We start from the raw sequence: 55,854 nt of genomic DNA, 5'->3' as shown, positions 1-55,854 counted from the left end.
TCGTGCTCGTGGCGGCCTGGCAGCTCTACATCGTGATCGCACGGCCGCGCCCGGACAAGGCGCCGAGTCCGCTGCAGGTGCTGGCCTCGTTCGGCGACGCCTGGCAGTCGGGGCGCCTGCAGGAGTCCGTGCTCACGAGCCTCGAACGCGGAGGGATCGGGTTCGTCGTCGCGATCGCGATCGGCACCCCGCTGGGACTGCTGCTCGCGGAGTGGAAGGGTCTGCGCCGCGCCGCGGGGCCGCTCATCTCCGGCCTGCAGGTGCTTCCGAGCGTGGCCTGGGTGCCGGCCGCGATCATCTGGTTCGGCCTCACCGACGCGACCGCGTACTTCGTGATCCTCATGGGCGCGGTGCCCTCGATCGTCAACGGCCTGCTCGCGGGCGTGGATCAGGTCCCCCCGCAGCTGCGCAGGGTCGGCGCGGTGCTCGGGGCGAATCGCTGGCAGGCGGCGACCGCGATCGTGCTGCCCGCCGCGCTGCCCGGCTATCTCGCGGGGCTCAAGCAGGGCTGGGCGTTCTCGTGGCGTTCGCTCATGGCCGCCGAGATCATCACGAGCGGCGGATCCCTCGGCTTCGGACTCGGGACCATGCTCAATCAGGCGCGCGACCTCGCGGACCTGCCCGGGGTGCTCGCCACGATCCTGCTCATCCTCGCGATCGGCATCCTCATCGAACTGGTGCTGTTCGCCCCCCTCGAACGCGCGGTGCTGCGACGCCGCGGACTGCAGAACGGAACCGGACGATGATCGCCCTGCCCTATGGATCCGTCACGCTCGTCGGTGCCGGCCCCGGCGATGCGGGCCTGCTCACGATCCGGGGTCTGCGCGCCCTCGAGCGTGCGGACGTGATCGTGGCCGATCGCCTCGGCGCCCGTCCGGTGCTCGATCAGCTCGCCGCGGAGGGCGTGCGCCTGAGCGCCGAGGTGATCGACGTCGGCAAGCTCCCCGGCCACCACCGGGTGCCGCAGGAGGAGATCAACGCGTTGCTCGTGCGTCACGCACGCGCGGGGCGCGAGGTCGTCCGCCTGAAAGGCGGGGATCCGTTCGTCCTGGGCCGCGGCCGCGAGGAGCAGCTGTACTGCGAGGCCGAGGGGATCGCCGTGTCCGTCGTCCCCGGGATCACCAGCGCGATCTCCGTTCCCGCCGTCGCGGGAATCCCGCTCACGCATCGCGGCGTCGCGACCGCGTTCACGGTCGCGAGCGCGCACGATCCGATCGACCGCCTGCCCGGAGGATCCGACCACACGGTCGTGCTGCTCATGGGCGTGGGCACCCTCGCGCACACCGCCGGCGTGCTCGCACACGCCGATCGCGGCGCGGACTGCCCCGTCGCGATCGTGGAGGACGGCTACGGCTCCGGCGAGCGCGTCACGATCGGGACGCTCGGCACGATCGCGACGCTCGCCGCCCTGCGCCAGGTGCGCAACCCCGCGGTCGTGGTGGTCGGCGACGTCGTGCGCCTGAGCCCGCACGCGGCCCGCGCCCCCCAGGGGTCGTGGAGCGAGGACGCCCCCGGCGACCGAGACGAAACGCCGCGCCCCTGGCCCGCCTCCCCGCGTCGCCTCCCGCAACCGTCCACCCTGCTCGCCGAGCGCCCCCGTGTGCCCGTCCGATCCGACCGAAGGAACCTTCTGCCGTGACCGCTCCCGCCCTCTCCCCCCTCCGCGTCGCGATCGTCGGCGCCGGTCCCGCCGGTATCTACGCCGGCAACATCCTCGCGAACGCGATCTCCGCCCGCGCCGAGGACGGAACGGGTGCACCGACGTCCGTCGAGATCGACCTGTTCGAATCGCTCCCCGCCCCCTACGGGCTCATCCGCTACGGGGTGGCGCCCGACCACCCGCGGATCAAGGGCATCGTGAACTCGCTGCACGAGATGCTCGATGCCCGGGGCGTCGACGCGGACCGTCGCACCATCCGTTTCCTCGGCAACGTCGAGATCGGCAGGGACGTCTCGGTCGACGAGCTTCACGAGCGCTATCACGCGGTGATCCTCGCGACGGGGGCGATCCGCGACGCCGCCCTCGACGTGCCCGGCGTCGACCTGCCCGGCTCGCACGGCGCCGCCGACTTCGTCTCCTGGTTCGACGGCCACCCCGACGTCCCGCGCACCTGGGCGCTGCAGGACGAACAGGTGGCGGTGATCGGCAACGGCAACGTGGCCCTCGACGTCGCGCGCATCCTCGCGAAGCTCCCGGAGGATCTGCGCCGCACCGAGGTCCCGGACACCGTGCTCGCGGGCCTGGAGGCGTCGGCGGTGACCGACGTGCACGTCTTCGGTCGTCGCGGACCCGCCGACATCAAGTTCACGCCGATCGAGCTGCGCGAGCTCGGCGAGGTCGCGGGCGTCGACATCCTCCTCGACGATGCCGACTTCGCCGGCGTGGATCCGGCCGCGGCGTCCACCAACCAGCTGAAGATCATGCTGCGCACGCTGAACGCCTGGCGCGACCGTCCGGAGAACCGCGGGGAGGACACGGGGGCGCAGCGCCGCCTGCACCTGCACTTCTGGCACGCGCCCGCGGAGATCGTCGGGTCCGACCGCGTCGAGAAGGTGCGCTTCGAGCGCACCGCGCCTGCCGGGGACGGCGGGGTCCGCGGCACCGGCACGTTCGTCGAGTATCCGATCACGGGGGTCTACCGCGCCGTCGGATACTTCGGCTCCCCCGTCGCCGGCGTGCCGTTCGACGAGCGTCGCGGCGTCGTGCCGAACGACGGCGGTCGGGTTGACGGCGCGCGGGGACTGTACGCGACGGGCTGGATCAAACGCGGCCCGGTGGGCCTCATCGGCCACACCAAGTCGGATGCGACGGAGACGATCGGTCGGCTCATCGCGGACCTCGACGCGGGGCTGCTCGTCGACCCCGCGGAGGACGCGGACATCGCCGACCTGCTCGCGGCGCGGGGCGTCGATGTCACGACGTGGGACGGCTGGCTGGCGCTCGATGCGCACGAGCGGGCGCTCGGCGAGTCGCATGTGCACACGCGGGAGCGGGTCAAGGTCGTTCCGCGCGAGGAACAGGTCGGCATCTCTCAGGGCGCGGTGCTGGCCCGGTGACGTACGTCATCGCACTGCCGTGCGTCGATGTGAAGGATCGTGCCTGCATCGACGAGTGTCCGGTGGACTGCATCTACGAGGGTGAGCGCTCGCTCTACATCCATCCGGACGAGTGCGTGGACTGCGGTGCCTGCGAGCCGGTGTGCCCGGTCGAGGCGATCTACTACGAGGACGATCTCCCGGAGGACTGGGCGGACTACTACAAGGCCAACGTCGAGTTCTTCGACGAGGTCGGCTCCCCGGGCGGTGCCGCGAAGGTCGGCGTGATCCACCACGACCACCCCATCATCGCCGCCCTCCCCCCGCAGGAGGCCGGGCATGAGTGAGTCGTCCTCCTCCCTCTCCCCGGGCGGCGCAGACGGGGCCGTGCACGACGTGCTGATCGTCGGCGGAGGACCCGCGGGGCTCTCCGCCGCGCTGAACCTCGCGCGATCGCTCGCGCACGTGCTCCTCGTCGACGCCGACCGGCCGCGCAACGCCGCCACGATCAACTCCCACGGCTTCCTCACCCGAGACGGGATCCCTCCGCAGGAGCTGCGCCGGCTCGCCCGCGCGGAGCTCGCCGGCTATCCCTCGGTGGACGTCCGCACACGGCAGCGCGTGCTCTCGCTGAGCCGGGACGAGGACGGTCTCTTCGCGGCCGCGGTGGGGCGGTCCTCCCCGGGAGAACGGATCAGGGCCCGCGCCGTGCTGCTGGCGACAGGGCTGCGCGAGACGCTGCCCGACGTGCCCGATCTGCGCGGGTTCTACGGCATGAGCCTGTTCAGCTGCGCGGCGTGCGACGGCTTCGAGCTGCGCGGCCGCCGCCTCGCCCTCTTCGGGCGGTCCGCAGACCTCGCCGACCGCGCCCGGCTCGTCGCGCGCTGGAGCCGGGATCTCACCGTCTTCACCCACGGCGCCGACGTGATCGACGCCGTGGAGGAGGCGGAGCTCGCCGCCCTGGGCCTGACCGTCGAGCGGCGCCCGATCGTGGCGCTGATCGGCGCGAAGGGGGTCCTGGAGGCCGCCGAGCTCTCCGACGGATCCCGGATCCCGCTCGACGGGGGCTTCGTGCGCCCGGACTGGTCGCTGGACCTGTCGTTCCTCGACGGGATCTCCCCCGCCCTCGACGGCGGCGGACACCTCGTGACCGACGGATCCGGCCGCACGAGCGAGCCGGGCCTCTACGCGGCAGGGGACGCGGCCGCTCCCGGTCCGCAGCAGCTCATCGTCGCCGCCGGCGCCGGGGCCCGCGCGGCCGCGATGATCGTGCACGACGGGCTGGGCGTCACGACCTCGCACTGACCGGCATCCCGATCCCGCGCCGGCCTCCCGCCCCGGCGCGCCGCTACCCGGCGTTCACCCCCACCCGCGAGACTGGCCCGCATGAGCGATGACGTCACCCCGGAGCCTCCTGCCGCCGCGAACAGCGGCGCCGTCGCGGTGGTCGGCCTCGACCTGCGGGGCGACCGGGAGGCACCGAAGCGGCAGATCTACGCCTGGGCGCTGTGGGACTGGGCTACGCAGCCCTTCCACTCGGTGATCCTCACGTTCATCTTCACCGCGCTCTACCTCACGACTGACGCCTTCCTGCCGCCGGCGATCGCGAAGCTCGGCGAGAAGGACCCGGCGTACATCGCCGGCATCGCCGACCTGACGAGCGGGCTGGGACTCGGCGCGACGATCGCCGGGCTCGGCATCCTGCTGCTCGCACCCGTGCTCGGCCAGCGCGCCGATGCCGCGGGGCGGCAGAAGCTGTGGCTCGGCATCGGTACGGGGGCGCTGATCCTGTGCATGCTGGGGCTGTGGTTCGTGCAGCCCGCGCCCGCGTACTTCTGGGTCGGCGTGGCCCTCGTGTCGGCGGGCACGGTGTTCAGCGAGATCGCGTCGGTCAACTCCAACGCGATGCTCGTCTCGATCGCGAGCCCGCGCAGCGTCGGACGCATCTCGGGCATCGGCTGGGGCTTCGGCTACCTCGGCGGCATCGTCGCGCTCGCGCTCGTGATCGTGTTCTACTCCGCGCACTGGTTCGGCCTGTCCACCGACGGCGGGCTGCCGTTCCGCCTCATCGCGGTCGGCTGCGCGGTCTGGGCGATCGTGTTCTCGATCCCGATCTTCCTCGCCGTGCCGGAGCCCTCGTCCGGCCGCCCGGAGCGCAAGGTCGGCTTCTTCGCCTCCTACGTGCTGCTCGTGAAGGACGTCGTCGGGCTTTACCGCGACGAGCACACGCGCACGACGTTCTGGTTCCTCGTCGCCAGCGCAGTGTTCCGCGACGGGCTGAGCGGGGTCTTCGCCTTCGGCGCGGTGATCGCGAAGACCGTGTTCCACTTCGACTTCTCCCATCTCGTGATCTTCGGCATCGCCGCCAACCTCATCGCGGGCGTCTCGACGATCCTGGCCGGGCGCCTCGACGACCGCTGGGGACCGAAGCGCGTGATCCTGCTCTCGCTCGCCTGCATGACGGTGGCCGGTGTCGCGGTCTTCGTCTTCGTCGACGGCGGGCAGCTCGTGTACTGGATCGGCGGACTGATCCTCTGCGCCTTCGTCGGCCCGGCGCAGTCGGCGGCGCGCTCGTTCCTCGCCCGGGTCACCCCGGCGGGCCGCGAGGGTGAGATCTTCGGCCTGTACGCGACCACCGGCCGCGCCGCGAGCTGGATCGCCGCGGGCGCATGGACCGTCATCATCTGGATGACCGGCGCGACGAAGTACGGGATCCTGGGGATCGTCGCGGTCGTCTTCGTCGGGCTGCTCCTTCTGCTGCCCGTGAAGGAGCGCCGTCAGCGGGTGCTCCTGCGCCGCTGAACCCGCGCGCTCGACGCGTGCCGGATCGTCGGCGCGCATCTCCGGACGGGATCAGCGCCAGTTGTCGGCGACTTTCGCGAGGAGGCGCCCGAACTCCGCCTGCTCCTCGGCGCTCAGCGCCTGCAGAGCGGTGCGCAGCGCCTCACGGCGCTGCCCGCGGAAGCCTCGACTCATCCGACGGCCCGCGTCGGTGAGTGCGATGAGGGTGCGCCGCGCGTCGTCCGGATCCGCATCGCGACGCAGCAGTCCCCGCTCGACCCCCTGCTGCACGAGCCGGGATGCGCGCGGCTGATCCACGCCGATCGCCTCCCCCAGGGCGCTCACGCTGAGCGCGCCGCCCGCGAGCGCCTCGAGCAGACGCAGGCGGGCCGGCGCCTCGCCCCCACCGCGCGGTCCGTCGCCCCAGGGCGTCCCGTGCGCGTGGGGTCCGCCGTGGCGCTCCCCGCGCTGCGCCCTGCCGTGGTCGTCGCCGTGCCCGCCCCTGCCACGGCCTCGAGGATCGTGGTCGTGCGGTCGCTGGCCGCGCCCCCGGAGGCGCGCGAGGGCCGCGAGGATCGCATCGAGGGGGTCGGGGTTCGCTGCGTTCTCGGGCACGATCCGATTTTACATGCGACTTGACATGGATACGTATTGCATGTCACACTGCATATACATGCACCATGACATCTAATGACATGGTCCGAACGAGAAGAGGAGTCTCTCCATGAACACCCAAGAATCGACATCACCGAACACACCCCGCCCGCTGGGCTTCTGGATCACCGCGGTCGACCGCCTCATGAAGGCGCGCTTCGCGACGGCCTTCGAGGATGAGGGCGTGACCCGCCGCGACTGGCGGATCCTCAACGCCCTCGACGGCTCCGTCCCGACCGATCACGCCCCGCGCGGCCCGAAGCTGCGCCGTCTTGCGGCCCTCGGCTGGATCAGCCGCTCCGCCGACGGCTGGACGCTGACCGACGAGGGTGCCGCCGCCAAGGCCCGCCTGGGATCCGCGGTCGACGAGATCCGCGCCGAGATCACCGGCACCCTGAGCGCCGACGAGTTCGCCGCGCTCACCGCATCGCTCGAGAAGATCGCGCGCGGTCTCGGCTGGAGCGAGGGCATGCGCCTTCCCCGTCGCGAACGCCGCGACGCGGGTGACCGTCGGCCGCACCGCGACCACGACGCCCCTTGCGGGCACGGCGGACCGCGCGGCCGCCACGGAGGACGCCACGGCTTCCCGCGGCCCGATCGCGACGGAGGCTTCCCCGGGTTCGCGCCCGAGGCACACGGATCCGACGACGGCGAGCACCCGTTCTCCCGCGAGGAGCGCGGACATCGACGCGGCCGCCCGGGTCGGGGCTTCGCGCACCGGGCCGCACCGCATATCCACGTGCACCTGCACGGTCGCCACGACGGCTGACCGGTGCGACGGCACCTCTCGGGCCCCTGACCGCGCTGCGGCAGGGGCCCGTTCCCGTCCTCGGCACGGGCCGCGGAATAGGCTTCCCGATGCCGTGGTTACCCCGATCGTGACCCTCCTCGCGGATTCTCGGCCGGCGTCTCCCGGCGAGGCGCCCGGCGCGCGCATCGGCGCGGTCGAGGATCACGGCGCGATCAACGCCCTCCTCGGCGCGATCGACGTGCGCCTGCGCCGCCAGGTGCGACTGTCGCCCGCGGCCGACGAGACCATCGCGCTCGACCGCGACGCGCTCTCCCTCGTCTACGTCATCGAGGGCTCCGTCGACCTCCGCTGCGGTGAGGTCGCGAAGACCCTGCACCGCGGCGACGCGATGCTCACCCCGGGCCGGCTCTCCACGGCGCTGAGGACCCCGCGCGGCACGAGGCTGCTCGTCTCCACGCTGACACTCGCCGAGAGCGCCCGGCACGTGGCCGCGGCCCTGCCGGACGTGGCGCTCGTGCGCGACTTCGCCGGTCACGAGCCCGCGGCGGCCATGCTCGCCGCGCAGTTGGGCGACGACCGCTCCGAGGGCGCCACGGCCCCCCTCCGGGACGGTGACGCGACCGTCTGCCGGATGATGGCCAACACGGTGCTCGTCTCGGTGCTCCGCGCCTGGGCGGCGCACGGCTGCGCACCGGCCGGCTGGCCCGCGCGCACCAACGACCCGTTCCTGGAGCGGGTGGTCGCCGCGATCCACGCCGCACCGGGCAACGACTGGAGCGTCGAGGGCCTAGCCAGTGTGGGCGCGATGTCGCGGACGGTCTTCGCCGAGCGCTTCCGGGAGGCGTTCGGCACCTCGCCCGCGAGCTATGTGACCGAGGTGCGGATGCAGGCGGCCCAGGAGCGCCTGGCCCTCGGCTGCCTCGTCAGCGAGATCTCCCGCGATCTCGGGTACAGCTCGGACGAGGGCTTCAGCCGCGCGTTCCGCCGCAGGACCGGCCAGACGCCGACGGCCTGGCGCCTGGCCCGCTCCTCCTGACCCGCACGCGGTCCCCCGCCGCCCGCGCGGAGGTCAGCCCCGGCTCAACCGGCTGGAGATCCCGAACAGCACGGCGCCGACCACGAGGATCACCGCTCCGATCACGTAGACCCGGTCGACGCCGATGGCATCGAGCAGCACCCCGCCCACCCCGGCGGCCGTCATGATCGCGGCCTGGAATCCCATCACGACCAGGCTCCCGCCTGCTTCGAGGCGGTCCGGCATGCGGTGTCCGATCCAGGTGTTCACGATGAGCAGCCACGAGGCGAAGAAGAAGCCCCAGACGAACGCGATGGCGCCGATCCCCCCCAGCGACCCGGTGAGCGCGTTCATGAGCAGCACGCTCGCCGCGATCACGACCGGGGTGATGACCGCGAGCATCCGGTAGTGGCGGTCGACGACGAACCCGATCACGATGTTGCCGAGGAACCCGCCCACCCCGAACAGTGCGAGCAGCACGATCACGGTGCCCCCGGTGATCGCGGTCCCGCCGTCGTGCACACGCTCCAGCGCCACGCGGATATAGGTGTAGGCGAGGAAATGCCCGAGCACCACGAGAACGTGCCCGATCAGGCCGATCCCGATCCCCCGGCGGCGGAACGTGTCGAACAGGGTCGACAGCCGGGCAGCACCCTCGGCCGGGACGCTGGGCAGCAGGATCCGCAGGGCCACGGCGAGGACCGCGCTGGCCGCCGCCGCGATCGCGAAGACGCCCCGCCAGTCGACGGCCTCGCTGAGCAGCACCCCCAGCGGGATCCCGGCGACGGTCGCGAGAGACGTGCCGGCCGAGGTGAACATCATCGCGCGACCGAGGCGTTGCGGTCCCGCGATCCGGGCCGCGACGGTGACCGACATCGACCAGAAGCCGGAGATCGCCCCGCCCAGCAGCACCCGCGCGACGAGCAGCAGGGGAAGGCTGGGGGCGAGCGCGACGATCACGTTCGAGACGGTCGCGGCGATCGCCATCCACACGAGCAGCGAGCGTCGGTCGAGCCGGGGCAGCAGGAGACCGATCGTGGGCGCCACGACGAGACCCGCGAGTGCCGTGACCGTGACCATCTGGCCCGCCTGGCCGGGGGTCACGCCGATCTCCGCGGCGATGTCGGTGAGCAGCCCGCCCGGCAGGAACTCCGCCGTCACGAGGAGGAAGGCGGTGGCCATCATCGCGAGCAGGGCTCCGTAGCGGAGCCGCTGCGGAGACGCCGAGATCTGCGGAACGGGTGCTGTCGTGGTCATGGATCCAGCTTCGTGCGGTCACGGCCCGCGCGCCCGACCGTGCGTCCGGGCGAACCGACAGTTCGTCCGGATCGCCCGGTCACGCGGACCGGGCGAGGAGGGTCGGGACGACGGCGAGAGCTGCGGCGAACGGCCACGCATGGCTCGTGACGAGCACGACGATCAGCACGATCGCGCCGATGAGCAGGGCGGCCAGCACGACCACCACGACGACGATCAGCCCGGTGTAGCCCCCGGATCCGCTCTCGGGTGCGAGCGGCGCGGCGACGCGCTCGGGAGGCAGGGCGGCGATCGGCTCCCTGGCCGCGCGGCGCGTGGCGGGCACCTCCGCGGACGGACGATTTTCCCCGGACGTACCGCCCTCGCCGGACGGATCCTCCCCGGACGGTTCCTCGCCGGAGGTGCGGTCTTCCGCCGACGGATCCTTCCCGGACGGATCCTCGCCGAACAGCGAAGGGTCGGGATCCGCGAGGATCGCGGCGAGCCCTGGCGTCTCCTCGGCGGGCGCGGCCTCCGCCGGCGTTTCGAGCAGCTCGGCGAGCGTCGCGCTCTCCTCGGCCGGCGCGATCTCCGGGTCCGCGAGGATGTCGGCCAGCCCCGCGCTCTCGACGGGCGCGGGGGCGAGCTCCGTGTCGCCGGCGGGAGGCGCGGCGGACGGATCCGGGACGACCGCCCCCATGGCGTCTTCCGGCGCCGGTCCCGGGGTGGAGCCGGCGCGCGGCGGATCCGTCTCGTCCACGATCTGGTCAGCCCCCGGTGGAGCCCGCGTCGGTCGTGCCGACGTCGGTGCGGTGGAAGTTCTGGAAGGAGCGCGAGGCTGTCGGCCCGCGCTGCCCCTGGTATCGGTTGCCGTACGGCCCCGATCCATAAGGGTTCTCGGCCGGGGAGCTGAGCTGGAAGAAGCACAGCTGACCGATCTTCATGCCGGGCCACAGCTTGATGGGCAGCGTGGCGACGTTCGCGAGCTCGAGGGTGACGTGACCCTGGAATCCCGGATCGATGAAGCCGGCGGTCGAGTGCGTGATGAGGCCGAGTCGACCCAGCGACGACTTGCCCTCGAGGCGGGCCGCGACATCGTCCGAGAGCGAGACCTGTTCGAACGTCGCCCCCAGCGCGAACTCGCCCGGATGCAGGATGAACGGCTCGTCCGGAGCGACCTCGATGAGGCGGGTCAGCTCGGGCTGATCGACCGCCGGATCGATGGACGGGTACTTGTGGTTGTCGAACAGCCGGAAGTATCGGTCCAACCGCACGTCGATGCTGGACGGCTGGATCATGGCCGGGTCGAGCGGATCCAGACCGATCCTGCCCGCATCGAGCCCGGCTCTGATGTCTCGGTCACTGAGCAGCACGCCTTCAGCGTAGTCGGTGCCGGTGCGCCGCTGCGCCCTCCACCGCCGCGCTCCCGTACCGCACCGCACCGCACCGCACCGAGCACGAGGGACCACCGCCGACACGAGTTTCCCTCCCCCTGCCGTCTTTCCCTCCTCGCACCCACGTCGCCCAGGGGAGGGAAAGACATTCAGGGGAGGGAAAGACAGCGAGGAGACGGAGAGAGGGAAGACGGCACCCCGCCCCCCCACCGCAGCACCAACCCGCACCGCACCGCACCGCACCGCACCGCGGCCTACCGAGCACCACCGCCGACACGGGTTTCCCTCCTCCCACCGTCTTTCCCTCCCCGCACCCACGTCCCCCAGAGGCGGGAAAGACATTCAGGGGAGGGAAAGACATTCAGAGGAGAGCTGGAGAGGGAAGACGGCGCACCCCACAGCAGCACCACCCGCACCGCACCACCCGCACCGCAGCCCAACCCACCGCAGCCCACCGCACCGCACCAAGGAACGCCCCCGACACGGGTTTCCCTCCCCCCTGCCGTCTTTCCCTCCTCGCACCCACGTCGCCCAGGGGAGGGAAAGACATTCAGGGGAGGGAAAGACAGCGAGGAGACGGAGAGAGGGAAGACGGCGCGGGGAGGGAAAGAGGGAAACAGGCAAAGGCACGAAGGAACGAGCAGGCACGAGCAGGCACGAAAGGAAGCCAAGGACGAAACGGCGCAAGTCCGCCGCGCGGGAGCGCCGGGCTCCGAATCAGGCGCCGCGGGAGCGCAGGGCTCCGGATCAGGCGTCGCGGGAGCGCAGCACGATCCAGGAGCCCAGCAGCCCCGCCACAACCCAGAGCACCAGGGTGAGCCAGGCGACCCCGGCACTGAGGGCGGCCTGGTCGGACGGAAGGATCGCGTTCTGCGCGGCGGACAGCGGGAGGTACGCGGCCGCCTTGGAGACCCACTCCCAGCTCTTGCCGCCCAGGGCGAAGAGCGTCGAGACGATCGGCAGGACGAACAGCAGTCCGACGGTCGCGGCGATCGCGCCGGCGCCCGAGCGGACGAGGAAGCCGAACGAGAGGCCGATCAACGCGCACACGGCCATCGTCGCGGCGGCGGCGAGAAGCGGCAGGATGACGGCGTCGGGCGTGGACCAGTCCATCGGCATGCCCTTTCCGCCGAGGATCGCGGAGGCGATCACCGCCGCGATCAGGAAGATCACGAGCGACGCGAGGAAGAGGAACAGCGCGACGACGATCGCCTTCGAGGCGAGGACGCGCCCGCGCAGAGGGTCGGCCGTGAGCGTCGAGCGGATCATGCCCGTCGAGTACTCGCCCGTGACCGCGATCGCGCCGAGGATGCCCGCCAGGAGGGCGGTGAACTGGATCGGCATCACGACGGTCATGACGCCGTTGAAGCCCGCCTGCTGGCCGGGGATCGAGCTGGAGATGAGCGCGGCGATGCCGATCGTCAAGGCGGCGGTGATCGCGATCGACCACCAGGTGGAGCGCAGCGTGGTGAGCTTGATCGCCTCTCCGCGCAGCGTGCGCGCGAGGGTCAGCCGGTGCCGGTCTGCGGGCACGTGCGTGGAACGGGTGGACGGGGCGGCGACGGTCATGCCGGAACCTCCTGCAGCGGGGCGCCGGCCTCTGGCACGGCACGGGTACGGTATTCCACGGCCTCGCCCGTGAGGGCGAGGTAGGCGTCCTCGAGCGATCCGCTCGTGGGAGTGAGCTCGTGCAGCGGGATCTGCCGCTCGGCGGCGAGGTCGCCGATGCGCCAAGACTCGATCCCGGCGATGTCGAGCGTGTCCGCGGACGGGGCGACCACCTCGATCCCGGATCCGGCGCCCCCACTCGTGAGCAGCGCGGCGAGCTCCGCGGCACGGGGCGTGCGCACGTGCACGCGCGCCGTGGTCCAAGCGCGGACGAGCTCGGGCAGCGGCGCGTCGGCGAGCACCCGTCCGCGGCCGAGCACGATGACATGGTCGGCCGTCTGCGCCATCTCGCTCATCAGGTGACTGGACAGCAGCACCGTGCGGCCCTCCGAGGCCACATGGCGCACGAACTGGCGCACCCAGCGCACGCCCTCCGGATCCAGCCCGTTGACCGGCTCGTCCAGGATGAGCGTGTGCGGATCGCCGAGCAGCGCCGCGGCGATGCCGAGCCGCTGCCCCATGCCGAGCGAGAACTTGCCGGCGCGCTTGCGGGCGACGGATCCGATCCCCGCGATCTCGATGACCTCGTCGACGCGCTTCGACGGCAGGCCGTGGGTCGCGGCGAGCGCGCGCAGGTGGTTGCGGGCGGTGCGCCCCGTGTGCACCGCCTTGGCGTCGAGCAGCACGCCGACCTCGGTGAGCGGCGCGCGCAGGCGTCGGTACTCCTGCCCGTTCACCGTGACGCGACCGGCGCTCGGCCGGTCCAGCCCCACGATCATGCGCATCGTCGTCGATTTGCCGGCGCCGTTCGGTCCCAGGAAGCCGGTGACGGTCCCGGGCCGGACGGTGAACGACACGTCGTCCACCGCGGCCTTGTCCCCGTACCGTTTGCTGAGTCCCTCTGCAGTGATCATGGCCCCGACGTTACGGATCGCGGGGGGCGTGCGCATCCGCCCACAGGATGATCCGCACGAGACGGAAGTCTCATCCCCGGGGGCGCGGGATCCGCCGCGGGCGGGGCGGAGGGGCCGGCGCGCGGGCGCTCACTACGATGAGGTCATGCCCCGCCGCATCCCCGATCGCGCCCCCAACCAGGCCGATGTGGCGCGCCTCGCCGGGGTGTCCACGCAGACGGTCTCGCGGGTGATGTCGGGGCAGCAGCACGTGCGCTCGGAGACCGAGCGCCGGGTGCGCGCCGCGGTGGACGAGCTCGGGTATCGCGTGCACGGCGCCGCCGCCTCGCTCGCCTCCGGCCGGACGCGCGTGCTGGGGGTGATCGTCGTCTCCACCACCCAGTACTCGTCGAGCGCGATCGGGGTGGGGATCGAGACCGTCGCGGCGGAACGGGGCTACACCGTGACGACGGCCGCCGTCTCCAACCACTCGACCGCGGCCGCGTTCGCCGCGGCGTTCGACCGGTTGGAGCGCCAGGGGGCCGAGGGGATCGTGCTGGTCGCTCCCGTCGACTTCGAGGATCCGGGGATGGTCGCCCGCATGCGGCGCACGCCGACCGTGCAGATCGAACGCGGCGTCGGCGAGGACGAGAGCGCCGCCCAGGAGCAGACGCTCGTCGCCCGGCTCGCGACCACCCACCTGCTCGATCTCGGCCATGCGACGGTCTGGCACGTGTCCGGCGACGACGACTGGCTCGAATCGCGTCGCCGCCGCGAGTCCTGGGCGGCGACGCTGCAGGAGCGCGGGATCCTTCCCCCTCCGGTCATCCCCGGCGACTGGACCCCGGAGTCGGGCTACCGGGCGGGCAGGACGCTCGCCGCGATCCCCGAGGTCACGGCCGTCTTCGTGTCGAGCGACGAGATGGCGTTCGGGGTGATCCGGGCGCTGCACGAGGCCGGCAGGAACGTGCCGGATCGGGTGTCGGTCGTGAGCGTCGACGACATCCCGCTCGCCGCCTACGCCTCGCCCGCGCTGACGACCGTGCGGCAGCCGTTCGTCGAGCGCGGTCGCTCCGCCGCCCTGCGCGTGATCGGGCTCATCGAGGGCGCGGACCTCGGGGTCGCGCATGACGTCGCGCCGACGCTCGTGGTGCGCGCATCCACCGCGCGCCCTCCCGTGCGCTGAGCGATCGGGCGCCGAGACCCCGACCGGCCCCGACCGCTCGGCGACCTCTTCGCGGACGCCGCCCGCGCACGAGAGAGGGGGCGGATCCGATCTGCGGATCCGCCCCCTTGCTTCCCTGATCGTCCTACTGGATCGACCAGGTCTGCACCGCGGTGGACGTGGTCGCCTGCTGGGTCAGGCCCGTTCCGTCCGCGTTCGTGGCGGCCGTGAGCAGAAGACCGCTCTTGACCGAGGTGAGCGTGTACCCGCCGCCGGACTGCGCCGTCGCCGTCCAGCGCTGGTTGGTCCCGCCCGTGCACGTCCACTGGATGATCCGCGCACCCGCCGCGGTCGATCCGCCGTCGACGTCCGCGCAGAGGCCCGACTCGCCGTTCGTGAGGGTGTAGGAGCCGTCGCTCTGCACGGCGAACTGCCACTTCTGGTTGGCGCCGGTGTTGCTCGTCCAGACCACGAGCTGGGTGCCGTTGGCCGTGCTGTGGTTGGGGTCGTCGACCGATCGTCCGCCCGCGCTGATGGTGCGAGTCCCGGCGAGCGGGGCCGCAGAGCCGACGGCGGTGAGCGTCAAGCGCTGCTCGTCCGCGGTGCGTCCCGCGCCGACCGCGCTTCCGCTCGCATCCGTCCAGGCGCGCACCGGAGTGGTCTCGGCAGCGCGCCCGCTCACACCGGACAGCGCGATCACGAGTCCGCTGTAGCGGTTGACGAGACGGAGCGTGCCGTCGGCCGCGTTGTCGGCCGCGGAGCGGTTCTGCACGACCCACCACTGCTGGCCCGCGGTGGGGGTGGTCGCGCTCGTCGCGCTCAGCGCCGCACCCCACGCACGCCCGGCGTTCGAGGTGGACGAGACGCCGAGCAGAGCCCCGGTGGTCGTGTTGGTCACCGTGTAGGCGCCGTCGCCGGTGGCCGCGAAGCGCCACGTCGCGCGGCCGTTGTCCGCGCTCGCCGACGTCACGGAGGAGTCGCTCGCCGACTGCACGAGGACCCGTCCCGATGCGCCGATCCGGTACGTCTTGGAGACGTCGACGGGAGCTGCCGCCGCGCCGCCGACCGACGCGTTCACATACTCTCCGGATTTGCCGCCCGAGCAACCGAAGGAGCAGTACATCCGGAAGTCCTTGCCGACGATGCCGGATCCGGTCTTGCTGACCGGATCGAGGAACCAGCGGTACCAGGAGGCCGTGTGATAGGAGCCCGTGTCTCCGAGCAGGGTCCACTTCTGCGTCGTCAGATCGTCGGTCGCGTACAGCTGCTGGGGCGCGTTGCCGCTCTGGTCGACCGCCTGCGGCTCGCCGATCCAGAGGCCGAGGTAGGCGTTCCAGGCGACGTCCATGACGAAGAGGGGCGAGGTCGGCGGCGTGGTGCCCGCGGCGACCTGCTGGGCCGCGGTTCCGGTGTTCGACGGTGAATACTCGGCCGTCGTCGGCGTGTAGCCGGTCGTGCTCGAGGAGGAGAGCGGGACCATATTGCTCTCCTTGCCGCCGACGCCGGGCTGCGACCACTGGCCGCCGTACCACTTCTGCCAGCTTCCCGGGGCGAGCTTGGAGGAGATCGGCGCACGGGCGACGTGCTCGTGGAACGCGACCCAGCCGCCGTTCTTGTCCACGACCCGGGACCCATAGAAGGCGTAGAAGTACCCCGACGCCGCATCGACGACGAGGCGCGGATCCCCGTCGCCGTAGTAGTACGTCTGCTGCGGGAAGTCGGTGGTGCTGCCGCGCGACGTTCCGAACGGCGAGGTGATGATCCGGTCTTGGATCGTCCAGGTCTCGCCCTGATCCGTGGACACCGCGCGGTCGATGCCGTCGAAGTGCAGCCCGTCGCCGTAGGGCTGCGGCGTGAATTCGTTGTGCACGAGCCCGTACCAGTTGCCGGTGTCGGGATCGACCCAGACGCCCGCGAGGTCGCAGAAGTTCCGCTGCGAATAGCTGGCCGTGCTGGGCGCCGAGGTGGAGATCACGCCGGTCGGGCTGTTATTGCAGCGCCAGGTCGTGTCTTTGTTGGAGTCGTTCGCGTTCGACGGATTCACGGAGTTGGTGAGCGACGAGGAGAGCGTCGCCGTGTCCATGTTCGATCCCGTGAAGAAGGACCAGGTGCGCCCCTGCGTGGATCCATAGAGCGAATGCGCCTGCTGGAAGTAGTAGGTGCCGTCCTTGTCGATGTAGCCGGCCGCCGGGGTGTCGTCCGGCGTGTTCCACGTTCCCGTACTGCCGACCGTCACCGTGTAGCTGCCGGTGACGGCCGCACCCGCAGGGGCCGCCGCGAGCGAGGCCGCCAGAACGGCCGCGCCGGCTGCGGCGACGAGCGCCGTGCGTGATCTCGAGGTCATGTCTTTCTCCACTCGTCTTCGAATGTTTGCGCAAACGCCTTGCCTTAGATTGTGATACAGGCCGGGTTCGCACGTCAATGTTTGCGACAACATTCGTTTCGCACGGTGCCGCAGCGGGCAAAGACGGCCCTGCGGCGGGGACGTCGCCATCGAGGCCGCGCACGTTTGTTATGCTGGCCAGGCGCCGCTCGGCGCACGGGGCTGTAGTTCAATGGCAGAACTTCTGCTTCCCAAGCAGACAGCGCGGGTTCGATTCCCGTCAGCCCCTCCACACGTGAGTTCCACAGCTATCCCGGACATCCTGGAGCTACTCCAGACTGAAGCTCCCGCCGGGATGCCGTCGATCGGCCAGGTGTCCGCCGGTTCGGGGCGGCTTCCGGCCTGACCCTGATGGCGTCAGTCCTACAAGCTCACCCTTCGAGAGGCCCCGCCACTCGCCCGGGCTGCTGTCGACATGCTTCGAGACGCAGACGTGACCCCCTCGGTGGCGACGCCGCGAGCGGGGCAAGAACTCGGACCGGGGTCTGGGGAGGACTCTGGGCATGGTCGAGGACAACAAGAGCCAAGGCCCAGAATCGATGAGGTTCCGCAGCCCTGGGCCTCTTGCTGTTACTTGCTCAATGCGTGGTTGATGATCGCGGCGCTTATGATGCCCACGATCACATTTGGCACACACATGATCAACCATGCAAGGAACAGCGGCTGATCGCGTTGTTGAGGTTCAACGCGAAGCTGTTCCATGTCGCGGATCAGAGCCCTTCCATCGACCCTTCGAAGCCGAGCGTCGTGCCCTCGGCGGGGTGCGCGATCGGATCGTCGTCCGGCTCCGCCTCGATGGCTTCGTCGTCGAACGGCGCCGTGACCTCGTCGTCGAGAGGCTCCTCCGCGATCGGTTCCTCGTCGCGTCCCATATCGTCCTCCTCGATCGTTCCGGCGTGCATCGTGCTGCCTCCGCAGGCTACGTCCGACGGGATCCGTTCGGCAAGGCGCACCGCGCGATCCGATCGCCCTCCCCCTCCCGCGCTGCTCAGGGGATCAGCAGCACCTTGCCGCGATGCCCCCGGTCGTCGAGGCTCGCCACCGCGGCGTCCGCCTCGGCGAGCGGGAACCGCGCGGAGATCAACGGGCGCACCGATCCCGCCTCGACGAGCGGCCAGGCGCGCTCGCGCACGTCGCCCACGATCCCGGCCTTGTCGTCCCGGGATCGGCCACGCAGGCCCTGAGCGAAGACGGTGCCCCGTCGCGCCATCAGCGCTCCGATGTCCAGCTCGCCCCTGGACCCTCCCTGCATGCCGATGATCGACAGGCGCCCGTCCAGAGCGAGGGCCTGCACGTTGCGGTCGAGGTATACGGCGCCCATGACGTCGAGGATCACGTCGGCGCCGCCCGCATCGCGCACCACGGCGACGAAGTCCTGATCGTGATAGTCGATGAGGATCTCCGCGCCGAGCTCGGCGCAGAGCGCGAGCTTCTCCGCGGACCCCGCCGTCACCGCGACCCGCGACCCGAGCGCGCGGGCGAGCTGGATCCCGATCGTGCCGATCCCACTGGATCCGCCGTGGATCAGCAGCAGCTCTCCGCGTTCGAGGCGCCCGGTCAGGAACACGTTCGACCAGACAGTGCACACCGCCTCCGGGAGCCCCGCGGCATCGACGAGGTCCATCGACTCCGGTACCGGCAGGAGCTGGGTCGCGGGAACCGCCACGCGCTCCGCATACCCGCCGCCGGCGAGCAGAGCGCAGACCCGATCGCCCACCCGCACGCCCTCGACGCCGGCACCGAGCGCGATCACGCGACCGCTCACCTCCAACCCGGGCACGTCCGAGGCGCCGGGAGGGGGCGGGTAGTTGCCGGCCCGCTGCAGGAGGTCGGCGCGGTTGACCCCGGCGGCCGCGACCTCCACGACCACCTCGCCGGGACCGGCCACCGGATCCGGCCTGATCTCCTCGACCAGCCGGCCGTCCTGGATCGCGATCGCTCTCATGAACCGAGCCTACGTCGGCCCTCCCTGCGACGGCTCGGCGCGCTCGTCAACCCCCTCGCCGCGGAGGACCGCCCGTGAGAGCCTTCGGATCAGCCGCACGACGAGGAGAGACCATGACCGACGCACCAGGCACCGCCGCACCGCAGGACGACCGGCAGGACGACGACGGCATGCCCGCCGACGAGGAACTGACCCGCCCGAGCACCGAGAAGGAGCCCGGAGAGGAGCCGAAGGCGGCCCGCCCGCACGATCCGGAGCCGAGCCACGAGGCGACGGGGATCGGCGTCGTCCCCGCGGAGCCGGTCGAACCCGCGGGACGAGAAGCGGCCGCGGAGGGCACCGCCACCGACTCCGCGGAGGGCACCGACTGACCGACGTCAGCGCCCGAGGGTAGCGTGGCCGCATGCCGTCCCGCCCCACCGTCACGCTCCGCGCCCGCACCGACGCCGACCTCGACACGCTGTTCGCCCTCGCGTCCGACCTGGACTCCTGGGAGCAGCGCAGCCCCCGCCGCCCCGCACCGATGGCGAAGGAGCCCTGGCTGGCACGCATCCGCGAACGGGAGGCCGATCCGAACGGCGGCATCGCCTTCGTGATCGACGTCGACGGCGCCCCCGTCGGCACGATCAACCTCTTCGACATCGACGACTTCGCCCACCACGGAGAGGTCGGGATCGCGCTGATCGCGTCGGCCCGGGGGCAGGGGGTCGGCACGGAGGCGATGCGGCAGATCGTGGAGTTCGCCTTCGTCCGCGCGAACCTGCGACGCGTGCACCTCGAAGTGCTCGGATCGAACGCGGCCGCGATCCGCTCCTACGAGAAGGCGGGGTTCGTGGTCGAGGGACGCCAGCGCGCGCACGCCTGGTCGCGCGGCGGCTACGAGGACGTCGTGCGGATGGGCCTGCTCCGCGACGAGTGGTCGGCGCGACGGGACGTCGAGCGCCCCGCGGGCGCGTGAACGCGCCTTCTCACGCACGCTCCTCGTGGTGCAGCGGGACCACTCCAGTCGCCGCGTCCATCTCCTCGAGCGACATGCCCTTGGTCTCCTTCACGAACTTCCAGACGAAGAGCAGCGAAAGCAGCGCGAACGTCGCGTAGAGGCTGTAGGCGAGGCCGAGGGACAGGCTCTTCAGGGGCGGGAACGTCACCGTGATCAGCCAGTTCGCCGCCCACTGACCCGCCGCGGCGAGCGAGAGCGCCGCGGCGCGGAACCGGTTGGGGAACATCTCGCCGAGCAGCACCCAGACCACCGGCCCCCAGCTCATCCCGAAGAAGACGACGAAGAGGTTCGCGGCGACGAGGGCGATGGGGCCCGCGGCGCCGACGAGCTGCGGATCGCCTTGGGCGTTCAGCGGAGCCGTGCCGAAGCAGATCGCCATCGTCGCGAGCGTCACGATCATCCCGCTCGAACCGACCATGAGCAGCGGCTTGCGACCGACCCGATCCACGAGCAGGATCGCCGCGACCGTGGTGGCGATGTTGACCACGGACGTGAACACGCTGATCCCGAAGGACGCGCTCTCGGGGAAGCCGACCGCCTCCCAGAGGATGTTCGAGTAGTAGAAGATCACGTTGATGCCGACGCCCTGCTGGAAGACCGACAGCAGCAGACCCACCCAGACGATCGCATAGACCCCGCCTCCGGGCTTGCGCATGTCGCGCCAGCTCGGCTTGTTCTCGTGGTCGATGCTGTCGTGGATCCGGCCGATCGTGATCTCGAGGTTCTTCTCGCCGAGCAGCATCGCGAGCACCTTGCGCGCCTCGGGGATCCGGTGCTGGGCGATGAGGTAGCGCGGCGACTCGGGGATCGTCGCCGACAGCACGCCGTAGAGGATCGACGGAATCGCCATCGCCAGGAACATCCACCGCCAGGCGGGCAGGCCCAGCCAGAGCGTCTTGTCGGCGCCGCCGGCGGCCGTCGCGAGCAGCCAGTCCACGAGCAGGGACAGGAAGATGCCCAGCACGATCGCCATCTGCTGCAGCGATCCCAGCCGTCCACGGATCCGCGCGGGCGAGGTCTCCGCGATGTAGGCGGGCGCGATCACCGAGGCCATCCCGATCGCGACGCCGCCCACCACACGGAAGATCACGAGCGTCCACAGCTCGGGCGCGAGCCCCGTCACGATCGCGCTGACGAGGAAGAGCACGGCCGCGATCTGCATGACCCGTACCCGGCCGATCCGATCGGCGAGGCGCCCCGCCGTCATCGCGCCGACGGCCGCGCCGAGCAGCGCGGACGCGACCGCGAAGCCGAGGACCGCGTCGTTGACGCCGAAGGCCGTCTTGATCGAGGCGACCGCGCCGTTGATGACCGCGCTGTCGTAGCCGAAGAGCAGACCTCCCATCGCGGCGACCGTCGCGATCTGCACGATGCGCTTGCCGTCGCCCCCCTCGTCGTCGGCATAGATCGACGGCTCATCGGCCGACGCGGCGAACTCGCTCATGCTCGTGTCCTCCCCCTCGAGAAGCAGTATTCCGATCGACATCGGTCGCGTTCCGGGACATGCCCGTTCTCCGTTCGTACGCCGTCCGCGCCGGATCCGCAATCGCCACGCCGCGAACCAGGCGGCTCCGCGCCCGTGCGCGCCTAGGCTCGGGGCATGGCTCCCGATCGACGACTCGTCTCCCTGCTCGGCGAATGGACCGGCGCGGAGGAGGTCTTCCCGACCGCGTGGACGGACGCCGGATCCGCCCACGGCGCGCTCACGATCGAGCCGGGCCCGGACGGGATCCTCCTCGACTACGTGGAGCTCCGCGAGGACGGCCGGCTCGTCGCCCACGGCGTCGTCGCGGGCGCGGGCTTCTGGTGGTTCGACACGTACGGGTTCACGCCGGACGTCCCCGGGACGGCGGAGTGGGACGACGACACGCTCGTGCTCTGCCGCCGGACGGCACGGGGCAGCACGGTGATGCGGCTGCGCGCGGCCGGCGACGCCCTTGCGCTCGAACTGGACAGCGCCGTGCCCGCCGATGCGGATCCCGTGCCCCTCGTCCGCGGGGCGTACACGCGCCGGGACGGTCAGGACTGAGCGGTCGGCAGCGAACCCCGCCCGCGGCGAGGAGTGCCGTCAGGCGGTGACCGCGGCGCGGTTCATCCGGCGCAGCACGAGCGGTGCCACGACCCCGTGCAGCACGATGCTGCCCACGACCGTGTACACCATCGCGAGCAGCACGAGACCGCCCTCGTCGTCCGGGAGCGCGTTGTACGCGAGCAGCCCGAAGACGATCGTCGCCGTGCCGCGGGGACCGAGCAGTCCGATCCGCGTCCGGTCCGCCCGGCCGATGGAGCTGCGCAGGAGCGACAGGTACACGGGCCCCCATCGCAGCAGGGTGAGCGCCAACAGCGCGAGAAGCAGCACCCGCCCGTCGAAGGACTCGGTGAAGGCGAGGAGCGCGGCGCCGCCGAGCATGAACCACACCAGGTTGGCGGTGAGCGTGCCGACCTCCTCCACGAGCAGCAGCTCACGGTGCGGGATGACGCGCACGTCCATGCCGCGGGTGCGGGTGACCCGATAGATGAGGCCGGTGACGAACGCCGCCACGAAGCCGTTGGCCTCGATCGCCGGGATCGTCGCGACGCCGTAGGCGATGAGCGGCAGCAGCAGCATGGCGTAGCGGGCTCCCCCTTCGCTCGCGAACCCGCGGTCGCGCGCGATCCGCAGCAGCAGTCCGCACAGGCCGCCGAGCACCACGCCGATCACGATCGCCCACACCGTGGCGGGCACAGCGTTGACGAACGCCTCGGCCATCTTCTCCGCGTTGTGTCCGAGATCCTTGTCGTCGATGTCGACCGTGTCTGATCCCGTCTCCACGGCCTTGCGCCACACCGGGGCGAGCACGATCGCGATCGGCAGCGCGATGCCGAAGATCGGCGAGACGAGGCCGTCGTTGTACCCGCTCTCGACGTTCAGCACGGAGCGGATCCGCTCCGGCAGGAGGGAGGAGCGCAGGAGCCGTGTCGCGGGGGCGAAGTCGGTCGGCATGATCACGCACGCGATCACGCCGATCACGACGAACGACTCCGGGATCAGCAGGAAGGCCGCGATGCCGGTCAGCAGGAGCGAGAGCGGCAGGGCGATGAGCACGAGACGGGCGGTCACCCTCCCCTCTCCGCCGAAGATCCCGCCGCGCACCTCGGTCGCGTCGGCGAAGAGCAGGATCGAGAGGATGATCTCGACGATCTTCTCCGTGAGCGGAGCGCCCAGCGCCGTCGCATACGTCGAGAGGTCCCACACGGTCGTCGCCGCTCCCAGCACGAGCAGGAACGCCGGGCCCGCGACGCCCCAGCGCTCGAACCGGTGCGAGACGAAAGACCAGAGCAGCACCGCGCCGAGACCGAAGAGCACGAGCAGAGGCATGCGGTTCCTTCCGGGCGCGCGACCGTGGTCAGGACGGCCGCGATGTCGCGACCTGGTGAGACTACCGCGCCGGACGCCCTCGTTTCGCCGCCTGCTCCCCGGCGGTCCGCACCGCGACCTCGACGAGCTCCCGGCCCGCGACCGGGATATCGCGTGCGCCCCCGCGCCAGAGCGCCGTGATCGGGCGGACCACGGGATCGCCCGTCGTCCGCACCGCTCGCAGACGGCCCAGCCGGATGTCGTCCGCCGCCTCGAGCCGGCTCATCACGGCCGCCCCCAGCCCGTTCGCGACCGCCGACCGCACGGCCGCCGTGGTGGGGAGCACGACGGCCGGCTCCGCGGCCTCGCGGTGCGTGCGGCGGCGCACCTCGTCCTCCCACGCACGGCGGGTGCCGCTGCCCTGCTCGCGCGCGACGAGCGGCTCGGCCGCGGCGTCGTCGAAGGGCAGAGGGCCGTGGCGCGTCCACGGGTGTCCCGGGGCCACGACGAGCACCAGCTCGTCCCGGTCGACGGTCGCCGATCCCAGGTCCGACGGGATCTCGGAGGACTCGATGAAGGCGAGGTCGGCCCTGCCGTCGCGCACGACTCCCTCCGCCTCCGCGCTGTTGCCCGAGAGCAGCTGGACGGCGGTCGGCGTGCGACCCGCATCGAGTTGCCGACTGCGCAGGGCGACGAGCCAGAGCGGCAGCAGCCGCGCCGCAACGGTCTGGCTCGCGGCGACGGACAGCCGCGCCGTGCTCTCCCCACGCAGCGTGCGCGTCGCGGTGTGGAAGCGCCCGACCGCGGCGAGCACGTCGTCCGCCCAGGACGCGACGACCTCCCCCTCCAGGGTCGGCCGGGTGCCGGAGGGTGCGCGGTGGAACAGCGAGAGTCCGAGGCTCCGCTCGACCGCGCGCAGCCGCGCCGAGGCGGACTGCTGCGTCACCCCGGTCTCCCGAGCCGCGGCAGAGATCGATCCTGTCCGCGTCACGGCGACGAGGAGCTCGAGGGATCCGAAATCCGGAACCGATCCATCCGCCATGCGCACCCCACAGTCTCGGCCTGTATCCCTATCGACGATAGCCGGATACCGCCGTCGCCGCCCGCCCGCGAGGCTGGAGGCATGATGTTCCGGCCCGCACGAACCCTTCTCGCCCGCCTCCTCGCGCGGGGCGTGGATGTGCTGCCCGGCCTGGGCCTGACAATGCCGATCGCCGCCGTCGCGACGCTGATCGGCACCCTCCTGCCGATCCTCGGTGCGGCGCTGCCCGCGATCGTGATCGGCGTGGCGATCGCGGTCGTCCGCCGCCCCGCCGCCCGGTTCGTCCCGGGGATCGAGTTCTCCGGACGGTTCCTGCTGCAGCTGGCCGTCGTGCTGCTCGGCGCACAGCTCTCGCTCGGCGCCATCCTCGCGGTCGGGGCCGAGTCGCTGCCGGTCATGGCGTCGACGCTGATCGTGTGCCTGTTCGGCGCGTGGGCGATCGGGCGGGCGCTGCGGGTCCCGTCGCGCCTGCGCACATTGATCGGCGTGGGGACGGGCATCTGCGGCGCGTCCGCCATCGCCGCGGTGTCGCCCGTGATCGGGGCGCTGAGCGCCGAGGTCTCGTACGCGATCTCCACGATCTTCGTGTTCAACGTGCTCGCGGTGGTGCTGTTCCCGCTGCTCGGCCACGCGCTGGGACTCGACCCGCACACCTTCGGGCTCCTCGCGGGGACCGCCGTGAACGACACGAGCTCTGTCGTGGCGACCGCGAGCGTGTTCGGGGCGGCGGCGCTCGGCTATGCCGTGGTGGTGAAGCTCGTGCGCACGCTCATGATCATCCCGATCTCCGTGGGCCTGTCCGTGATCGAGGCCCGCAGAGCGGCGCGAGAGGGTTCTCCGGACGGTTCCGCGGCGCCGTCGATCACGCCCCGCCGGCTGATCGGCCTCGTCCCCTGGTTCCTCGTGGGGTTCCTGCTCCTCGCCGTGCTCGCGTCGATCGGGGCGATCCCGCCGACCCCTCGTGACGTGCTCGCGCACGTGAGCGCGTTCCTCATCGCGACGGCGATGGCCGGGATCGGGCTCTCCACCGACCTCGGAGCGCTGCGCAGCGCCGGATGGCGTCCGCTCGCGCTCGGCGGGATCCTCTGGATCCTCGTCACCGCCACCTCGCTCGCTGTGATCGCCGTCACGGGATTCGGGCGCTGAGACCGCGGATCCGAGCCCGGAGCCCTCCGACGCCGGCCCTGCCGCCGGCCCCTACAGCCAGCCGCGCTTCTTGAACACCAGGTAGAGCACGAACGCGCCGCCGACCATGAGGCCGATCGCGAGCGGATAGCCGAAGGGCCACTCCAGTTCCGGCATGTTCGTGAAGTTCATGCCGTAGATGCCCGCGACGATCGTCGGCGCGAAGAAGATCGCCGCCCAGCTGGAGATCTTCTTCACCTCCTCGCCCTGACGGATGCTCTCCTCCGTCATCCGGCGCATCTCCTCGTTCTGACGTCGCGCGACGATCGTCGACTCCACGGTGAGGGCGTTGTCGAGGTTCGCGCGGAACGTCGACACGCGCTCGGTGAGGTTGAGGATGTGGTCGAGCACGTCGCGCAGATACCGCTGCAGCTCCAGATCGACCGCGTACTTCGCGGATCCGCGCAGCAGGTTCTCCAGCATCGGCTGCAACGGCTTGATCGCCTTCTGGAAGTCGATCACCTCGCCGGCGAGCTCGTAGATGCGCTGCGTGACATCGGACTCGTCAAGGAACATCTGCGCATCGATCTCGTCGATGTCGTTGTCGAGGCCCGCGAGGACCGGCGCGTACTCGTCGACCAGCTCGTCGAGGATCGCGTACAGCACGGCCTCCGGCCCCCGCGCCAGAAGCTCCGGGTCTCCCTCCATGCGCCCGCGCACCTTGCTGAGGCTGGGCGACTCCGCGTGCCGGATGGTGACGACGAAGTTCCGGCCGATGAACACGTGCAGCTCGCCGAACTCCACCTCCTCGACGTCGTCGAGGTAGCGGGCAGGCCGCAGCACGACGAACAGCGTGTCCCCGTAGCGCTCGAGCTTGGAGCGCTGGTGACCGGTGAGCGCGTCCTCGACCGCCAGTTCGTGCAGCCCGAACTCGGCGGCGACCTGGCGCACCTCGTCCTCACTGGGACGGTAGAGGCCGATCCATCCCATGCCGCCGCAGTCATGCATGCGTCGGAAGGTCTCGTCGAGGGTCACAGGGCTGTCGGTGCGGACGCCGTTGACGTAGATGCCGTTGTCGACGATGGCCATGCTGCTCCTCTGCACGGGTCGGGCCACCCCTGGCGGGGTGCGGACGGGGTCAGCCCTGGGCGGGATGGCAGATCGCGTCGGCGTCGACCGCCTTCGCATAGGCGTCGGCGACGAACGGCAGACCGAACTCCGGCGACTTCTGCCCCTTGGCGGGCGGAGCCTTGGAGGCGATGGCCGCGAGCTGGAACGCCAGATCGCCCACCATCGCCGGGCCGGCGCTGGAGTCGTTGAGCACCACCGCCACCGTGAAACCGGTCTTCGGATCCGAATAGGCCGCCGTCAGGTAGCCGGCCGTCATGCCGTGCTGGCCGATCAGCGGCCCCACCAGGCGCGCTCCGCCCGCCGTCTGGTACCAGGACGGGGCGCCGTCGGCGATCGCGAGCGGCGATCCGAAGCGTGCGGGCTTGTCCTTCGTGCGCAGCGCCTGCGCCGCCTCGGCCTGGGCGTAACGACCGAGGTCGTCGATCGTGCTCGTCACCCCGGAGTCGGTGTAGCCCATGCTCGACGACGCCACGGTGACGTCGGCGGGCTTGTCGCACTGGTAGGCGCCGTTCTCCTGCGGAAGATACGAGCCGTGCAGGGCCGGCGTCGGTGTCGGTGCGGCCGCCGTCACCCCCGGCAGCGACGTCGTGCTCAGCGAGAGCGGTGCCGTCACGTACTCGCGGATGAGCTGCGAGGCCGTCTGACCGGTCACCCGCTCGAGCGCGAGGCCGAGCAGGAGGTAGCCGGCGTCCGAGTCGCGGTAGGCGGCGTGCGCGGGCGTGCGGTTCTGGCCCAGGCCGTAGGAGGCGAGCTCCTTCGGCTCCCAGACCCGGTCCGGGTTGGTGAGCCACGCCGACAGCGCGGTCGGCTCGGAGGATCCGATCCCTCCCGTGCCGTTGCAGAGGTCGAGCAGGGTGACGTCCTGCAGATCGGGCACGCCCGAGACGTAGTCGGAGATCTTCGCGTCGAGCTCGACCTTGCCGCGATCCGCGAGCGCGTACAGCACGTCACAGGTCATCAGCCGGGTGACGTCTCCGATCCGGAAGGACATGTCGGTCTTGACCGGCGCCTTGTCGGTGGCGGACACGGTGCCGAGGCCCGCGGTCCACGAACCGCTCCACGGCGCCCAGACGCCCACGATCGCGCCACTGGATCCGCTCACGGCCATCGCGTGCTCCACCGCGGCCTTGAGCTGATCGGTGAGCTCGGAGGGCAGCGAGCCCTGCGCCTGCGGCTTCGGCGTGAAATCGGGCGCGGCCACGGCGCCCCCCGCGCAGCCGCTCAGCGCGAGCGTGACCGCGAGGACGCCCGCAGCCAGTGCCCCCGCACGGCGAGTCGTGATCCTTCGCATTCGTCCCCCTGACATTCCTCACGATTCTAAGCCGAGGTCCTGTCCCGACTCGTCAGCCAGAGGGATGATGCCGTGCGGCCCCGACCCGCCGGTCGCGTGCGGCGGACGCGGGTGCGGCGGATGGACACGGACCTCGGCGCCTCACGGACGCGCGGGGAGCCGCCGTCCGGGCTCGCGGATCACGACGCCGTCCCGAGAGCCCGCGCGATGGCATGCGCGCGATCGCGGGCGCCGATCTTCGCGAACAGGGCGTTGATGTGCGTCTTCACGGTCGAGACACCCACGAAGAGCCGGTCGGCGATCTCCGCATTGGAGCAGCCCTGGACGATGAGCGCGAAGACCTCCCGCTCTCGCGGGGTCAGCATCGGGAAGCGCGCGGCGAGCGCGTCCGCGGTCACGACACGCGGATCCGGCGGCCCGCCGACCTCCGGATCCGCGTCGTCGGGTGCCGCAATGCGCCCCAGCAGAGCCTCGCGGACGGGTGTCGAGAACGTGGACTGCCCCGCGGCGACCGCCCGGATCGCGGCAGCGAGCTCGGCCCGGCCTGCGTCCTTGGTGAGATACCCCTGGGCTCCGGCGCGGAGCGCGGAGACGATGTCCGCGTCGTCTGCGAAGGTCGTCAGCACGAGCACCGCGGTCCCGGTGCCGCCCTGCGCGACGCGACGCGTCGCGGCGACGCCGTCCAGCACCGGCATCCGGAGGTCCATGAGGGCGACATCGGGCTGCAGCGCCGCGATCAGCTGCACCGCCTCCGCCCCGTCGGCGGCCGTCGCGACGACCGTGAGATCGGGGACGAGGTTCAGCACCGTCTCGAGGCCGTCGCGAACGATCGCCTGGTCGTCGGCGATGAGGATCCGGATCGGCGTCGTCATGCCGGCGCCTCCGCTCTCAGCACGAACGACCCTCCACCGGTCGTGTCCTCGGACGGACCCGCCTCCGCGGAGCCGCCGAGCGCCGCAAACCGCTCGCGCACCCCGGCAACCCCGAATCCGCCGCCCGTCCCGGCGAGCTCGGACGCGGACCGGGCGACCACGAGCGGATTCTCCACGACGACCTGCACGCGATCAGCCTGCCAGAGGAGGCGGATCCGCACGGGCGCGCCGAGCGCGTGCTTGCGCGCATTGCTGAGACCTTCCTGCACGGCACGCACCAGCGCGTCGCCCAGAGGCGCGGGGATCCGACGCGGGACGCCGTCGCCGCCCCGCTCGACCCGGGCCCCGAGGCTGCGGTGCGAGGCGCACAGAGCATCGATCCGGGCGTTCAGCTCATCCGGGTGCACGGTTGCGCCAGGGGTCGCGGGATCGTGCACGACGGGCTCGCGCAGCGTCCGCACCGCCTCACGGGCCTCACGCAAGCCCTCGGCGGCGAGCCGGCGCGCGGCGGCGACCCGGACGACCGCCGTCGCGGCGTCGCCGTGATCCAGCAACGCCTCTGCGGCGTCCAGCTGGACGACGAGACCTCCCAGGCTGTGGGCGAGCACGTCGTGGAGCTCACGGGCGACGGCCACGCGATCCGCCGTCGCCTGTGCGCGCACCGCCTCCTCCGCGGCCCGCTCGCGCTCGTTCTGCAGCACACGCTGCGCACGCCGGCCGAAGCCGGCGAACACGGCCAGCAGCAGCCCGGCCAGCACTCCGAGCAGACCGGACACGTCCATGAGCCGCCCCGCCGCACCGGCGACCCCGGTGGCCGCGGCGAGCGCACCGACGGCGACCGCGAGAGCACCCGCGAGGATCGCGATCCCGCAGTGCAGAAGAGGCGTGTGCGGATCGCTCACCGTCACGAGCACCGCCACGAGCAGCATCGCGACCCCGACGCCTTGCGTCGGGACGGCGGTGACGCCGCCCGCGACGACCATCACGCCGAGCATCGCGGCGACGAGGGCGCGCGCACCCCGACCCGCCTGCGCCGCCCGCGGGCCGAGTCCCGCGGCGACGAGCGTGCGCCCGATCCAGGCCGCGAGGGCGAGCACCGCCAGAGCGAGCACCCAGCCCGTCACGCCGGAGGCGACCCGCGCGATCCCGTAGCCGACGGCGAGAGCGCCGGCGAGGTTGATGCCGGCGCTCCACCAGGTGAGGGGGACGATGCGCGTCACGACACCATCATGCGCGCTGATCCGCTCTGTGCGCGCACGCGGCGCAGCCGATCCACGCGAGTGTGGATGACGAGCATGCGCGCAGCACGGTTGGCGGCGAGGACGAGGAGGATGAGTCCGGTCGAGATGCCCAGGTGCGAGCCGAGACCCTGGAACGCGAACGTGAGGCCGACGCGGACGGCGATGAGCACGATCCACAGCACGAGACCGGTCGGCCCCGTGCGGGTCTCGAACTCGGCGGCGGCACGGGCGACGTCCTTCGCGGTACGCCCCGCAGGGACGGGGGCGCCGGCCGCGCGCGCGATCCGCCGGATGTGCGCGATCGCGCCCATCGCCGCGCCGACCCCGAGGGAGATCACCGTCTCCACGACGAAGGCGACCACGTCGATGATCCCGAGAGACTTCCCGTCCAGGGACTGGAGGAGCAGGACCGCACCGAGGACGGCGGCGATCACGGGGAAACTCCAGTCGCGCGCGCCGAGGACGGGACGCCAGGCCATCTGACGCACGGCCACGACGCCGATCACGACGAGGATCAGCAGGATGTTCGAGAGCGCGGAGAGGTTCATGACTCCGATGCTCCTCGGACACGGGATCGCACGGCACCACCCGCGGGTGGAGATCCCGGCGCGGCGGGTGGAGATCCGCCCGCGGTCTCGGCGACGCCCGACCCACGGCCACGCGCGCCGACGCCGTGGTCAGGGACCGATCTGCGGCGTCGAGGCCCCCTGCCGCGCCTCCCAGGCGGCGCGCATGAAACGGCGCACGTCCTCGTCCACGCGGATGTCGCTCGGCCGCAGCGGACGGGAGAGGTACAGCCCCTCGATCGAGGTCAGCCGCGACAGCGCGACGTAGGTCTGTCCTGGCGCGAAGGCGCCGGATCCGAGGTCCACGACCGCACGGTCGTAGGTCTTGCCCTGCGACTTGTGGATCGTGACGGCCCACGCGAGGCGCAGCGGGAACTGCGTGAACTCGGCGACGACCTCGCGGGACAGCGTCTTCGAGCCCGGATTGTAGATGTAGCGATAGCGCTCCCAGACGGCGGGCTCGACGTCGACCTCCTCGCCGTCGATCTCGACGCGCACGCTGTCGCCCAGGATCCGCACGACCGTGCCGATCGTTCCGTTGACCCATCGGGGCGGCTCCGGCGCCGCCGAGACGTCGTTGCGCAGGAACATCACCTGCGCCCCCTCCTTGAGCTGCAGCTCCTCGTCGGCGGGGTAGTTCGCCTCGCCGCGGCCGAAGTCGCCGGAGACGTCCGCCTTCGCCTTCTGGACCTTGCCGGGCAGGGCGTCGAGGTGGCGGCGGTTGATGCCGTTCACGATGTCGTTGCGGGTCGCGAGCGTGATGATCGGGATCTCGCCCGGAGCAGGATCCGGAGGCGTACGGGCGCCGGCGTCGTTGAGCGCTCCCGCGATCTCTGCCGTCACCCTGCCGTACCGGACCGCGTTCAGCATGGCTTTGAATCCCGCGTCGGACTGTCGGTGGATGTGCACGAGCTCGCGCACGTGCAGCGTCGCACCGTGCGTGCCGATGTCGAGCAGGCCGTCGGTCGCCTCCCCGCCCGTCCACACCTTCGCGTCGAAGAACCAGAACGACCGGTAGTGATCCTGGATGTAGCGCAGCTCGTCGCCGCGCGGCGGGACCGGCGCGAGCTGATACGGATCCCCGAACATGACGACCTGCACGCCGCCGAACGCCTCGGCGCGGCGCCCTCGCGCCTGGCGCAGAGAACGGTCGATCGCGTCCATGAGGTCGGCGTTCACCATGGAGATCTCGTCGATCACGAGCGTGTCGATCGCGTTGAGGATCTTCCGGGTCGCGTCGGACTGATCGATCTCGCCGTCCGCGATGAGGCCGATCGGCAGCCGGAACAGGGAGTGGATCGTCTGTCCCTCGACGTTCAGGGCCGCCACGCCCGTCGGCGCGCACACCGCGATCTGCTTCTCGGTGTTCCACGCGAAGTGCTGCAGCAGAGTCGACTTCCCCGTGCCGGCGCGTCCCGTGATGAACACATGCTCCCTGGTGTCCTCGATCAGCCGGAACAGTTCTTCCTGTTCGGCGGAGAGGGACGGGGTGCTCACGATCCTCGGATTCTACCCGGCACGCCGCGCGACCGGGCGCGCACTCGGGCTTCCCGCAGGGCAGTCTTCGTAGACTGGCGCCATGGCGCAGTCGGGGGCAGGGTCCGAGACGCGGCGTGCCCGTCGACGCCGGGCGCGCCGACGTGCGCCGCTCTGGTCCGATCTGCTCGTCCTCGGCGTCGTCGGCATCGTGCTCGCGGCCGCGCTGAGCGCGGGCGCGGTGAGCGTGTACCGCACCTTCTACGGTCCCTCCGCGTTCGTCACCCGCTACCTGACGCTCCTGTCCGAGGGCCGCGCGGCCGATGCGCTGCGGCTGCCCGGCGTCGCGCTGGACACGTCGGAGCTCGACCGGGGCTCGTTCCGCACGGCGTCGGACGCGCTGCTGCGCCGTGCCGCGCTCGCGCCGCTCACGGACGTCACGGTCACCTCCGAGCGCCCGGAGCAGGACGCGACCGCCGTGACCGTGCGGTACCGGGCTGGGGGCCACCCCGGAACGAGCACCTTCCTCGTGCATCGGACCGGATGGATCGGGATCGCGCCGACGTGGGGCTTCGCGCAGAGCCCGCTGGCCGTCGTCTCCGTGCTCGTGCGCGGATCCGACCGGTACTTCGTCAACGGCTTCGAGATCGACCGCCGCCAGGTCGCCGCGAAGGGCGTCGACGCACCGCCGCTCGAAGCGGTGCCGCTGCTCGTGTTCTCCCCGGGTCTCTACGCCGTGTCGGTCAAGACGGCCGCCGCGACCGCGAGCGGCGACGCCGTGCTCGCCGACAAGCCGCTCGCCCAGGTGCCGTTGACCGTGCAGACGCAGCCCACCGACGCGTTCGTCGAGGTCGTGCAGCAGCGGGTCAACGAGTTCCTCACCCAGTGCACGACGCAGCAGGTGCTGCAGCCGACGGGCTGCCCCTTCGGACTCACGGTGCAGAACCGTGTCACCGAGCCGCCCGTGTGGAGCATGCCCACGATGCCGACGGTGTCGCTCGAGCCGGACGGCGCCGGCTGGAAGATCCCACCGACGCCCGCGACCGCGCACGTGAAGGTCGAGGTGCAGTCGCTGTTCGACGGATCCGTGCACGAGTTCGATAAGGACGTGCCGTTCCGCGTGGACGGATCGATCCAGTTCCTGCCGGACGGCTCCGCCTCGATCAGCATCACGTCGCCGGATCAGTCGCCCGACATCGCCCCCTCGGACTGAGACGCCCGACGACGACCGGAACGATCACCCCCGGACCGCCGCGGGCGTCAGCGCGCCGCGGAGCGGCGGTCCTTCTCCGCGAGCTCGGCCAGCCGCGCGTTGTACTCGGCCAGCTCCGCATCGCCCGTGCGATCGGCGTGCCGGTCGGCCCGCTTCTCCGCCTTCTCGTCGCTGCGGCTCCACTGGATCGCGACGGTGATCGCGAGGATGAGGGTGGGGATCTCCCCGATCGACCAGGCGACGCCACCGCCGACGTACTGATCCTGCAGCGGGGTCGCCCCCCAGGTGCGGCCCATCGCGCCGAACCACTCGGACACCATGAGGCCCGACTGCATCATGATCGCCATGCCGAAGAACGCATGCGTCGCCATGACCGCGATGAGCGTGATGAGCCGTCCCGCGTACGGAAGGCGTCGCGGCACGGGATCCGCTCCCACGAGGCTGAGCACGAACAGGTAGCCCGAGATCAGGAAGTGCATCGTCATCCACTCGTGCCCGATGTGGTCGACCATCGCCCACCGCACGAGATCGGTGAAATAGAACGCCCACAGCGAGAAGACGAAGATCGCCGCGGCGACGAACGGGTTCGTGACGACGCGGGAGAACGGCGAGTGCACGGCCCAGAGGATCCACTCCCGCCCTCCGCGCGTGCCGTCGGTGCGCTTGTCGATCGCGCGCAGGGCGAGGGTGACGGGCGCGCCGGCGACGAGCAGCAGCGGGATCGCCATCGTCAGCATCATGTGCCCGAGCATGTGCATGCTGAACAGGTACTCCTGGTACGCGTTGATCGCGCCGCCGGTGACCCACACGAGCATCAGCAGCCCGAGGATCCAGAAGATCGTGCGGTGCACCGGCCAGACGTCGCCGCGAGCGCGCAGGCGACGCACCCCTGCGACGTAGAGCACCAGCGCGAACCCCGCGACGACCGCCCAGACCAGATCGATGTTCCACTGCGTGAACCACCGGTCCAGCGTGAGCGCGGGAGGCAGCCGCGAGCCCGTCAGGATCTCCGCCGGAGTGCGCACGGAGGCCGGTTCCGTTCCGGTCGGCGGAGGGGTGCGGGCGAGGGCGACCGCGAGACCGGAGGCGATGCCCATGAGCCCGAGTTCGAGGAGGACGAGCGTCCAGAAGGGTCCCGCCCCTCCTCGATCGAGCTTCGGGATGAGGCGTGTCCGATACCGCGCGCCGAGGGCGCCGAGCAGGATCAGCACGACGGACTTGGCGACGATGATCCCGCCGTAGGGGGTGAGCATGCCCGCCCAGTCCCCTACCGCGACGATCGAGCGGGCGATGCCGGAGATCGCGACGACGACGTAGGCGGCGAGGGCGAGCGAGGAGTACCGCCGCACCAGCGCGGCGTAGGTCGTGCCCCGTCCCTTCGCGAGGCGGGGTGCGTTCGTGCGACCGCCGGCGCGAGGGGCGTCCTGGCCCCTCGCCGACGCCTTCCCGCCGCCGTCGACGAGGTCGGTCCGGGACCCGCGCAGCACGATCAGCAGCAGGAGCCCGCCCAGCCACACGGCCGCCGCGACGGTGTGCAGCAGCAGCGAGTTCACCGCGGCGTCGTGTCCGCTGAGCTCGCCCGCGTGCCCCTGCGTGGCGAGGGGGACGAAGGCGACCGCGGCGAGGATCGCCGTGAGCAGCGTGGCCGTCCATCCGCGGAACGCGAACGCCGCGATCGTGATGACGGCGCCGGCGATCACCGTCATGAGCCAGGCCTGGCCGAGAGGGACCTCGGTGAGGAAGCGTCCGAGCTGTGCGCCGAACTCGGCCCCGGCGCTGAGCTTCACCCCGAGCGTCTGCAGGAAGGTGAACAGGCCGGAGACCGCTCCTGCGACCGTGAACACGGCCGCACCGATCGAGGCGGTGTCGAGCGCGACCTCGAAGGAACGCGTGCCGCTGCGCAGTCCGAACAGCGCCAGCACGAGAGATCCGAGCATCGCCGCGCCGCCGAGGTTGCCGAGCAGCGTCGCGATCGGCAGCCCCCAGCGCACCACGGGCCCGGGGTCGAGGAGGAGGTTCGGCGCGGCTCCCCCGCCGAACGCGAGTCCGGCGATGGCGCCGAACACGCCTGCGACGACGAGGATCGCGGGCCCCGTCGCCCGTAGCGATCCGAGGCCGCCCACGGCGCGGCCGGGTCCAGGGCCCTGCCCGGTGCGCGAGGGCGCCTGCTCCCGGGCGTCGGGGCTCGTCGAAGGGCGGTTCACCCCTCCAGCCTAGGCGCGGTGGCCTCGGCGTCGGCCGGGAAGCCGATCCCGGCTGCTCCGGATCATGCACGAAGGCCGCCTCCCGGAGGAAGCGGCCTTCGCTGGGAGCCGTGATTACTTGACGGCAGCCTTGAGCTTGGAGCCGGCGGTCACCTTGACGCGCTTGCCGGCAGGGATCTTGATCTCGGCGCCGGTCTGCGGGTTGCGGCCGGTGCGAGCGGCGGTCGCGACCTGCTCGAACGAGATCCAGCCGGGGATCGAGACCTTGCTGCCCTTGGCAACCGCGTCCGAGACCGTGGCGAACAGGGCGTCGAGGACGCCGGAGACGGCCGCCTGGCTCTGACCGGTGGCGGAAGCGATGCTCGCGACGAGCTCGGTCTTGGTGATGGACTTGTCAGCCATTTCATCCTCCAGCGACGGGATCCCGTCGCTTCGTATCTTCAGTTCCGGATGGGCGGATGCCCCCCGTTGGTCGGGCGACCGCCTCGAATGTATCAACAGAACCCCGGATTTCCGCGTCATTTCGCGGGTTTTGGCGTTTTGTGGCGGCGTGTCGCGCCTCATCCGTCACTTCCGTCACACGGTCAGCGGCACCACCCGAGCACAACGCAGGAGATCCGGTAGGCCACAGCGGCCGCAAGTCCCTCCGGTGCGGATTCTCCTGCGTCCTGTCGCGGTGACCCGCGCAAGGCCGGGGCCGGCGCGGGCACCGGAACCGGCGTGGGCGCCGGAACCGGCGTGGGGGCGGGGGGGCTGCGGGGATCCGCGGCACGCAGAAGGGGCGAGGATCCGAAGATCCCCGCCCCTCGATCCCGAGCCGAGCTCAGGAGATGCTGCTGCTTACCAGCTCGACTTGGTCACGCCGGGCAGCTCGCCGCGGTGCGCCATGTCACGGAAGCGGACACGCGAGATGCCGAACTTCGTGAGGACGCCGCGGGGGCGGCCGTCGATGACGTCGCGCGAGCGCAGACGGACCGGCGACGCGTTGCGCGGGAGCTTCTGCAGCCCGACGCGGGCGGCCTCGCGGGCTTCGTCGGACGCGTTGGCGTCGACCAGGGTCTTCTTCAGCTCGGCGCGCTTCTCCGCGTAGCGGTCCACGACGACCTGGCGCTGCTTGTTGCGCGCGATCTTGCTCTTCTTAGCCATGGATCAACGCTCCTCTCGGAATTCGACGTGCTTGCGAACCACCGGGTCGTACTTCTTCAGCACGAGGCGGTCGGGGGTGTTGCGACGGTTCTTCTTGGTCACGTAGGTGTACCCCGTGCCCGCGGTCGAACGCAGCTTGATGATCGGACGGATGTCCTGTGCCTTCTTGGCCATTAGAGCTTCACACCCTTCGCCTGGAGGTCAGCGACAACCTTCTCGATGCCCCGGGCGTCGATCACCTTGATGCCCTTGGCGGACACGTTCAGCGTGATCTTGCGACCGAGCGACGGAACGAAATACGTCTTCTTCTGCACGTTCGGGTCGAAGCGGCGCTTCGTCCGGCGGTGCGAGTGCGAAACGTTGTGACCGAAGCCGGGAACAGCGCCGGTCACCTGGCACACTGCTGCCATGATGACTCCTTCTCTACCGTGAGGCCGGACGACCCCACCCAAGATCCCTTGTCTGCACGCCTCTCCCCCGGCCGGTGAGGGCGAGAAGGAGGAGGCACACGAACTGCGCACAGGAGTGTGCGCAGACAAAGAGCTACTTTAGCACGGATCAACGCCCCGACCCGGCGCCCGCCTCGCGATGCGCCGCCTCGGCGCCCCTCCCCCAGCGAAACGGCGAGACGGTGGGGTCCCCGGCGATCCAGAACCGCCAGGGGAATGCGGCCGTTCCGGCGGCCCCGGCGACGCCGACCCGGGGTCCGGCGGCGACCTCGGCGACCGGATCCGCCAGCCACAGCTCGGCCCGCGCACCCGCTTGTTCCTCGCCCGTGATCGCGTCGATCCCGTCGTGGCGGGGGTGGCGGAGGCCGAGGGCCTGGCCGAACCGCCCCGGCCCTCGGGCGAGGTCCCGCCGTTCGCGCGCGCCGATCTCAGGAGGGATCCGTACCTCCGGCATCGTTCCGGACGACGCGCGGGTCTCAGCCCCATCCGTCTTGAGAACGGACGGGACGCCGCGGCGCAGGGCGGCGATGCGGATGCCGGCTTCGACCTCCCCGGCCCGCAGCAGCACACCGCCCGCCGTCCCCTCCGGCCCGCAGACCACGTTCACGCAGGAGTGGATCCCGTGACTCAGGTACACGTAGAGATGCCCTGGCTCGCCCCACATCGTGGCGTTGCGGGCGGTGTACCCCATCCTCGCGTGCGAGCCAGGATCCTCGACCGGCCCGACGCCCTTGCCGTGATAGGCCTCGACCTCGGTGATGCGCAGGCAGACCTCCTCGCCGTCGAGCACCGTCCGAAGACGCGCGTTCAACAGCCGAGGCGCGACCTCGACCGGCAGCGCGAGCAGATCCTCCCGCCGCGCGCGGCGCAGCCCCTCACCCGCCGGGCGGACGCCCATCAGCGTCGCGGCGCCTCGGAGCACCAGGACGGATCGAACCCCGCGAGCACGACATGCTCCTTGCCCGTCTTCGTGTCGAGGATGTGTGTCTGCAGCGTCTGCGGCAGCGGGAGCAGCGCCTGGTCGAAGGTGTTCTTGACCAGGTCCGGCGCGACGACCACGGCGCTGTACTGCCCGCTCGGCGACGGGCAGGCCTGCATGATCGCGTCGGATCCGGTCACAGAGAAGAGCTTCGCCGCCTTGCCCTTGTCATCGACGCGGGTCACGATCTGCCCGGTCGGCAGCCCCGTCTCGTCACGGATCGCGGTCTGACGCAGCGTGCCACCGGGGAACGGCGCGATCATGCTGGGCATTCCGTAGTCGGGTGTCGAGGCCGCGAGGGGCTTCTGCGTGCCGTCCGCGAGGTTGAGCTCGACCAGCGCGTTCGCGCGGCTGACGATCGCGGTGTAGGTGCCCCGGGAGATGCCCTCGATCGTCTGCGCGGTGCCGAGCGCCGTGGGCGCCCCCTTCGAGGCCGCCCTGTCCTCGACGTAGAGGGCGCCGGAGAAGTCGATGAACAGTACCGAGGACGTGTCGGGGACGAACGCCCACTGGGACGTGCTCGGCTCCTTGCCCGCGACCGTGACGATCTGCGGCTTCGCGTCGCCCGTGAGGGACTGGGTGACCAGGACGCTGGCCCTTCCCCCGGCCGCGCTGATCCCCTTGTCGGTGAACGTGTAGCCGACGAGGTTGCCGCGTTCGGAGACCTGGAGGGAGGAGACGAAGCCCGGCCCGGGCAGCGGAAGCTCGCGCTGGTTCTTGCCCTGGCGATCCATCACGAGCAGCTGAGAGGTGCCGTCCTTCTCCGTGCTCACGACGAGGTCGTCGGCCGTCGCCCGGAAGTCGTCGATCTTGGTGTGCTGGAACACCGGCACGGCGCTCTTGCCGCCCAGATCGGTGAGGAAGATCTTGTCGTCGCCGTCCGCGTTGCGCTGCAGCAGGAAGATCGTCGACTTCGGCGTCCGGAAGGAGGCGGACAGCGTGCCGGTGCGCTGCCGGTCGGTGCCCGTCGCGTCCTTGACCGTGACCGTGTACTGCGTGTCGTCGTCGAGAGGGACGGTGAAGCGGACCCCGAGGTGGCGCCCCGCGGTGTCGACGGTGAACGGCACCGCCGGCGACACCGAGACCTGATCGGCGGAGATCTTCGCGAGCGGCTCGCTGGCGGTGAGGATCATGCGGGCGCCCGAGGCGTCGATCGCGGTCTGCGCGTCGATCTTCACGCCCGTCACGCGCGGGCCCTGCAGCAGGCTGGCGACGCCGAAACCCGCCACGACCAGCACGAGCACGCCGACCACGGCGCCGACGATCAGCGGGAACCGACGCTTCCTCCGCGCCGGCTCCGGCGTGGGGTGCGGGGTCCAGGCGGGCCCGTCGGACGGCGGAACGGGTCCGCCCGCGGACGGCTCGACCGGATCCGTGGCCGGAAGGCCGGACGTCGTCGCCTCCCTGTCCGGGGTCGACGGGGGCTCTGGCGAGGGCGGGGCGGCGGACGCGGTGACCGGTTCAGGGGACTCGGGGACCGGCGGGACCGGGGGCGCCGCGGCCTCCTCGGCCTCGCGACGGGCGCGCAGTTCGGCCCGGGTGAGCGGGCGATCCGCGTCGTCAGTGCTCATAGGGGTCCTTCGGCTCCGGGATCTTGGTGACGCCGGTCGGGACCACCTGCAGTTTCCCATCCCCCGCCACACGGACGGTGCCCTTGATCTGCACCCAGTCGCCGACCGCGTACTGGCTCTTCCACCCGGCGATCTCGACCGGGACCGAGGCCGGCTGGGCGTCGATCACGCAGTGGGTGATCACCATGCGGGTCAGATGCGCCTGATCCGCGGCCGATCCGTCGGGGGTGAGGAAGCCGGTGAGCGTCACCGTGGTGCCATCGTACTTCTCCGGCCGGGTGCCGGTGGCGAAGGCGCTCGCCCAGCCGCCGATGCCGAATTGGCTCGTGTCGGCATTGGCTCCGAGCGCCACGTCGTCCACGCCGGCGAACAGCACGTTGTTCATCGGCGATCGCTGCATCGCCATGTCGACCGACAGGGCGGCCGGTGGCAGGAGCAGAGCGCCGCCCGCCACCGCCGTCGCGATCACGCCGCCGGTCGCAGCGAGGGTCGTGCCGAGCACGCGGCGCGCGGACACGGGGACGCGCCCTGCGTCGGCGCTCCCCTCCCCGTGGTGCTCGTGCTCCCTCTCCGCGTCGCCGTGGTCGTGACCGTGGTCGCGCTCCTCCCCCAGCGGCAGCGCGCACGACCAGACGACCCCGACGAGCGTCACGATCGCCGCGGCGACAGCGAACCAGACCGTCTCCGGGCTGATGTAGAGCGTGAGTCGTCCTGTCGCGGCGAGCCCGAGCGTGGCGATCGCCAGCAGAGCGGCAAGGCCGGCCCCCAGCCAGCGCGCGCCGAGCCCGGTCAGGACGGATCGCGCGCGCGTCCCACCCTCGGGACTCTCCCGCGGGGCGTTCCTGCGCTCAGACAAGGACGTTCACCCCGATCCCCAGGGCGAGGCCGAACAGGATCACGATGGCGACGACGCCGGTGAGCACCTTCGCCGTGAACGTGGTGCGCAGGAGGGCGATCATCTTGATGTCGACGAGCGGGCCGACCAGCAGGAAGGCCACGATCGCCCCCGGGGAGAAGGTCGAGGCGAACGAGAGGGCGAAGAACGCATCGACGTTCGAGCAGATCGCGACCGAGATCGCCAGGGCGATCATCGCCACGACGGAGAGCAGCGGATTGGATCCGATCGCGAGCAGCACGTCCCGGGGAATGACGACCTGGACGGCGCCCGCGAGCGCCGATCCGATGATGAGCGCGGGCATCACGGCGCGCAGTTCGACGAGGAACTGCGCGAGGCTCCGGCGCACGGGCGTCCCGGTCTCGTGCGCGACGAGCTCGCACGTCCCCTTGAACCGCTCGGTGAGCAGCGCGTCCGGCGAGGGGTGACGGCTGTAGACCCAGCCGATGATGTTGGCGACGACGTAGCCGCCGGCGATGCGCGCGACGAGGATCCCGCTGTCCCAGCCGAACGCCGCCTGCGTGGTGAGGATCACGATCGGGTTCACGATCGGCGCGGCGAAGAGGAAGGTCAGCGCCTCGGAGGGCGCCAGCCCCCGCATCATCAGTCCCCGCGCGAACGGCACGTTGCCGCATTCGCACACCGGGATCAGCATGCCGAGCAGCGAGAGCACCGCCCTGCGGGCCCAGGCGCGCCGGGGCAGCACCCGCTCGATCACGCCCTCGGGGAGCCACACCTGCACGACGATCGACAGCAGGACGCCGAGGATCACGAACGGCAACGCCTCGAACAGCACGCTGAGCGACAGCGTCAGCCCGTCCTGCAGCCGGTTGGGCAAGGAGGAGGAGAACAGCCGGGGGGCGAAGACGTCGATCGCGACGAGCGCCGCGACGATCGCCAGACCGATCCCGATCGCCGTGAGCCCTCGACGGCCCGACATCCGGGGCGGCGGTGTGCGCAGGGCGTGCGGCAGCTCCCGAGGTGCGCGGGGCGGCGTCGCGGTCGAGGTCACGCTCACGCTTCCGCGGCGGCCGCGCAATCGGCGCAGAGCCCGAAGATGTCGACGACGTGCTCCGCGTCGCGGAACCCGTGCTGGGCGGCGGTGCGCTGCGCCCACTGCTCGACGTCGGTCGCGGCGATCTCGACCGTGAGCCCGCACTGGCGGCAGATCAGATGATGGTGATGGCCCGTCGTCGTGCAGGCGCGGTAGAGCGCCTCGCCCTCGGGGCTCTGCAGCGAGTCGGCGTCGCCGGAGGCGGCCAACCCGGCGAGCGCGCGGTACACCGTGGCGAGTCCGATACCGGTGTTCGCGTCGCGTAGCGCCGCATGCAGAGTCTGCGCGCTCACGAACCCGCGGGCGTCCGCGAGCTCCTCGCGCACGCGTTCGCGCTGCCACGTGTTCCGCTGAGCCATGGTCCGAGTCTAGATCGATGCGCTGTCGTGCGGCTGGGAGAGCGTCCAGCGGCCGAGCCGGCCATGGACGACGGACTCACGCACCCTTCTGCGCCGACTTCGCCTTTCCGGCGGGCGTGCTCCCGGTCGCGGGAACGTCCACGGCGGATGCCTCTTCCTGGGGATCGGCGGCGCCGTCGGCCTCCTCGGTCGCGGCGTCGGCGCCAGCGGATCCGGAGCCCTCGCTCCCGAGTGCTCCGTCGGGGCGGATCAGCTCGCGCACCTCCGCCATGAAGCTCGTGAGCTGCTGCTGCTGCCAGCGCAGCTGACGGGCGCGGTCGTCGGCGTCGCGCACGACGTTCGCCGTGTGCGCGGTGACCATGTCGACGATCTTCTGCGACTTCGTGCGCGCGCGATCGAGCGTCTCCCTCGCGCGCACCTGCGCCTCGGCCTCGATCGCGCTCGCCTGCGACCGCATGAGACGCTCATAGTCGTCGGCCTTCGCCGAGATCCGCTCCGCGTGAGCGAGCGAGGCCGCCACCTGCTCGTTGGCGTCGGCGGTGATCCGCTCGGCGTGCGCGACGGCCTGGTTGTGCAGCACCAGGAACTCCTGCTGCGCGTCGTCCTGGCGACGGGTGAGGGACTCCTCCATCTCGAGCACGCGCGCGTTCATCTCGCGCACCTCGCGCTCCGCGCTGACGCGCAGGTCGGTGGTCTCCCGGGTGACCATCGCGCGCAGCGCCGCCGCGCCCTTCTCCGCCTCGGTGCGGATCGAGTGCGCCTCCTGCTCGGCGTGGGTCACCTTCTCCGCGGCGTGCGCCGCCTCGCGCTCCACCTGAGCGGTGTGCGCGGTGAACTCGGTCTCCATCTTCAGGCGCACCTGGTCGGCGTCGCGCTCGGCCTGCGCCGTGATGCGGGCGACGTCGGCCTCCAGCTCGGCGCGCTTGGTGGCCGCCTCCTCGCGGGCCGCCTCGAGCAGCCTCTCCGCCTGCACGGCGGCGTTCTGGATGAGCACGCTCGCCTGCTCCTCCGCCACGCGCAGCACGGTCTCGAACTGCGAGCGGGAGGTGGCCTCGTCGATGTCGTCCTGGGATCCGGCGAGCGCGGTGCTCAGCGACTGGATCTGCTGCGCCGACTCGACGGCCTTCGCCTGGGCGGCGGCGAGGTCGTCCTCGAGCTGCTGGGTCCGCTTCGCGTGCGCGGACTGCTCCTTCTCGAGCGCCGCGCGGTGCTTCTCCTCCGACTTCTCGAGCTCTGCACGCAGATGCGCCTCGCTCTGGGACCCGGCGTCGGTCGCGCGACGCAGTTCCTCCTTGAGGGCCGCGAGATGCGCGTCGACCTCGGCCTTGTCGTATCCGCGGAAGCCGATCGTGAACGACTGCGCGCCGGTCGGGTTCTCCAGAAGCTGGTCGAAGAAGTCGCCCTGCGGGGCCTTCTCGTCGGATACGCGGTCTTCCACGACGGGAGCCTTCCTTTCCTTGCCCCCGCGCAGGGGGCCTTACAGACACGGACGAGCGAAGGGTCCGATCCTCACTCGACACGGCAGAGGGCTGTCCGCGACGTCGTCCCCGGGGCGTGGGCGGACCGATCCGCGCGTCGACTCGATCCTAGCCCGCCGACCTCGGCGACGGGAGAGGATTCGGAACTGTGCGCAGAGCGGCGACCGGCCTCAGTGCGCCGCGCGGAGCACGCGATCGCGGCGCGCGCCGATGATCCGGCAGACGAGGTAGATCGCGAACGAGATCGTCGTGATGTACGGGCTGACCGGGAGCGTGCCCATGACCGCCAGGAGGATGCCGCCGACCGCCGACACCACGCCGAACACGGCGGCCAGCACCGGGACCGCGACCGGCCCCGAGCGTACCCGCATGGCGGCCGCCGCCGGCGTGACCACGAGCGCGAGCACGAGCAGTGCGCCGATGATGTGCACCGCGACCGCGACGACCAGTCCGAGCAGAAGCATGAAGGCGAACGAGACGCCCACGGCCGGGACGCCCCTGGCCGCCGCGGACTGAGGGTCGAGCGACTCGAACCGCAGCGGGCGCCAGATCAGCAGCAGTCCCACGAGGACCACGCCGCAGATCGCGGCGAGCCAGCCCAGCTGCGCCGACTGCACCGACACGATCTGGCCGGTGAGCAGGCTGAACCGCCCGGCAGCGCGACCGTTGTAGAGCGAGAGGCACAGGATCCCGAGGCCCAGGCCGAACGGCATGAGCACGCCGATGATCGAATTGCGGTCCCTGGCGCGGGCGCCCAGCCAGCCGATGAGCCCCGCGGCGATCAACGACCCCACGATCGATCCCGCGATCACGTCGAAACCGAACAGCAGCGCCGCCGCCGCACCGGCGAAGGAGAGCTCGCTGATGCCGTGCACGGCGAACGCCATGTCCCGCTGCATCACGAAGACGCCGATGAGGCCGCCGACGAGGCCGAGGATCGCGCCGGCCCACACCGAGTTGGAGACGAGCGAGAGAATCTCGCCGTACTGCGCGACGCCGCCGAACATGGCCTGCCCGATGTCGTCGATGTTCACGCGCCCTCCTCGTGGTCCTCGCGACCGGGGGCGCCGTGGTGCAGACCCTCGTCGTGATGGTGGTGATGGGGCGCCTCGGCGTCCGGGGCGCCGACGACGACGAGCCGCCCGCCCACCTCCTGCACGAACACGGGAGCGCCGTAGAGCCCGCTCAGCACCTCCGTGGTGAGCACCTCCTCCGGGGTGCCCAGCGTGAAGCGCCCGTTCGCGAGGTACAGGATCCGGTCGACGATCTCCAGCACGGGGTTGATGTCGTGCGTCACGAGCAGCACGCCGGCGCCCGCGCGGCGACGGTCGTCGATGAGTCCGACCACCGCCTGCTGATTCGCGAGGTCGAGGCTCGTCAGCGGTTCGTCGCAGAGCAGCAGCCGCGGGTCGTCCGCGATCGCCTGCCCGACCCGGAGGCGCTGCTGCTCCCCGCCGGAGAGGATCCCCACCGGCCGGTCCGCGAAGTCGGAGGCGCCCACCGCGTCGAGGAGTGCATCGACCCTGGCCCGATCCCCCCGACGCGGGATCGGGAAGCCGAACCGATGGCCGTCGACGCCGAGCGCCACGAGGTCGCGCCCGCGCATCGAGGTCTCGGCGGGGAGGGGGCGGGCTTGAGGCAGGTAGCCGATCCGCCGGTTCCCCCGGCGGTGCACCGGCTCGCCGAGCGCGGTGACCGTGCCGGCGGACAGCGGCTGCAGCCCGAGGATCGCGCGCAGCAGCGTCGTCTTTCCGGTGCCGCTCGGCCCGAGGACAGCGATCAGCTCGCCCGGATCGACGTCGAGGTCGAGCCCGCTCCACAGCTCCCTGTCGCCACGTCGGATCGCCGCTCCGCGGATGCTCAGCACCGGCTCGACGGCGGGATCGACGGCGGCGGGCGGAGTGGTCACTTGTCGAGATTACGCGCCATGGTCGCGATGTTGTCCGTCATCCAGGTCAGGTAGGTCTTGCCGTCGGGGATCAGCTCCGTGACCTCCTGCACCGGCACACCGGCGGCCTTGGCCGCGTCGATGACCTTGGTCGTCTCGGCACCACCGGTCTGCGCGTTGGCGAAGAGGGCCTTCAGCTCGCCGGATCCGACGATGCTCGTCGCCTCCAGAAGCGTCGCCGGCGGCACGTCCTGACCCTCCTCGACCGCCTCGCTGAACGCTTCCGGGGTCACGTTCACGAGACCGGCCGCCTCGGTCATGTACAGCGGCACGGGCTCCGTGACGAAGATCTTGCCGCCGGCGTGGGAGGCCTTCACCGCCGCGAGGGACGCATCGAGCTCTCCGAGACCCGCTTCGAAGGTCTTCAGGTTCTTGTCGAAGTCGGCCTTGTGCTCCGGCGCGATCCCGCTCAGCTCGGAGGCGACCTTCTCGGCGACGTCCTTCACCACGGCCGTGGAGTACCAGACGTGCTCGTTGAAGCCCTCGACCGAGTCCTCGGCGCCCGTTCCCTTCGGCCAGGTGGGCGCGAACGTGACCGCCGAGATCACGGGCGCGGTGCTCTGCGCCGCCTTGAGCAGATCGGGAAGGAAGGCGTCGTATCCTCCCCCGTTCTCCAGGATCAGCCGGGCGTTCTTGATCTTGAGCTGATCGGCCGCCGTCACCTCGTACTCGTGCGGATCCTTCGAGAGCGAGTCGATGATGCTCGTCACCTCGACGTGCTCGCCGCCGATCTCGTGCGCGATGTCGCCCCACACGTTCGTCGAGGCGGCGACCGCGATACGACCGGAACCGGAGGATTCGCCTGCGCCGGTTCCCGCGGTCGAGGTGCATCCGGCGAGGGCGACGATCGAGGCCGCGGCGAGGGCGAGGGCGGTGAGGCGTTTGGTCATGCCCTCCACCCTATGTTAAATGAGAATCATTATCAAAACCCGCACTACACTCGGGGTCGTTGAGCGAGGACGCCGCGGGCGCCCGAGACGAAACGCCCCACCCCCACCCCGGGGTCGTTGAGCGAGGACGCCGCAGGCGCCCGAGACGAAACGCCCCACCCCGGAGGCGCCCCGTCCCGGGCCTGCCCTCAGTCCCGCAGCCAGACCGTGCTCTCGCCGGCCACGGCTCCCCCCTCGAGGGCGCCCAGCACGACCGTCGCACCCGGCTCGAGCGGGAAGGGCTCCTCGCCGAAGTTCGTCACGACCTGCCAGCCGTTCGGCCTCGCGAAACGGAGCACGTCGTCGCGTCCGGTCTCGATCCACTCCAGCGTCTCGGCGGTCTGCAGCGCGCGCCGCAGCGCCAGCGCGTGCCGGTAGACGGAGAGCGACGACGCCGGATCGGCCGCCTCTTCCTCGACCGTGTACCGCGCGAACCAGGCCGGCTGCGGAAGATGCGCTCCCGCCGCGCCGAAGCCGTACGACGAACCGCCGCGCTCCCAGGGCAGGGGCACGCGGCAGCCGTCGCGGCCGAGGCCGTCGCGTTCCGGATCCGCACCCCGGAAGAACGCGGGATCCTGCCGGTCCTCCGGAGCGATGTCACCCACCTCGTGCAGCCCGAGCTCCTCGCCCTGGTACAGGTACGCGCTGCCCGGCAGGCCGAGGAGGAACAGGGAGGCGGCGAGCGCGCGCCGGCCGCCGCGGGCGAGATCGACCTGGTCGGCGGGAGCACCCGCGATGATCCAGGCCGAGCCCTGCTTGGCGGTGCTGCCGTCGCGGGGCGCGAGACCGTATCGGGTGGCGTGGCGCACGACGTCGTGGTTGGAGAGCACCCAGGTCGAGCTCGATCCCGTCGCCGCGCTCTGGGCGAGGTTGACGGTCACGATGTGGCGGAACTGCGCCGCGTCGAAGTCGGCCTCGAGCAGGTCGAAGTTGAACGCCTGTCCGAGACCCTCCGCCGTCGCGTACCGGGCCCGCCGTTCGGGTGTGGCGACCCACGCCTCGGCGACGGCGATGCGCGGCGGGTCGTACTCGTCGAAGACCCGCCGCCACTCGCGGTAGATCTCGTGCACCTCGTCGCGGTCGAACAGCGGGTGGCGCCCGGTGGTGGTGTCCATCGCGTCGAGCTCGGCCTGGCTGGGCAGCACCTCGGGCAGATCCTTCGCGAGCGCGTGCGCCACGTCGATGCGGAAGCCGTCGACCCCGCGGTCCGACCAGAAGCGCAGCGTCTCGAGGAACTCGGCGTGCACGTCGGGGTTGTCCCAGTTGAAGTCGGGCTGCTCGGTCGCGAAGTGGTGGAAGTACCACTGCCCGTCGCCCACCGGCTCCCATGCCGGGCCGCCGAAGACCGACTGCCAGTCGGCCGGGGGCCGCTCGCCGTTCTCGCCGAGGCCGTCGCGGAAGATGTAGCGGTCGCGCTCGGGCGACCCCTTGCCCGCGGCCAGTGCGGCCTGGAACAGCGCGTGCCGGTTCGAGGAGTGGTTCGGCACGATGTCGACGATGACCCTGATGCCGCGCCCGTGCAGGGCCGCGATCATGTCGTCGAAGTCGGAGAGCGTACCCAGCCGCGGATCCACGTCGCGGTAGTCGGCGACGTCGTAACCGCCATCGGCGAGCTCGGACGGGTAGAACGGGCTCAGCCAGACCGCGTCGATCCCGAGCTCCGCGAGGTAGTCGGCCTTGTCCACGACGCCACGGATGTCGCCGAGGCCGTCTCCGTTCGCATCCGCGAAGCTGCGCGGATAGATCTGGTAGACGGCGGCCTGGCGCCACCAGGCGGCATCGGCGGATCCGATCGTGGTCGCGTCGGACGCGAGGACTGCGTCGGTCATGGGGTTCCCTTCTGGGGTTCTGCGGTTCGGGTGGTCTCGCGGACGGAGCGTCAGCCCTTGACGGCACCCTGGGTCACGCCCTCCATCACCCAGCGCTGCGTGAACAGGTAGGCGACGATCGCGGGGGCCATGGCCATGAGGTACGAGGCGAAGGAGACGTTGTAGTTGTTGCTGAACTGCGTCTGGAACAGGTTCTGCCGCACGGGGAGCGTCTGCAAGGCCGGATCGGAGATGATCAGCGACGGCATCATGAAGTCGTTCCAGGCGTACAGGAAGGCGAAGATGCCGACCGTGGCGCTCATCGGGCCGAGCAGCGGGAAGATGATCCGCCAGAACGTCTGCCAGGTGCTGGCCCCGTCGATGCGCGCCGACTCCTCGAGTTCGAGGGGGATCGAGCGCAGGAACGCGGTGAACAGCAGCACGCTGAAGCTGAGCTGGAACATCGTGGCGAGGATCACCACGCCGAACGGGTTGTCCAGGTGGACGAGCCCGGTGAGCTGGATCTGCGGCAGCGCGACGACGGGGAACGGGATGAACATCGCCGCGAGCAGGTAGAAGAACGAGTAGCGGAACAGCCGGCGATCCCAGTTGCGCACGATCGCATACGACGCGAACGCCGCGAGGACGATCGTGAGGATCACGGTGCCCGCCGTGACGAACAGGGAGATGCCAGCCCCGACGGGGAACTGGGTGAGGTTCCACGCCTGCACGAAACCGTCGATCGAGAACGGGGCGGGCAGGGAGAAGGCGTTGCCGTCGACGGCCTGGTTCGTGGTCTTGAAGGCCATCGAAATCGTCACGTACAGCGGCAGCAGCACGGTGATCGCGCACAGGATCAGGATGATCGTCGCCGACCAGTTCGCGCGCTCTCTGCCGACGCGGGAGCGGCGTCCGCCCCCGCGCGCCGTGGTGATGCTCCGGGTGTTCGCGGCCTCGGCCGCCAGAAGGGTCTGGGTGGACATCAGAGTGCGTTCCTTCCGCGCGTCAGCGACAGCTGGAGGAGGGAGATGAGGATCGCGACGACGAAGAAGATGGTCGCGTTGGCCATCTGGTAGGCGTAGTCGCCGCCGTTGAAGCCGGCGATGATCGTCAGCGCGACGCTGCGCGTCGCGGTGCCGGGGCCGCCGTTGGTGAGTCCGATGATGATGTCGTAGGCGTTCAGGAAGCCCTTGAACCCGAGGATCACGTTGATGACGACGTATCCGGCGACGAGCGGCAGCGTGATCCGCGTGAGCTGCTGGCGCCGGGAGGCGCCGTCGATGTCGGCGGCCTCGTACACGTCGCCCGGAACCGACAGAAGCCCCGCGATGTAGATGAGCAGGGTGCCGGGGATCGCCTGCCAGGCCGTCACGATCACGATGGCGACCCACGCGAGGTCGGGATTGGCGAGGATGCTCGTCTGCAGCCAGGCGATCCCCGTGACGTTGCCGAGCGCGGGGATCGAGTTCGAGAACAGGAAGTTGAAGACGTAGGCGATGATGATGCCCGAGATCACCATCGGGATGACGAAGATCGTGCGCAGACCGGCCGTGAAGCGGATCCGTGAGGTGAGCCCCACGGCCAGCAGGAACGCGATCACGTTGACCACGACGACCGTCGCGATCGAGAAGCCGAAGGTGAAGAGGTAGCTCTGCAGGATCGCCGGGTCGCTGAACGCCGCGACGTAGTTGGTCAGGCCGATGACGCTCCAGTCCCCGATCCCGATCGAGTCGGTGAAGCTGAAGAAGATCCCGATCACGCCCGGCACCGTGATCGCGAACGTGAACAGGATCAGGCTGGGCAGGAGGAACAGGTAGTAGATCGGTTCGACGCGGCGGCTGCTGCGCCGCGTCCGGCGGTCGCCGCCGGTGACGATCGTGGTGGTGGTGGTCATTTCGCGGACCCCTTCGTCTCGCTCGATGCCGGGGCGCGGAAGGCCAGGCGGGCCCAGTCCGCGTCCATCGTGGTCAGGGTGGTCTTCGGCGACGCGCCGAGCGCCATCGCCTGTGCGTAGTTGAAGACGGGGATCGTCTTCGGGACGAGCACGGACGGGCCCTGGTAGATCCGCCCCTCGTCCACGTAGGGGATCATTCCGGCGATGCGCGGGTCGTCCGGCGCCGGAGCGGAGGTCGTCGGCGTGAAGCCGAGCTGGGAGGCGTTGTACGCCTGGATGATCTCCGGGCGGTACAGGTAGTCCAGGAAGTCTCGGGCGGCCGCCTTGTGCCGGGATCCCTCCGGAATCATGGCGGCGAGGTCGAGGTTGACCCTGACCTTGAGATCCTTCGCATCGTCTGTCATCGGCAGCGGGAACGTGCCGAGCGACAGGTCAGGCGCGGTCTTCGCGATCTCGCTGAACGCCCACGGCCCCTGCAGGTACATCGCCGCCTGCCCCTTCGAGAAGGCGAGGTTGCCGTCGCCGTAGGCGCGGCTCGCGGCGTTTTTATTGACGTAGGTGTCGAGCAGCTCCTGCATGCGCTGCACGGGAGCCGTGAAGTCCTTCGCGAACGAGGTCTGCGCCTGCGGTCCGACCTCGGCGCCCTCGGCCTTGAGATCGTCGAAGAACCGCAGCACGTCGAGGGATCCGCCGACCGCGTAGTCGTACCAGCCCTGGCCGACGGTCCAGTCGTCCTTGAGCGTCGCGTAGAACGGGGTGACGCCGGCCGCCTGGAGCTCCGTGCACGCCGCGAGCAGTTCGTCCCAAGTGGTCGGGACCGCGATCCCGTTGTCGGCGAAGAGCTGCTTGTTGTAGATGACGGATGCCGCCATGACGGAGTACGGCAGCGCGCTCACGCGGCCCGCGCAGGTGCCGTACTGATCGAGCAGGGGCTGGTACTTGTCGTCGACCTCGCCCGCCGCCGTCGTGGCGCCCAGATCGCTCAGCGCACAGCGGTCGACGAAGCGGGAGACCTCCATGTTGTAGTTCGCGAGCATGATGTCCGGCGGATTGCCGCGGACGAAGCTCGCCGACACCACGTCCACCCCCGACGTGTCGATGTCGACCTCGACCTTGTCCTGCGACGCGTTGTAGGTCTTCACGACGTCGTTCATGAACGAGATCGCCTCGCGCTTGCTGAAGGTGAAGCGGATGTGCTCCTTGCCGTCGCCGGCCGCGCAGCCCGCGAGCGCGCCCCCCGTCAGCGCGAGCACCGCGACGGCGGCGAGCGCCCTCGCGATCCGCGTGCTCTTCCCAGACACCATCGTCCTCATCTCTCCGGCCGCGGAGGGGCGGGCCCGCCTCTGGGATCCCGCACTAACTCCGAGGATTAGATTTTCTGCTCGAATCAAGTCGAACGAGGGATACTCTGACAGAGTCCCGCCCGAGAGGTCAAGCACCATGTCGTCATCCGTCGAGCCCGGCGCCGCCCGCCCCAGCCTGGGGCAGGTGCTCGACTTCGCCTGGGGGCGCGGTGCGTTCACGGCGACCGAGGCGATGGCCGGAGCCTCCCTCACGCGATCCACCACGATCGACGCGATCGACGCCCTCGTGGAGATCGGGGTCGTGCGGGAGCTGCCGAACGCCCGTGACGCGGGCGAGTACTCGGCCGGCCGGCCCGCCCGCCGCTTCGAACTGCCGGCCGATCTCGGCGCCGTCATCGCGATCGACGCCGGCGACACCCATCTGGGCGTGACGGTGACCGACCTCGCCCGCACGCCGCTCGCGCGCGTGCGGGCCGACCTGGACCCGCGGCACAGCGTCGGTCGCCGCCGCGCCGTGATCCTGCAGCACCTCGAGACGGCGCTCGCGCAGAGCGGCGTGCCCCGCGAGCGGATCCTCGCGCTCTGCGCGGGCGTCGCGGCGCCGGTGGCCCGCGACGGTTCCTCCCCGCCGCACCCCGACGGGTTCTGGGAGCGCACGAACCCGGGGCTCGCACAGGTGCTGTCGGGATGGGCGCCGGTCGTCGAGATCAAGAACGACGCCGTGCTCGCCGCCGCCGCGGAGGGCGACCTCGGCGAGGCAGTCGGCTGCCGGGACTACATCGCGCTCATCGCAGGGGAACGCTTCGGCGCCGGAGCCGTCGTCGACGGGCACATCCTCCACGGGGCGCACGGCGGCGTCGGAGAGATGGTGCTGTTCGACCACGTGCGCGGCGTCGACTCGGCCGAGGGACTGGGACCGGCCCTCACGCGCCTCGCACGGGAGGTGCTGGACAGCGGCGAGGCCCTGCCCGACGGCGCCCTCGCCGGACTCGCCCGCAGCCGACTGTCCCCCGACCGCGTGCTCGCCCTCGCCGCGGAGGGCGATCCCGACGCCGTGCGGGTGGTGCGCGAGGCAGGCGCCTTCCTCGCCCGGGTCGTCGCGGTGCTCGGCAGCACGTACGATCCCGAGCGCGTGATCGTCTGCGGCGCGATCGCGGAAGGGATCCAGCCCGTGCTCGACGCGACGCGCGACGTGCTGCGGCCGCTGCTCGACCTCCCCGCGCCCACCCTGCTGCGGTCCCGGCTCGGCGCCGACATCGTGCTCGCCGGCGCCGTCTCCACGGCTCTCGCCGGCGCCCGCAGCACCGGCCTGCCCCGCCTGGTCGCCGAGCGTCTGCGGGGCTGAGCGCCCGATCCGCCGCCTCCCCGCGCCACGCCGTCCCGCCCGCGACGCCGCGCGAGGGAGGCGACACGCCACGCGTTCTTTTGACTCGGACAAATCTGACGTACGGTCGAAAGGTGGTCGATCTGCTTCAGACGGCTCCCGAGCCGGACTATCGCCGCCAGCTCCGCGACGCGGGGCTGCGCGTGACCGCGCCGCGCCTGGTCACGCTGGAGATCGTCGCGGAGCGCCAGCACGCGGAGGCCGACGAGATCAACGCGGCGGCGCGCGAACGGCTCGGCGACGTCTCCATGCAGACGACCTACGGCGTGCTCCATGCGCTGACCGAAGCCGGTCTGATCCGCAGACTGGACACGAGTTCCCGGGAGGCCGCCCGCTACGAGATCCACCGTCACGACAACCACCATCATCTGGTCTGCCGGATCTGCGGCAGCGTCGAAGACGTCCCCTGCACGCGCGGAGAGGCTCCGTGCCTCGAGCCGTTCGACTCCGGAGACTTCCTGGTCGAGACCGCCGACGTGCTCTTCCGGGGCGTCTGCGCCGCGTGTCGCCCTCCTCAGTCCACCTCCGTCCCCGTCGTCCCCTCGAAGGAAGAAGAAGAAGAACGATGACCACTCTCGATCCCACCTCGAACCACGACTCCACGATCCCCTCGACGACCGAATCGGGCGCGCCGCGTCAGAGCGACGCGAACTCGCTCAGCGTCGGCCCGAACGGACCCCTGCTGCTGCACGACGTCGCGCTCGTGGAGAAGCTCGCCCGCTTCGACCGGGAGCGGATCCCGGAGCGCAGCCCTCACGCCAAGGGATCGGGGGCGTTCGGCGAGCTCGAGATCACCGAGGACGTCTCGCGGTACACGAAGGCCGGCCTGTTCCAGAAGGGCGTCACGACGCCGATGCTGGCCCGGTTCTCGACGGTGGCGGGCGAGCTCGGATCCCCCGACACCTGGCGGGACGTGCGCGGCTTCGCCCTGAAGTTCTACACGCAGGACGGCAACTTCGACATCGTCGGCAACAACACCCCGACGTTCTTCGTGCGTGATCCGATGAAGTTCCCCGACTTCATCCACTCGCAGAAGCGCCTGCCGGACTCCGGCCTGCGCGACAACAACATGCAGTGGGACTTCTGGACCCTCTCCCCGGAATCGTCGCACCAGGTGGCCTACCTCATGGGCGACCGCGGCCTGCCCAAGACGTGGCGCAACATGAACGGCTACTCGTCGCACACCTACATGTGGGTCAACGAGGCGGGCGAGCGCTTCTGGGTGAAGTATCACTTCCTCACGGAGCAGGGCGTCGAGAACCTCCGCAACGACGAGGCCGACACCCTCGTGAGCAAGGACGGCGATTACCACCGCCGCGATCTGTTCGAGGCGATCAAGAACGGCGACTTCCCGTCCTGGCGGGTCGAGGTGCAGATCATGCCCTACGACGAGGCGAAGTCGTACCGGTTCAATCCGTTCGACCTGACGAAGATCTGGTCGAAGAAGGACTACCCGCGGATCCCCGTCGGCCGGTTCACGCTCAACCGGAACCCGGTCAACCACTTCGCCCAGATCGAGCAGGCCGCGTTCAGCCCGTCCAACACGGTTCCCGGCACGGGGGTCTCGCCCGACAAGATGCTGCTCGGCCGGATCTTCTCCTACCCGGACGCCCAGCGCAACCGCCTCGGCACGAACTTCAACCAGCTTCCGGTGAACCGTCCTGTCGTGCCGACCAACTCCTACGACAAGGAGGGCGCGATGGAGTACACGGATTCAGGGAACGCGCCGGTGTACGCGCCGAACTCCTACGGGCGCGCCTTTCAGGACGCACAGGGCCCCGTGGACAATGGCTGGGAGGCCGACGGAGAACTCGTGCGGTCGGCCTACACGCTGCACGCCGAGGACGACGACTTCGGCCAGGCGCACACGCTGGTGCGGGACGTGTTCACGGAGGAGCAGCGCGGCCGTCTCGTCGAGACCGTGACGGGCACTCTTCTCGGAGGCGTCGTCGAGCCCGTCCTGTCGCGCGTGTTCGAGTACTGGCGCAACATCGACCAGGAGGTCGGCGACAACATCGAGAAGGCCTACCGCCAGCAGGCGGGCGACCAGGTGCCGGGCGGCGATCCCATCGCCGAAGGCTGATCGCCCTGTCATGCCGAGGGCCCCGGGACGCGATCCCGGGGCCCTCGGTCGTTCGCCAGCGCCGGCTCGCCGACCCGGCGACAGGGGCGGTGACATCAGGCTCCGCCGGGACCTCATGGCCCCGGCGGGAGGAACGCCTCGTCCCCGTGAGTCATGCCCGCGCGACCCGGCAGCGGAACGCACCGGATCGCACGCGAAATCCCGGATCGCTTGACACGCCCGCGAATCCAGGATGATTATCTGTGAGTGAATTAAGCGCGTTCGATCAAGACGCGTCACATTGCCAACGCGAGGGATCTCACCGATGAGCACATCTTCCCGTCTTTCTGCCTGGCCGCGCTCGGGCGTCGCCGCACTCGGCGCCCTCGCCCTGGCGTGGGGCGCACTCCTGGCCATCGCTCCCCCGCCATCCGCGGCCGCGGCCACCGGCACCGGCACCGGCGCCGACGTGCCCGTCGACGCGAGCGGCCAGACCCTGGGCGGCATCACCGGTGTCTCGCAGAAGGACGCCGCGGTCACCCTCACTGCGGCGCGCGGAGCGGTCCGCATCAGCTTCCTCGACGAGACGTCGGTGCGCATCGAAGCCGATCCGTCCGGAACGTTCAGCGACCCGGCCAACACCCCGCAGAAGGATCCTTCCGACCCGACCAAGTCCGACGCCGCCCGCTCCGCGGACATCGTCGTCGGCGCGGACTCGTTCCAGGCTCCGCAGGTCTCCGTCGAACAAGGATCCGTCATCCGCGTCTCTACGTCCAAGGTGACGGTCACGGTCGACCGGTCGACATCGCAGCTCAGCATGCTGCGCGCCGACGGCACCGCCGTCTGGACGGAGTCGTCTCCGCTCAGCTTCGGCGCCTCCACGACGCAGCACCTGAAGCCGCAGCAGGGAGAGCAGTTCATCGGCGGTGGAATGCAGAACGGCCGTGTCGTTCACACCGGCCAGACCATCAACATCACCAAGGACTACAACTGGGCCGACGGCGGCCACCCCAACGCCGTCCCCTATTACATGTCCAGCGCGGGGTACGGGGTCCTGCGGGACACGTTCGCCCCCGGAAGCTACACGTTCACGGGCGACACGACGACGACGCATGCCGAGAAGCGCTTCGACGCCTACTACTTCGTCGGCGACTACAAGCAGGCGCTCAACTCCTACACGCAGCTGACCGGGCGGCCGATGATGCCGCCGATCTACGCGCTCGAGTACGGCGACG

54 protein-coding genes and 1 tRNA gene (2 of these 55 only partly in view) are annotated in these 55,854 nt (G+C 71.0%); 19 read left to right on the top strand and 36 right to left on the bottom strand.

Annotated elements, in window-relative coordinates; translation table 11 throughout:
* From Q0P88_RS05580 to Q0P88_RS05555, 6 genes are all read left to right on the top strand, one after another.
* Window positions 1–746, top strand: the 3' portion of a protein-coding gene (locus Q0P88_RS05580) for an ABC transporter permease (RefSeq protein WP_295011939.1). 247 nt of this gene lie to the left of the window's left edge; only the last 746 of its 993 coding nucleotides appear in the window; the start codon falls outside the window, past its left edge; it ends in the stop codon at window positions 744–746.
* On the top strand, window positions 743–1,639 hold the full coding sequence (gene cobA / locus Q0P88_RS05575; protein ID WP_363316499.1) for a uroporphyrinogen-III C-methyltransferase: 897 nt from the start codon (window positions 743–745) through the stop codon (window positions 1,637–1,639). The genes Q0P88_RS05580 and cobA overlap by 4 nt, the downstream gene beginning before the upstream one ends.
* Entirely contained in the window at window positions 1,636–3,057 is a 1,422-nt protein-coding gene (locus Q0P88_RS05570) for an FAD-dependent oxidoreductase (RefSeq protein WP_295011937.1), read from the top strand. The genes cobA and Q0P88_RS05570 overlap by 4 nt, the downstream gene beginning before the upstream one ends.
* Entirely contained in the window at window positions 3,054–3,383 is a 330-nt protein-coding gene (gene fdxA / locus Q0P88_RS05565; protein WP_295011935.1) for a ferredoxin, read from the top strand. Before Q0P88_RS05570 ends, fdxA begins: the two co-directional genes overlap by 4 nt.
* The gene (locus Q0P88_RS05560; RefSeq protein WP_295011933.1) at window positions 3,376–4,341 is read left to right on the top strand and encodes an NAD(P)/FAD-dependent oxidoreductase; all 966 of its coding nucleotides are present in this window, start codon (window positions 3,376–3,378) and stop codon (window positions 4,339–4,341) included. Before fdxA ends, Q0P88_RS05560 begins: the two co-directional genes overlap by 8 nt.
* A gap of 81 nt (window positions 4,342–4,422) precedes the next feature.
* Complete coding sequence (locus tag Q0P88_RS05555; RefSeq protein ID WP_295011931.1) at window positions 4,423–5,838, top strand: MFS transporter; 1,416 nt, start codon at window positions 4,423–4,425, stop codon at window positions 5,836–5,838.
* A 51-nt stretch (window positions 5,839–5,889) separates the two neighbouring features.
* On the opposite strand, the gene Q0P88_RS05550 is transcribed toward Q0P88_RS05555, so the two are convergent.
* On the bottom strand, window positions 5,890–6,432 hold the full coding sequence (locus Q0P88_RS05550) for a MarR family winged helix-turn-helix transcriptional regulator (RefSeq protein WP_295011930.1): 543 nt from the start codon (window positions 6,430–6,432) through the stop codon (window positions 5,890–5,892).
* Between the two features lie 109 nt (window positions 6,433–6,541).
* Here Q0P88_RS05550 and Q0P88_RS05545 point away from each other — a divergent pair, with 109 nt between their 5' ends.
* Complete coding sequence (locus tag Q0P88_RS05545) at window positions 6,542–7,240, top strand: MarR family winged helix-turn-helix transcriptional regulator (RefSeq protein ID WP_295011928.1); 699 nt, start codon at window positions 6,542–6,544, stop codon at window positions 7,238–7,240.
* Between the two features lie 94 nt (window positions 7,241–7,334).
* A complete protein-coding gene (locus tag Q0P88_RS05540) occupies window positions 7,335–8,258 on the top strand; it encodes a helix-turn-helix transcriptional regulator (RefSeq protein WP_295011926.1) in 924 nt (307 codons plus the stop codon).
* 33 nt (window positions 8,259–8,291) lie between these two features.
* On the opposite strand, the gene Q0P88_RS05535 is transcribed toward Q0P88_RS05540, so the two are convergent.
* From Q0P88_RS05535 to Q0P88_RS05515, 5 genes are all read right to left on the bottom strand, one after another.
* Window positions 8,292–9,494: an MFS transporter gene (locus Q0P88_RS05535; RefSeq protein WP_295011924.1), complete on the bottom strand. Its 1,203-nt coding sequence runs from the start codon at window positions 9,492–9,494 to the stop codon at window positions 8,292–8,294.
* A 79-nt stretch (window positions 9,495–9,573) separates the two neighbouring features.
* Entirely contained in the window at window positions 9,574–10,173 is a 600-nt protein-coding gene (locus tag Q0P88_RS05530) for a hypothetical protein (RefSeq protein WP_295011923.1), read from the bottom strand.
* Window positions 10,174–10,240: 67 nt separating this feature from the next.
* On the bottom strand, window positions 10,241–10,846 hold the full coding sequence (dcd, locus tag Q0P88_RS05525) for a dCTP deaminase (protein ID WP_295011920.1): 606 nt from the start codon (window positions 10,844–10,846) through the stop codon (window positions 10,241–10,243).
* 768 nt (window positions 10,847–11,614) lie between these two features.
* Window positions 11,615–12,436: an ABC transporter permease gene (locus Q0P88_RS05520; RefSeq protein WP_295011918.1), complete on the bottom strand. Its 822-nt coding sequence runs from the start codon at window positions 12,434–12,436 to the stop codon at window positions 11,615–11,617.
* Window positions 12,433–13,389: an ABC transporter ATP-binding protein gene (locus tag Q0P88_RS05515; protein WP_295011916.1), complete on the bottom strand. Its 957-nt coding sequence runs from the start codon at window positions 13,387–13,389 to the stop codon at window positions 12,433–12,435. Before Q0P88_RS05515 ends, Q0P88_RS05520 begins: the two co-directional genes overlap by 4 nt.
* A gap of 145 nt (window positions 13,390–13,534) precedes the next feature.
* Between Q0P88_RS05515 and Q0P88_RS05510 the strand changes: the two genes are divergently transcribed.
* The gene (locus Q0P88_RS05510; RefSeq protein WP_295011914.1) at window positions 13,535–14,554 is read left to right on the top strand and encodes a LacI family DNA-binding transcriptional regulator; all 1,020 of its coding nucleotides are present in this window, start codon (window positions 13,535–13,537) and stop codon (window positions 14,552–14,554) included.
* Between the two features lie 124 nt (window positions 14,555–14,678).
* Here Q0P88_RS05510 and Q0P88_RS05505 read toward each other — a convergent pair whose 3' ends face one another.
* On the bottom strand, window positions 14,679–16,877 hold the full coding sequence (locus Q0P88_RS05505; protein ID WP_295011912.1) for an RICIN domain-containing protein: 2,199 nt from the start codon (window positions 16,875–16,877) through the stop codon (window positions 14,679–14,681).
* A gap of 197 nt (window positions 16,878–17,074) precedes the next feature.
* On the opposite strand from Q0P88_RS05505, the gene Q0P88_RS05500 reads away from it, so the two are divergent.
* Window positions 17,075–17,148 (top strand) — tRNA-Gly (locus tag Q0P88_RS05500).
* A gap of 478 nt (window positions 17,149–17,626) precedes the next feature.
* Here the strand turns inward: Q0P88_RS05500 and Q0P88_RS05495 are convergent.
* Both Q0P88_RS05495 and Q0P88_RS05490 read right to left on the bottom strand, forming a co-directional pair.
* The gene (locus Q0P88_RS05495; RefSeq protein WP_295011910.1) at window positions 17,627–17,788 is read right to left on the bottom strand and encodes a hypothetical protein; all 162 of its coding nucleotides are present in this window, start codon (window positions 17,786–17,788) and stop codon (window positions 17,627–17,629) included.
* Between the two features lie 116 nt (window positions 17,789–17,904).
* Entirely contained in the window at window positions 17,905–18,861 is a 957-nt protein-coding gene (locus Q0P88_RS05490; protein ID WP_295011908.1) for an NAD(P)H-quinone oxidoreductase, read from the bottom strand.
* A 113-nt stretch (window positions 18,862–18,974) separates the two neighbouring features.
* Between Q0P88_RS05490 and Q0P88_RS05485 the strand changes: the two genes are divergently transcribed.
* Window positions 18,975–19,232, top strand: a complete 258-nt coding sequence (locus Q0P88_RS05485) for a hypothetical protein (RefSeq protein ID WP_295011906.1) — start codon at window positions 18,975–18,977, stop codon at window positions 19,230–19,232.
* A gap of 32 nt (window positions 19,233–19,264) precedes the next feature.
* Window positions 19,265–19,819, top strand: a complete 555-nt coding sequence (locus Q0P88_RS05480) for a GNAT family N-acetyltransferase (protein ID WP_295011904.1) — start codon at window positions 19,265–19,267, stop codon at window positions 19,817–19,819.
* A 10-nt stretch (window positions 19,820–19,829) separates the two neighbouring features.
* On the opposite strand, the gene Q0P88_RS05475 is transcribed toward Q0P88_RS05480, so the two are convergent.
* Entirely contained in the window at window positions 19,830–21,305 is a 1,476-nt protein-coding gene (locus tag Q0P88_RS05475; RefSeq protein ID WP_295011902.1) for a sugar porter family MFS transporter, read from the bottom strand.
* Window positions 21,306–21,461: 156 nt separating this feature from the next.
* On the opposite strand from Q0P88_RS05475, the gene Q0P88_RS05470 reads away from it, so the two are divergent.
* The gene (locus Q0P88_RS05470; RefSeq protein WP_295011900.1) at window positions 21,462–21,890 is read left to right on the top strand and encodes a hypothetical protein; all 429 of its coding nucleotides are present in this window, start codon (window positions 21,462–21,464) and stop codon (window positions 21,888–21,890) included.
* Between the two features lie 39 nt (window positions 21,891–21,929).
* Here the strand turns inward: Q0P88_RS05470 and Q0P88_RS05465 are convergent, their stop codons facing one another.
* Both Q0P88_RS05465 and Q0P88_RS05460 read right to left on the bottom strand, forming a co-directional pair.
* On the bottom strand, window positions 21,930–23,219 hold the full coding sequence (locus Q0P88_RS05465) for a sodium:proton antiporter (protein ID WP_295011898.1): 1,290 nt from the start codon (window positions 23,217–23,219) through the stop codon (window positions 21,930–21,932).
* A 61-nt stretch (window positions 23,220–23,280) separates the two neighbouring features.
* Window positions 23,281–24,240: a LysR family transcriptional regulator gene (locus Q0P88_RS05460; protein WP_295011988.1), complete on the bottom strand. Its 960-nt coding sequence runs from the start codon at window positions 24,238–24,240 to the stop codon at window positions 23,281–23,283.
* A gap of 81 nt (window positions 24,241–24,321) precedes the next feature.
* Between Q0P88_RS05460 and Q0P88_RS05455 the strand changes: the two genes are divergently transcribed.
* A complete protein-coding gene (locus Q0P88_RS05455; protein WP_295011896.1) occupies window positions 24,322–25,386 on the top strand; it encodes a YeiH family protein in 1,065 nt (354 codons plus the stop codon).
* A 51-nt stretch (window positions 25,387–25,437) separates the two neighbouring features.
* Here Q0P88_RS05455 and corA read toward each other — a convergent pair whose 3' ends face one another.
* The 6 genes from corA to Q0P88_RS05425 all read right to left on the bottom strand — a co-directional run bounded on the left by corA (window position 25,438) and on the right by Q0P88_RS05425 (window position 31,963).
* Window positions 25,438–26,454 (bottom strand): magnesium/cobalt transporter CorA, encoded by a 1,017-nt coding sequence (gene corA / locus Q0P88_RS05450; RefSeq protein WP_295011894.1) that lies wholly within the window; start codon window positions 26,452–26,454, stop codon window positions 25,438–25,440.
* Between the two features lie 49 nt (window positions 26,455–26,503).
* Window positions 26,504–27,802, bottom strand: a complete 1,299-nt coding sequence (locus tag Q0P88_RS05445; protein WP_295011892.1) for a serine hydrolase — start codon at window positions 27,800–27,802, stop codon at window positions 26,504–26,506.
* A gap of 164 nt (window positions 27,803–27,966) precedes the next feature.
* The gene (locus Q0P88_RS05440; protein ID WP_295011890.1) at window positions 27,967–28,659 is read right to left on the bottom strand and encodes a response regulator transcription factor; all 693 of its coding nucleotides are present in this window, start codon (window positions 28,657–28,659) and stop codon (window positions 27,967–27,969) included.
* Complete coding sequence (locus Q0P88_RS05435) at window positions 28,656–29,879, bottom strand: sensor histidine kinase (RefSeq protein ID WP_295011888.1); 1,224 nt, start codon at window positions 29,877–29,879, stop codon at window positions 28,656–28,658. Before Q0P88_RS05435 ends, Q0P88_RS05440 begins: the two co-directional genes overlap by 4 nt.
* Window positions 29,876–30,448, bottom strand: a complete 573-nt coding sequence (locus tag Q0P88_RS05430; protein WP_295011886.1) for a hypothetical protein — start codon at window positions 30,446–30,448, stop codon at window positions 29,876–29,878. Before Q0P88_RS05430 ends, Q0P88_RS05435 begins: the two co-directional genes overlap by 4 nt.
* A gap of 129 nt (window positions 30,449–30,577) precedes the next feature.
* The gene (locus tag Q0P88_RS05425; protein WP_295011884.1) at window positions 30,578–31,963 is read right to left on the bottom strand and encodes an ATP-dependent RecD-like DNA helicase; all 1,386 of its coding nucleotides are present in this window, start codon (window positions 31,961–31,963) and stop codon (window positions 30,578–30,580) included.
* A gap of 82 nt (window positions 31,964–32,045) precedes the next feature.
* On the opposite strand from Q0P88_RS05425, the gene Q0P88_RS05420 reads away from it, so the two are divergent.
* Window positions 32,046–33,155 (top strand): hypothetical protein, encoded by a 1,110-nt coding sequence (locus Q0P88_RS05420; protein WP_295011882.1) that lies wholly within the window; start codon window positions 32,046–32,048, stop codon window positions 33,153–33,155.
* A 47-nt stretch (window positions 33,156–33,202) separates the two neighbouring features.
* Here the strand turns inward: Q0P88_RS05420 and Q0P88_RS05415 are convergent, their stop codons facing one another.
* The 18 genes from Q0P88_RS05415 to Q0P88_RS05330 all read right to left on the bottom strand — a co-directional run bounded on the left by Q0P88_RS05415 (window position 33,203) and on the right by Q0P88_RS05330 (window position 51,173).
* Entirely contained in the window at window positions 33,203–35,278 is a 2,076-nt protein-coding gene (locus tag Q0P88_RS05415; RefSeq protein ID WP_295011986.1) for a cytochrome c oxidase assembly protein, read from the bottom strand.
* Window positions 35,279–35,473: 195 nt separating this feature from the next.
* Complete coding sequence (locus tag Q0P88_RS05410) at window positions 35,474–35,761, bottom strand: HU family DNA-binding protein (RefSeq protein ID WP_045250850.1); 288 nt, start codon at window positions 35,759–35,761, stop codon at window positions 35,474–35,476.
* 438 nt (window positions 35,762–36,199) lie between these two features.
* The gene (gene rpsN / locus Q0P88_RS05405) at window positions 36,200–36,505 is read right to left on the bottom strand and encodes a 30S ribosomal protein S14 (RefSeq protein ID WP_295011879.1); all 306 of its coding nucleotides are present in this window, start codon (window positions 36,503–36,505) and stop codon (window positions 36,200–36,202) included.
* A 3-nt stretch (window positions 36,506–36,508) separates the two neighbouring features.
* Entirely contained in the window at window positions 36,509–36,679 is a 171-nt protein-coding gene (gene rpmG, locus Q0P88_RS05400; protein ID WP_045250846.1) for a 50S ribosomal protein L33, read from the bottom strand.
* Window positions 36,679–36,915 carry a 50S ribosomal protein L28 gene (rpmB, locus tag Q0P88_RS05395; RefSeq protein WP_285638363.1) on the bottom strand — a complete coding sequence of 79 codons (237 nt, stop codon included), beginning with the start codon at window positions 36,913–36,915 and terminating at the stop codon, window positions 36,679–36,681. Before rpmB ends, rpmG begins: the two co-directional genes overlap by 1 nt.
* 148 nt (window positions 36,916–37,063) lie before the next feature.
* Window positions 37,064–37,852 carry a DNA-3-methyladenine glycosylase gene (locus Q0P88_RS05390; RefSeq protein WP_295011984.1) on the bottom strand — a complete coding sequence of 263 codons (789 nt, stop codon included), beginning with the start codon at window positions 37,850–37,852 and terminating at the stop codon, window positions 37,064–37,066.
* A complete protein-coding gene (locus Q0P88_RS05385) occupies window positions 37,852–39,504 on the bottom strand; it encodes a hypothetical protein (protein WP_295011875.1) in 1,653 nt (550 codons plus the stop codon). The genes Q0P88_RS05390 and Q0P88_RS05385 overlap by 1 nt, the downstream gene beginning before the upstream one ends.
* Entirely contained in the window at window positions 39,494–40,360 is an 867-nt protein-coding gene (locus tag Q0P88_RS05380) for a TIGR03943 family putative permease subunit (protein WP_295011873.1), read from the bottom strand. The genes Q0P88_RS05385 and Q0P88_RS05380 overlap by 11 nt, the downstream gene beginning before the upstream one ends.
* Complete coding sequence (locus Q0P88_RS05375; protein ID WP_295011982.1) at window positions 40,353–41,339, bottom strand: permease; 987 nt, start codon at window positions 41,337–41,339, stop codon at window positions 40,353–40,355. The genes Q0P88_RS05380 and Q0P88_RS05375 overlap by 8 nt, the downstream gene beginning before the upstream one ends.
* A 74-nt stretch (window positions 41,340–41,413) precedes the next feature.
* Entirely contained in the window at window positions 41,414–41,812 is a 399-nt protein-coding gene (locus tag Q0P88_RS05370; RefSeq protein WP_295011871.1) for a Fur family transcriptional regulator, read from the bottom strand.
* 76 nt (window positions 41,813–41,888) lie between these two features.
* Window positions 41,889–43,250 (bottom strand): DivIVA domain-containing protein, encoded by a 1,362-nt coding sequence (locus Q0P88_RS05365; protein WP_295011869.1) that lies wholly within the window; start codon window positions 43,248–43,250, stop codon window positions 41,889–41,891.
* A gap of 210 nt (window positions 43,251–43,460) precedes the next feature.
* Window positions 43,461–44,324 (bottom strand): metal ABC transporter permease, encoded by an 864-nt coding sequence (locus Q0P88_RS05360; protein ID WP_295011866.1) that lies wholly within the window; start codon window positions 44,322–44,324, stop codon window positions 43,461–43,463.
* A complete protein-coding gene (locus Q0P88_RS05355) occupies window positions 44,321–45,199 on the bottom strand; it encodes a metal ABC transporter ATP-binding protein (protein ID WP_295011864.1) in 879 nt (292 codons plus the stop codon). Before Q0P88_RS05355 ends, Q0P88_RS05360 begins: the two co-directional genes overlap by 4 nt.
* Entirely contained in the window at window positions 45,196–46,128 is a 933-nt protein-coding gene (locus Q0P88_RS05350; protein WP_295011862.1) for a metal ABC transporter solute-binding protein, Zn/Mn family, read from the bottom strand. The genes Q0P88_RS05355 and Q0P88_RS05350 overlap by 4 nt, the downstream gene beginning before the upstream one ends.
* Before the next feature lie 188 nt (window positions 46,129–46,316).
* Window positions 46,317–47,996 (bottom strand): glycoside hydrolase family 13 protein, encoded by a 1,680-nt coding sequence (locus Q0P88_RS05345; protein ID WP_295011860.1) that lies wholly within the window; start codon window positions 47,994–47,996, stop codon window positions 46,317–46,319.
* Between the two features lie 50 nt (window positions 47,997–48,046).
* Window positions 48,047–48,958 (bottom strand): carbohydrate ABC transporter permease, encoded by a 912-nt coding sequence (locus Q0P88_RS05340; RefSeq protein ID WP_295011858.1) that lies wholly within the window; start codon window positions 48,956–48,958, stop codon window positions 48,047–48,049.
* Window positions 48,958–49,869, bottom strand: a complete 912-nt coding sequence (locus Q0P88_RS05335; RefSeq protein WP_295011856.1) for a carbohydrate ABC transporter permease — start codon at window positions 49,867–49,869, stop codon at window positions 48,958–48,960. The genes Q0P88_RS05340 and Q0P88_RS05335 overlap by 1 nt, the downstream gene beginning before the upstream one ends.
* Window positions 49,866–51,173, bottom strand: a complete 1,308-nt coding sequence (locus Q0P88_RS05330) for an ABC transporter substrate-binding protein (protein WP_295011854.1) — start codon at window positions 51,171–51,173, stop codon at window positions 49,866–49,868. Before Q0P88_RS05330 ends, Q0P88_RS05335 begins: the two co-directional genes overlap by 4 nt.
* 136 nt (window positions 51,174–51,309) lie before the next feature.
* Between Q0P88_RS05330 and Q0P88_RS05325 the strand changes: the two genes are divergently transcribed.
* The 4 genes from Q0P88_RS05325 to Q0P88_RS05310 form a co-directional block, all read left to right on the top strand.
* Window positions 51,310–52,518, top strand: coding sequence for an ROK family protein (locus Q0P88_RS05325; protein WP_295011852.1), 1,209 nt, complete (start codon window positions 51,310–51,312; stop codon window positions 52,516–52,518).
* Window positions 52,519–52,631: 113 nt separating this feature from the next.
* A complete protein-coding gene (locus Q0P88_RS05320; protein ID WP_295011850.1) occupies window positions 52,632–53,126 on the top strand; it encodes a Fur family transcriptional regulator in 495 nt (164 codons plus the stop codon).
* Entirely contained in the window at window positions 53,123–54,640 is a 1,518-nt protein-coding gene (locus Q0P88_RS05315; protein ID WP_295011848.1) for a catalase, read from the top strand. The genes Q0P88_RS05320 and Q0P88_RS05315 overlap by 4 nt, the downstream gene beginning before the upstream one ends.
* Before the next feature lie 304 nt (window positions 54,641–54,944).
* Window positions 54,945–55,854, top strand: the start of a protein-coding gene (locus tag Q0P88_RS05310) for an NPCBM/NEW2 domain-containing protein (protein WP_295011846.1). The gene runs 3,893 nt beyond the window's last position; only the first 910 of its 4,803 coding nucleotides appear in the window; the start codon lies at window positions 54,945–54,947; the stop codon falls past the right edge of the window.

This window comes from uncultured Microbacterium sp. (genome assembly GCF_945952435.1).
Classification (GTDB): Bacteria; Actinomycetota; Actinomycetes; order Actinomycetales; family Microbacteriaceae; genus Microbacterium.
Note: the sequence above shows the minus strand (reverse complement) of the source record. Positions and strands in the feature narration are given on the sequence as shown.

What these genes read in the sequence shown, in the direction of transcription:
- cobA (WP_363316499.1), top strand. Translation starts at nt 743, where the DNA reads ATGATCGCCCTGCCCTATGGATCCGTCACGCTCGTCGGTGCCGGCCCC.
- Q0P88_RS05560 (WP_295011933.1), top strand. Translation starts at nt 3,376, where the DNA reads ATGAGTGAGTCGTCCTCCTCCCTCTCCCCGGGCGGCGCAGACGGGGCC.
- Q0P88_RS05555 (WP_295011931.1), top strand. Translation starts at nt 4,423, where the DNA reads ATGAGCGATGACGTCACCCCGGAGCCTCCTGCCGCCGCGAACAGCGGC.
- Q0P88_RS05545 (WP_295011928.1), top strand. Translation starts at nt 6,542, where the DNA reads ATGAACACCCAAGAATCGACATCACCGAACACACCCCGCCCGCTGGGC.
- Q0P88_RS05535 (WP_295011924.1), bottom strand. Translation starts at nt 9,494, where the DNA reads ATGACCACGACAGCACCCGTTCCGCAGATCTCGGCGTCTCCGCAGCGG.
- Q0P88_RS05530 (WP_295011923.1), bottom strand. Translation starts at nt 10,173, where the DNA reads ATGGGGGCGGTCGTCCCGGATCCGTCCGCCGCGCCTCCCGCCGGCGAC.
- Q0P88_RS05520 (WP_295011918.1), bottom strand. Translation starts at nt 12,436, where the DNA reads ATGACCGTCGCCGCCCCGTCCACCCGTTCCACGCACGTGCCCGCAGAC.
- Q0P88_RS05515 (WP_295011916.1), bottom strand. Translation starts at nt 13,389, where the DNA reads ATGATCACTGCAGAGGGACTCAGCAAACGGTACGGGGACAAGGCCGCG.
- Q0P88_RS05510 (WP_295011914.1), top strand. Translation starts at nt 13,535, where the DNA reads ATGCCCCGCCGCATCCCCGATCGCGCCCCCAACCAGGCCGATGTGGCG.
- Q0P88_RS05505 (WP_295011912.1), bottom strand. Translation starts at nt 16,877, where the DNA reads ATGACCTCGAGATCACGCACGGCGCTCGTCGCCGCAGCCGGCGCGGCC.
- Q0P88_RS05495 (WP_295011910.1), bottom strand. Translation starts at nt 17,788, where the DNA reads ATGGGACGCGACGAGGAACCGATCGCGGAGGAGCCTCTCGACGACGAG.
- Q0P88_RS05490 (WP_295011908.1), bottom strand. Translation starts at nt 18,861, where the DNA reads ATGAGAGCGATCGCGATCCAGGACGGCCGGCTGGTCGAGGAGATCAGG.
- Q0P88_RS05485 (WP_295011906.1), top strand. Translation starts at nt 18,975, where the DNA reads ATGACCGACGCACCAGGCACCGCCGCACCGCAGGACGACCGGCAGGAC.
- Q0P88_RS05480 (WP_295011904.1), top strand. Translation starts at nt 19,265, where the DNA reads ATGCCGTCCCGCCCCACCGTCACGCTCCGCGCCCGCACCGACGCCGAC.
- Q0P88_RS05475 (WP_295011902.1), bottom strand. Translation starts at nt 21,305, where the DNA reads ATGAGCGAGTTCGCCGCGTCGGCCGATGAGCCGTCGATCTATGCCGAC.
- Q0P88_RS05470 (WP_295011900.1), top strand. Translation starts at nt 21,462, where the DNA reads ATGGCTCCCGATCGACGACTCGTCTCCCTGCTCGGCGAATGGACCGGC.
- Q0P88_RS05465 (WP_295011898.1), bottom strand. Translation starts at nt 23,219, where the DNA reads ATGCCTCTGCTCGTGCTCTTCGGTCTCGGCGCGGTGCTGCTCTGGTCT.
- Q0P88_RS05460 (WP_295011988.1), bottom strand. Translation starts at nt 24,240, where the DNA reads ATGGCGGATGGATCGGTTCCGGATTTCGGATCCCTCGAGCTCCTCGTC.
- Q0P88_RS05455 (WP_295011896.1), top strand. Translation starts at nt 24,322, where the DNA reads ATGATGTTCCGGCCCGCACGAACCCTTCTCGCCCGCCTCCTCGCGCGG.
- corA (WP_295011894.1), bottom strand. Translation starts at nt 26,454, where the DNA reads ATGGCCATCGTCGACAACGGCATCTACGTCAACGGCGTCCGCACCGAC.
- Q0P88_RS05445 (WP_295011892.1), bottom strand. Translation starts at nt 27,802, where the DNA reads ATGTCAGGGGGACGAATGCGAAGGATCACGACTCGCCGTGCGGGGGCA.
- Q0P88_RS05440 (WP_295011890.1), bottom strand. Translation starts at nt 28,659, where the DNA reads ATGACGACGCCGATCCGGATCCTCATCGCCGACGACCAGGCGATCGTT.
- Q0P88_RS05430 (WP_295011886.1), bottom strand. Translation starts at nt 30,448, where the DNA reads ATGAACCTCTCCGCGCTCTCGAACATCCTGCTGATCCTCGTCGTGATC.
- Q0P88_RS05420 (WP_295011882.1), top strand. Translation starts at nt 32,046, where the DNA reads ATGGCGCAGTCGGGGGCAGGGTCCGAGACGCGGCGTGCCCGTCGACGC.
- Q0P88_RS05410 (WP_045250850.1), bottom strand. Translation starts at nt 35,761, where the DNA reads ATGGCTGACAAGTCCATCACCAAGACCGAGCTCGTCGCGAGCATCGCT.
- rpsN (WP_295011879.1), bottom strand. Translation starts at nt 36,505, where the DNA reads ATGGCTAAGAAGAGCAAGATCGCGCGCAACAAGCAGCGCCAGGTCGTC.
- rpmG (WP_045250846.1), bottom strand. Translation starts at nt 36,679, where the DNA reads ATGGCCAAGAAGGCACAGGACATCCGTCCGATCATCAAGCTGCGTTCG.
- rpmB (WP_285638363.1), bottom strand. Translation starts at nt 36,915, where the DNA reads ATGGCAGCAGTGTGCCAGGTGACCGGCGCTGTTCCCGGCTTCGGTCAC.
- Q0P88_RS05390 (WP_295011984.1), bottom strand. Translation starts at nt 37,852, where the DNA reads ATGGGCGTCCGCCCGGCGGGTGAGGGGCTGCGCCGCGCGCGGCGGGAG.
- Q0P88_RS05385 (WP_295011875.1), bottom strand. Translation starts at nt 39,504, where the DNA reads ATGAGCACTGACGACGCGGATCGCCCGCTCACCCGGGCCGAACTGCGC.
- Q0P88_RS05375 (WP_295011982.1), bottom strand. Translation starts at nt 41,339, where the DNA reads ATGTCGGGCCGTCGAGGGCTCACGGCGATCGGGATCGGTCTGGCGATC.
- Q0P88_RS05370 (WP_295011871.1), bottom strand. Translation starts at nt 41,812, where the DNA reads ATGGCTCAGCGGAACACGTGGCAGCGCGAACGCGTGCGCGAGGAGCTC.
- Q0P88_RS05350 (WP_295011862.1), bottom strand. Translation starts at nt 46,128, where the DNA reads ATGACCAAACGCCTCACCGCCCTCGCCCTCGCCGCGGCCTCGATCGTC.
- Q0P88_RS05345 (WP_295011860.1), bottom strand. Translation starts at nt 47,996, where the DNA reads ATGACCGACGCAGTCCTCGCGTCCGACGCGACCACGATCGGATCCGCC.
- Q0P88_RS05340 (WP_295011858.1), bottom strand. Translation starts at nt 48,958, where the DNA reads ATGTCCACCCAGACCCTTCTGGCGGCCGAGGCCGCGAACACCCGGAGC.
- Q0P88_RS05335 (WP_295011856.1), bottom strand. Translation starts at nt 49,869, where the DNA reads ATGACCACCACCACCACGATCGTCACCGGCGGCGACCGCCGGACGCGG.
- Q0P88_RS05330 (WP_295011854.1), bottom strand. Translation starts at nt 51,173, where the DNA reads ATGGTGTCTGGGAAGAGCACGCGGATCGCGAGGGCGCTCGCCGCCGTC.
- Q0P88_RS05325 (WP_295011852.1), top strand. Translation starts at nt 51,310, where the DNA reads ATGTCGTCATCCGTCGAGCCCGGCGCCGCCCGCCCCAGCCTGGGGCAG.
- Q0P88_RS05315 (WP_295011848.1), top strand. Translation starts at nt 53,123, where the DNA reads ATGACCACTCTCGATCCCACCTCGAACCACGACTCCACGATCCCCTCG.